Source organism: Stenotrophomonas maltophilia group sp. vghtpe118, assembly GCF_052605195.1.
The window spans coordinates 2832844-2890514 of the sequence record NZ_CP199672.1 but is presented as its reverse complement, the minus strand read 5'-3'; the positions used below and the strand labels follow the sequence as shown (position 1 = coordinate 2890514).

Annotated in this window: 45 protein-coding genes (2 of these 45 only partly in view); 23 read left to right on the top strand and 22 right to left on the bottom strand. The window is 67.2% G+C overall.

Translation table 11 applies throughout. The features are described from left to right. The 7 genes from ACUDTM_RS13120 to ACUDTM_RS13090 form a co-directional block, all read right to left on the bottom strand. Nucleotides 1–239: the 5' end (the start) of a YheT family hydrolase gene (locus tag ACUDTM_RS13120; RefSeq protein WP_050562730.1), read on the bottom strand. 751 nt of this gene lie to the left of the window's left edge; 239 of the gene's 990 nt are visible here — the first part of the coding sequence; it begins with the start codon at nt 237–239; the stop codon falls past the left edge of the window. Nucleotides 240–291: 52 nt separating this feature from the next. Then, the gene (locus tag ACUDTM_RS13115) at nt 292–1083 is read right to left on the bottom strand and encodes a lysophospholipid acyltransferase family protein (protein WP_061479384.1); all 792 of its coding nucleotides are present in this window, start codon (nt 1081–1083) and stop codon (nt 292–294) included. A 118-nt stretch (nt 1084–1201) separates the two neighbouring features. Beyond that, a complete protein-coding gene (locus ACUDTM_RS13110) occupies nt 1202–1636 on the bottom strand; it encodes a hotdog fold thioesterase (protein ID WP_049414459.1) in 435 nt (144 codons plus the stop codon). A 10-nt stretch (nt 1637–1646) separates the two neighbouring features. Continuing rightward, nucleotides 1647–3701: a phospholipase D family protein gene (locus tag ACUDTM_RS13105; RefSeq protein ID WP_188218174.1), complete on the bottom strand. Its 2055-nt coding sequence runs from the start codon at nt 3699–3701 to the stop codon at nt 1647–1649. Continuing rightward, entirely contained in the window at nt 3698–4315 is a 618-nt protein-coding gene (locus ACUDTM_RS13100) for a YceI family protein (protein ID WP_065178694.1), read from the bottom strand. The genes ACUDTM_RS13105 and ACUDTM_RS13100 overlap by 4 nt, the downstream gene beginning before the upstream one ends. A gap of 4 nt (nt 4316–4319) precedes the next feature. Further along, nucleotides 4320–4796: a SixA phosphatase family protein gene (locus ACUDTM_RS13095; protein ID WP_061479387.1), complete on the bottom strand. Its 477-nt coding sequence runs from the start codon at nt 4794–4796 to the stop codon at nt 4320–4322. Between the two features lie 49 nt (nt 4797–4845). Next, a complete protein-coding gene (locus ACUDTM_RS13090; protein WP_005420986.1) occupies nt 4846–5475 on the bottom strand; it encodes a ParA family protein in 630 nt (209 codons plus the stop codon). A gap of 123 nt (nt 5476–5598) precedes the next feature. On the opposite strand from ACUDTM_RS13090, the gene ACUDTM_RS13085 reads away from it, so the two are divergent. Further along, nucleotides 5599–7083 (top strand): AAA family ATPase, encoded by a 1485-nt coding sequence (locus ACUDTM_RS13085; RefSeq protein WP_088496481.1) that lies wholly within the window; start codon nt 5599–5601, stop codon nt 7081–7083. A 563-nt stretch (nt 7084–7646) separates the two neighbouring features. Here the strand turns inward: ACUDTM_RS13085 and ACUDTM_RS13080 are convergent. Then, on the bottom strand, nt 7647–8282 hold the full coding sequence (locus ACUDTM_RS13080; protein ID WP_061479389.1) for a tetratricopeptide repeat protein: 636 nt from the start codon (nt 8280–8282) through the stop codon (nt 7647–7649). Between the two features lie 172 nt (nt 8283–8454). Here ACUDTM_RS13080 and ACUDTM_RS13075 point away from each other — a divergent pair, with 172 nt between their 5' ends. The 3 genes from ACUDTM_RS13075 to ACUDTM_RS13065 all read left to right on the top strand — a co-directional run bounded on the left by ACUDTM_RS13075 (nt 8455) and on the right by ACUDTM_RS13065 (nt 13950). Next, nucleotides 8455–12141, top strand: coding sequence for an indolepyruvate ferredoxin oxidoreductase family protein (locus tag ACUDTM_RS13075; RefSeq protein ID WP_445391353.1), 3687 nt, complete (start codon nt 8455–8457; stop codon nt 12139–12141). 226 nt (nt 12142–12367) lie between these two features. Continuing rightward, on the top strand, nt 12368–12622 hold the full coding sequence (locus tag ACUDTM_RS13070; protein WP_227836869.1) for a helix-turn-helix domain-containing protein: 255 nt from the start codon (nt 12368–12370) through the stop codon (nt 12620–12622). Between the two features lie 2 nt (nt 12623–12624). Further along, nucleotides 12625–13950, top strand: a complete 1326-nt coding sequence (locus ACUDTM_RS13065) for a type II toxin-antitoxin system HipA family toxin (RefSeq protein ID WP_072167388.1) — start codon at nt 12625–12627, stop codon at nt 13948–13950. On the opposite strand, the gene ACUDTM_RS13060 is transcribed toward ACUDTM_RS13065, so the two are convergent. Further along, nucleotides 13951–14565 (bottom strand): DUF938 domain-containing protein, encoded by a 615-nt coding sequence (locus ACUDTM_RS13060; protein ID WP_005420993.1) that lies wholly within the window; start codon nt 14563–14565, stop codon nt 13951–13953. A 688-nt stretch (nt 14566–15253) separates the two neighbouring features. Here ACUDTM_RS13060 and ACUDTM_RS13055 point away from each other — a divergent pair. Genes ACUDTM_RS13055 through ACUDTM_RS13015 form a run of 9 tightly spaced genes read left to right on the top strand, consistent with a single transcriptional unit; the run spans nt 15254 to nt 27604 of the window. Then, nucleotides 15254–16885, top strand: coding sequence for a TldD/PmbA family protein (locus ACUDTM_RS13055; RefSeq protein ID WP_072167390.1), 1632 nt, complete (start codon nt 15254–15256; stop codon nt 16883–16885). A gap of 30 nt (nt 16886–16915) precedes the next feature. Beyond that, on the top strand, nt 16916–18550 hold the full coding sequence (locus tag ACUDTM_RS13050) for a TldD/PmbA family protein (protein WP_061479900.1): 1635 nt from the start codon (nt 16916–16918) through the stop codon (nt 18548–18550). Between the two features lie 20 nt (nt 18551–18570). Continuing rightward, nucleotides 18571–19905 (top strand): TldD/PmbA family protein, encoded by a 1335-nt coding sequence (locus ACUDTM_RS13045; protein WP_353762445.1) that lies wholly within the window; start codon nt 18571–18573, stop codon nt 19903–19905. Further along, nucleotides 19905–20612: a DUF4159 domain-containing protein gene (locus tag ACUDTM_RS13040; protein WP_005421001.1), complete on the top strand. Its 708-nt coding sequence runs from the start codon at nt 19905–19907 to the stop codon at nt 20610–20612. Before ACUDTM_RS13045 ends, ACUDTM_RS13040 begins: the two co-directional genes overlap by 1 nt. A gap of 16 nt (nt 20613–20628) precedes the next feature. Continuing rightward, nucleotides 20629–21612, top strand: coding sequence for an AAA family ATPase (locus ACUDTM_RS13035; RefSeq protein WP_061479903.1), 984 nt, complete (start codon nt 20629–20631; stop codon nt 21610–21612). A gap of 7 nt (nt 21613–21619) precedes the next feature. After that, nucleotides 21620–22516: a DUF58 domain-containing protein gene (locus ACUDTM_RS13030; RefSeq protein WP_072167393.1), complete on the top strand. Its 897-nt coding sequence runs from the start codon at nt 21620–21622 to the stop codon at nt 22514–22516. Next, complete coding sequence (locus ACUDTM_RS13025; RefSeq protein WP_227836867.1) at nt 22513–23634, top strand: BatA domain-containing protein; 1122 nt, start codon at nt 22513–22515, stop codon at nt 23632–23634. The genes ACUDTM_RS13030 and ACUDTM_RS13025 overlap by 4 nt, the downstream gene beginning before the upstream one ends. Further along, the gene (locus ACUDTM_RS13020) at nt 23631–25799 is read left to right on the top strand and encodes a hypothetical protein (protein ID WP_111007873.1); all 2169 of its coding nucleotides are present in this window, start codon (nt 23631–23633) and stop codon (nt 25797–25799) included. The genes ACUDTM_RS13025 and ACUDTM_RS13020 overlap by 4 nt, the downstream gene beginning before the upstream one ends. After that, nucleotides 25796–27604, top strand: a complete 1809-nt coding sequence (locus ACUDTM_RS13015) for a hypothetical protein (protein WP_111007874.1) — start codon at nt 25796–25798, stop codon at nt 27602–27604. Before ACUDTM_RS13020 ends, ACUDTM_RS13015 begins: the two co-directional genes overlap by 4 nt. Before the next feature lie 99 nt (nt 27605–27703). Here the strand turns inward: ACUDTM_RS13015 and ACUDTM_RS13010 are convergent, their stop codons facing one another. Together ACUDTM_RS13010 and ACUDTM_RS13005 are read right to left on the bottom strand one after the other, a co-directional pair. Next, nucleotides 27704–28378: a hypothetical protein gene (locus ACUDTM_RS13010; protein ID WP_072167397.1), complete on the bottom strand. Its 675-nt coding sequence runs from the start codon at nt 28376–28378 to the stop codon at nt 27704–27706. Between the two features lie 40 nt (nt 28379–28418). After that, a complete protein-coding gene (locus ACUDTM_RS13005) occupies nt 28419–28937 on the bottom strand; it encodes a hypothetical protein (RefSeq protein ID WP_061479909.1) in 519 nt (172 codons plus the stop codon). A gap of 210 nt (nt 28938–29147) precedes the next feature. Here ACUDTM_RS13005 and ACUDTM_RS13000 point away from each other — a divergent pair, with 210 nt between their 5' ends. From ACUDTM_RS13000 to ACUDTM_RS12990, 3 genes are all read left to right on the top strand, one after another. Next, complete coding sequence (locus ACUDTM_RS13000) at nt 29148–31637, top strand: DEAD/DEAH box helicase (protein ID WP_445391352.1); 2490 nt, start codon at nt 29148–29150, stop codon at nt 31635–31637. Continuing rightward, nucleotides 31634–32656, top strand: coding sequence for a ribonuclease H-like domain-containing protein (locus ACUDTM_RS12995; RefSeq protein ID WP_072167400.1), 1023 nt, complete (start codon nt 31634–31636; stop codon nt 32654–32656). Before ACUDTM_RS13000 ends, ACUDTM_RS12995 begins: the two co-directional genes overlap by 4 nt. A 78-nt stretch (nt 32657–32734) precedes the next feature. Beyond that, a complete protein-coding gene (locus ACUDTM_RS12990) occupies nt 32735–33049 on the top strand; it encodes an I78 family peptidase inhibitor (RefSeq protein WP_445391351.1) in 315 nt (104 codons plus the stop codon). Nucleotides 33050–33116: 67 nt separating this feature from the next. Here the strand turns inward: ACUDTM_RS12990 and ACUDTM_RS12985 are convergent, their stop codons facing one another. Both ACUDTM_RS12985 and ACUDTM_RS12980 read right to left on the bottom strand, forming a co-directional pair. Next, nucleotides 33117–35108: a M56 family metallopeptidase gene (locus ACUDTM_RS12985; RefSeq protein ID WP_088496779.1), complete on the bottom strand. Its 1992-nt coding sequence runs from the start codon at nt 35106–35108 to the stop codon at nt 33117–33119. A gap of 3 nt (nt 35109–35111) precedes the next feature. After that, entirely contained in the window at nt 35112–35498 is a 387-nt protein-coding gene (locus ACUDTM_RS12980; protein WP_252744748.1) for a BlaI/MecI/CopY family transcriptional regulator, read from the bottom strand. 191 nt (nt 35499–35689) lie between these two features. Between ACUDTM_RS12980 and ACUDTM_RS12975 the strand changes: the two genes are divergently transcribed. Further along, the gene (locus tag ACUDTM_RS12975) at nt 35690–36790 is read left to right on the top strand and encodes a serine hydrolase domain-containing protein (RefSeq protein WP_088496780.1); all 1101 of its coding nucleotides are present in this window, start codon (nt 35690–35692) and stop codon (nt 36788–36790) included. Between the two features lie 77 nt (nt 36791–36867). Here the strand turns inward: ACUDTM_RS12975 and ACUDTM_RS12970 are convergent, their stop codons facing one another. The 3 genes from ACUDTM_RS12970 to ACUDTM_RS12960 form a co-directional block, all read right to left on the bottom strand. Beyond that, nucleotides 36868–38112: an HlyD family secretion protein gene (locus ACUDTM_RS12970; protein ID WP_088496781.1), complete on the bottom strand. Its 1245-nt coding sequence runs from the start codon at nt 38110–38112 to the stop codon at nt 36868–36870. After that, nucleotides 38109–40229: a peptidase domain-containing ABC transporter gene (locus tag ACUDTM_RS12965; RefSeq protein WP_088496782.1), complete on the bottom strand. Its 2121-nt coding sequence runs from the start codon at nt 40227–40229 to the stop codon at nt 38109–38111. The genes ACUDTM_RS12970 and ACUDTM_RS12965 overlap by 4 nt, the downstream gene beginning before the upstream one ends. 886 nt (nt 40230–41115) lie before the next feature. After that, nucleotides 41116–42222, bottom strand: coding sequence for an SDR family oxidoreductase (locus ACUDTM_RS12960; protein ID WP_088496783.1), 1107 nt, complete (start codon nt 42220–42222; stop codon nt 41116–41118). Nucleotides 42223–42418: 196 nt separating this feature from the next. Between ACUDTM_RS12960 and ACUDTM_RS12955 the strand changes: the two genes are divergently transcribed. Beyond that, nucleotides 42419–42727 (top strand): hypothetical protein, encoded by a 309-nt coding sequence (locus ACUDTM_RS12955; protein WP_005421049.1) that lies wholly within the window; start codon nt 42419–42421, stop codon nt 42725–42727. Here the strand turns inward: ACUDTM_RS12955 and ACUDTM_RS12950 are convergent. Continuing rightward, nucleotides 42715–43773, bottom strand: a complete 1059-nt coding sequence (locus ACUDTM_RS12950; RefSeq protein WP_053497997.1) for a DNA topoisomerase IB — start codon at nt 43771–43773, stop codon at nt 42715–42717. The two genes, ACUDTM_RS12955 and ACUDTM_RS12950, sit on opposite strands and share 13 nt — an antisense overlap. Nucleotides 43774–43884: 111 nt before the next feature. On the opposite strand from ACUDTM_RS12950, the gene ACUDTM_RS12945 reads away from it, so the two are divergent. From ACUDTM_RS12945 to ACUDTM_RS12935, 3 genes are all read left to right on the top strand, one after another. Next, nucleotides 43885–44274 carry an I78 family peptidase inhibitor gene (locus tag ACUDTM_RS12945; protein ID WP_032954733.1) on the top strand — a complete coding sequence of 130 codons (390 nt, stop codon included), beginning with the start codon at nt 43885–43887 and terminating at the stop codon, nt 44272–44274. A 174-nt stretch (nt 44275–44448) separates the two neighbouring features. Then, nucleotides 44449–48903 carry a glutamate synthase large subunit gene (gene gltB, locus ACUDTM_RS12940; RefSeq protein ID WP_072167407.1) on the top strand — a complete coding sequence of 1485 codons (4455 nt, stop codon included), beginning with the start codon at nt 44449–44451 and terminating at the stop codon, nt 48901–48903. 85 nt (nt 48904–48988) lie between these two features. Beyond that, nucleotides 48989–50434, top strand: a complete 1446-nt coding sequence (locus ACUDTM_RS12935) for an FAD-dependent oxidoreductase (protein WP_252744752.1) — start codon at nt 48989–48991, stop codon at nt 50432–50434. Here ACUDTM_RS12935 and ACUDTM_RS12930 read toward each other — a convergent pair. Continuing rightward, entirely contained in the window at nt 50420–52828 is a 2409-nt protein-coding gene (locus ACUDTM_RS12930; RefSeq protein WP_445391473.1) for an ATP-binding protein, read from the bottom strand. The two genes, ACUDTM_RS12935 and ACUDTM_RS12930, sit on opposite strands and share 15 nt — an antisense overlap. A gap of 167 nt (nt 52829–52995) precedes the next feature. Here ACUDTM_RS12930 and ACUDTM_RS12925 point away from each other — a divergent pair, with 167 nt between their 5' ends. Further along, complete coding sequence (locus ACUDTM_RS12925) at nt 52996–53862, top strand: methylglyoxal synthase (RefSeq protein ID WP_088496785.1); 867 nt, start codon at nt 52996–52998, stop codon at nt 53860–53862. A 303-nt stretch (nt 53863–54165) separates the two neighbouring features. Here ACUDTM_RS12925 and ACUDTM_RS12920 read toward each other — a convergent pair whose 3' ends face one another. From ACUDTM_RS12920 to ttcA, 3 genes are read right to left on the bottom strand one after another with little or no spacing between them, the layout of a single operon-like run. Further along, nucleotides 54166–54945, bottom strand: coding sequence for a M48 family metallopeptidase (locus tag ACUDTM_RS12920; RefSeq protein WP_061479922.1), 780 nt, complete (start codon nt 54943–54945; stop codon nt 54166–54168). A gap of 59 nt (nt 54946–55004) precedes the next feature. Next, nucleotides 55005–55910, bottom strand: a complete 906-nt coding sequence (locus tag ACUDTM_RS12915; RefSeq protein WP_445391350.1) for a recombination-associated protein RdgC — start codon at nt 55908–55910, stop codon at nt 55005–55007. Between the two features lie 36 nt (nt 55911–55946). Further along, nucleotides 55947–56867 carry a tRNA 2-thiocytidine(32) synthetase TtcA gene (gene ttcA, locus ACUDTM_RS12910; protein ID WP_172412120.1) on the bottom strand — a complete coding sequence of 307 codons (921 nt, stop codon included), beginning with the start codon at nt 56865–56867 and terminating at the stop codon, nt 55947–55949. Nucleotides 56868–56958: 91 nt separating this feature from the next. On the opposite strand from ttcA, the gene ACUDTM_RS12905 reads away from it, so the two are divergent. Further along, on the top strand, nt 56959–57162 hold the full coding sequence (locus tag ACUDTM_RS12905) for a YdcH family protein (protein WP_005421068.1): 204 nt from the start codon (nt 56959–56961) through the stop codon (nt 57160–57162). Between the two features lie 87 nt (nt 57163–57249). On the opposite strand, the gene plsB is transcribed toward ACUDTM_RS12905, so the two are convergent. Further along, nucleotides 57250–57671: the final stretch of a glycerol-3-phosphate 1-O-acyltransferase PlsB gene (gene plsB, locus ACUDTM_RS12900; protein ID WP_088496788.1), read on the bottom strand. The gene runs 2215 nt beyond the window's last position; 422 of the gene's 2637 nt are visible here — the last part of the coding sequence; the start codon falls outside the window, past its right edge; the stop codon is at nt 57250–57252.

Below are 57671 nucleotides of genomic sequence, written 5' to 3'. Positions count from 1 at the left end.
CTGCCTTCCCAGCCGTGCAGCAGAAGGGCCATGCCTTTGGGTTCGCGGCCTTCGATGTGGCTGTGCCAGCCTTGCAGGCGCACGCCATCACCGCCGTCGAGGATCAGTTCTTCGCTGATCGCACCGGTCGCGGCCAGCAGCAGCAGGCCGCGCTGCAGGCGCATGCGGCTGGAGCTGAGCATCGACTGCAGATGCGGATTGCGCAGCCAGCGCGGCGGCTGGTAGTCAGCCGCGTGCAGCGTCGGCGTGCCGGCGTCCAGGACGGGTGGCGGGATCAGGGCCACCGCACCCTCACTCGGAGCTCATGGCCGCCACGATGCGCGCGCGCGACGTCTCCGCGATGCGCCGACGGCCTTCCAGGTCCTGCGCACCGATCGGTGCCAGGAAGTGCACTTCTGCACGCCGCGCCGGCTCACCGAGCAGGCGCAGGAAATTGGCGAAGAAACTCTCGCCGGGGCCGAACGCGACAATGGTCTGCGCATCGCCCTTGAGCCCGTACACCAGTGCCACCGGCTGCACCGGCACGCCGGTTTCAACCGCGGCCTGGAAGATGCGGGCATGGAACGGGCCTACTTCGTGGCCGCCGCGGGTGCGCCCTTCCGGGAACACGCCCACCGCCTTGCCTTCGCGCAGGCGATCGGCCATCACCTGCATCACGCCACCGAGCGATTCGGTGTTGCCGCGCTGGTGGAAGATGGTCTGGCCACGCGCGGCCAGCCAACCGACCAACGGCCAGCTGGCGATCTCGCGCTTGGCGACGAAGCCCATCATGCGCTGGCTGTGCAGGATGCAGATGTCGACCCAGCTGACGTGGTTGGCGACGAACAGCACGGCGCCGGGCAACGGCGTACCGATCTGCACCAGGCGGAAGCCGAAGATCCACATCAGCCCGCCCTGCCACCAGTTGACCACTTTGGCCCCCAGGGTCGCCTCGCCCACGCGCAGTTCGCCCCACGGCCGAAGCATGCCGATCAGGATGAGCGGCAGGAACACAACGATGTGGACCAACAGCAGCGGTACGCGGTACAGGTAACGGCACACACGCGCCACGCCGCCGCGGGGGGCCGGAGTGGGGGAAGTCATCCGCGCACGATACCGGAGGGCCGTCATCGCTGCCAGCCGATTTAGGCCATAACACCCATCGACCGGGGCAATCGGCGGGGAACGCTGGGTTCCGCTGCCGTCACCGGCCGTCCGGGGCTCAGCCGTGGCCGGCCGCCACCACCGCCAGGGTCAGCCGCGAGATGCACACCAGGCGGCCCTGCTCGTCCTCGATGCGGATCTCCCACAGCTGGGTGCTGCGGCCGACGTGCAGTGCACGTGCGGTGCCGGTCACGGTGCCCGAGCGAACGGCGCGTACATGGTTGGCGTTGATCTCCAGCCCCACGCAGATCTGTTTGGCCGTATCCACGCACAGGTTGCCGGCGCTGCTGCCCAGGGTCTCGGCCAGCACCACCGACGCGCCGCCATGCAGGATGCCGTAGGGCTGGCGGGTGCGCTCGTCCACCGGCATGGTGGCCTGCAGCCAATCGTCGCCGGCCGCGCTGAAGACGATGCCCAGCGACTCGATCGCGGTGTTGCGGCTGAGCGTGTTGAGCTGCTCGAGGGAAACGGCTTCGCGGAACACCAGGGTCATGCGGGCACCTTCAGAGGATGGGAACGAGGCCGGCGCCGAATGCAGTGAGCATGCGGACCAGCAGCCATTTCGGGCCGACATTGACCTCGGGGAAATCGCCCACGGCGACATAGCAGCGGTGGAAGTCCGGGTCCTGCCGGGGCAGCGGCCGCGGACAGTCCGGGCCGGGCTTGAACTCGTAGTCGGTGGCATAGCGCCACGGCCAGAAGTCGAGGATCGGCAGTGCCTCGGAGGCCTTGCCGACGCTGTAGTTGAGCCCGGACAGCACCGGCGGCTTGGCCCGCGGCGCCACCGTCCACGAGTTCTGCGGGTGGATATCGCGCAGGATGCTCTCGGCCAGCTGCTCGGCGAAGGCCGGGTCATCGATGATCACCGCACCTTCGGTGTTGTAGTTCTCGCTGCGCGGATCGAAGTTGTGGGTGCCGACCACGCCGATGCGGCGGTCGACCACCAGCGACTTGGCATGCAGGCCCATGCGCGCGCCCTTGCGGGTGACCGGCAACGGCTTGTTGACCGCCTTGCTGCCCAGGAAGGAGGGCCGGGTCTCGGTGCGCAGCAGGCGGGTCTCGACCTCGCTGCCGGCCGCGCGGCGGCGCTCGCGCGCGTTCTGGTAGGCACTGCCGGTGCGCGGGTTCACCGCCAGCTGCTTGCCGGTGGGTGCCGGATGCTCATCGCGATCGCGGCTGTCGCCGGCATTGCTGCCCGCGGCGCTGCCGCCGATCAGCGGATTGCGCCCGCCGTCGTCGTCACCCCCGGGCGCGGCGATCGGATCAGGCAGCAGGTTGCGGTAGTCGACCGGTGCATCCAGCGGGAACGGCTTGTACTCGAAGATGTTGAAGCCCAGTTCGCGCATGTTGCGCCGCTTGTACTTGTACGACAGCGCATACACGATCGGGTTGTCGGTGGCGGCCAGGCTGTTGCTGGACACCACCACCCGCGGCGGCTGCGGGCGCTTGCGCAGCTCGCGGAACAGCTTCTGCGCCGGCTTGGACAACACCAGGTATGGCGTCTGCAGGATCACTTCCTCCTGCGCGCCGGCGATCAGCGCATCCAGCTGCGGCTCGGTCACGTGCTGGCCCGCCAGTGGCGCATCGGCCTTCTCGCGCCGGTGCTTGCGTGGCAGGTCGGCGACATAGCGCACCGAGGCCACCGGCAAGGCGGTATCGACGAAGGAACGGCTGACGAAGTCCATGTCATTGGCTTCGGCACTGACCCGCTGCACCCGCTCGGGGCGGCGGAAGCTGGCCGGCGGCAGGGTCGGCACGCCCTCGCGCAGCAGGGTGCGGCCGACATCGTTCAGGCGCTCGGCCGGCACGCTGCGCCTGGCATGCCAGAAGGCATCGAAGTTGGCGGCCATCGCCCGCGCCTCCGGGCCGGCGATCAGCACGTCGCGGTCGCGGAAGTTGTACTCGCGGTCCCAGTCGTAATAGTCGTCCTGGTAGTTGCGGCCACCGACCACGCCGATCGCATCGTCGATCACCAGCAGCTTGTTGTGCATGCGCTGGTTGAAGCGGCGGAAGCAGCACAGCACGCTGCCGGCATAGTCGAAGTAGTTCAGCCGGGCCTTGCCGAAGGTCGGGTTGTAGACCCGCAGCTGGAAGTTCTGGTGCGCGCCGGACAGCGCGCCGAGGATCTGCAGGTCGGAGATCGCCGAGAGCTGGTCGATCAGCACGCGCACCTTCACCCCGCGCCGCGATGCAGCCAGCAGCTCGTCGATGACCAGCCGGGCGCTGTCGTCCTTGTCGAAGATGTAGGTCTGCAGGTCGATGCTGCGGGTAGCGCTGCGCAGCAGGTTCAGGCGCGCCACCAGCGCACCTTCGCCCTCGTCGAGCAGGGTGGCGTAGTGGCGCGGCTGTTCGGGGGTGGATTCGGTGAACGCCCGGCCGGCCAGCGCACGCAGCGGTGAGTCCTGCGCGCAGCGGTCGGCGCGCTGGCAGCCGACCACGGTCGAGCGCGCCTGCACGGCGATCGCTTCGGCACGGTCGCGCTCGGCATGCGAAAGCGATGCACAACCGCTGCCCAGCAACACCGTTGCCAGCGCCAGTATACGCAGCAGGAGGTTCACGGTTTCGGCGCCTCGCTCAGGCGCGCACGTAATACGAAGGTCACTCGGTCACTCAGGGCTAGCTGCCAGCTGTCCATTCCATACCGGCCTCGCTGCACGGTACCGCGGCTGACGACATCGCAATCATAGCCGGGTCGGGCGCACTCCGCCTTCTCGACCCGCAGCGACTCGGGATGGCTGACGCCGCGCAGGGTCAGCCGGCCGTTGATGTCGCCACCCTGTTCCACCGTCTCCGGCCAGTATGGCAGCGAGTCGAACTCGACCACCGGATGGCGCCCTGCATCGAAGAACTCTTCGCCGCGCATCCAGCCGGTGTAGCGCGCCTTGCCAGGGATCTCCACCGAACGGGTGAACATCTTCAGGTGCACCTGGTGGCGCCCGTCGGACAGGATCTCGATGCGCCCCTCGAAGTGCGGGAATACGCCTTCGATGCGCTGGCCGAAACGGGTCCGCACCTCGAAACCGATCCGCGAGCGCTGGGTATCCAGGCGCATTACCCGCGGTGCTTCGGCGGACACCGGCGGCAACGGCGTTGGTGGGGGCACAGCGGCCCAGGCCGGGCCAAGCGCCAGCAACGCGGGCAGCAGGAAGCGGCTGCGCCGCGCCTGGCTCATCGGATCACGGCCACCAGAACGCGTTCAGGCTGGCCACGCCCGGCTCGATCGAGACCTCGCGCGGGAAGCCGAGGACGGCCACGCCGCCCGGCGGCATGCCGCGGTAGTCGCTGCTGGTGCCGTCGGTCATCAGGGCCACCAGCTGCTCCAGGCCCGGGTTGTGGCCCACGATCAGCACCCGGTCCAGGTCGCGACGCTCGTCCACCAGCGCCGCCAGGGTGCCCGGGGTGGCTTCGTAGATCCGGTCTTCCAGGCGCTTCTCGACATAGCCGATGGCCGTCATCACCGCTTCCAGGGTCTCACGGGTACGTCGCGACGGCGAGCACAGCACGCAGTCCGGCAGCAGCTTGTTTTCCTTCAACCACTTGCCGGCGGCTTCAGCTTCGGCCAGCCCCACCGGCGACAGCGGCCGGTCGAGGTCGGCCTGGCCGGAAACGGCGGGTTCGGCATGGGCATGGCGCAGCAGGATCAGTTCACGCATCGCGGGTTTCCATGGAGAGGAGGATGCAGCAGGAGAAGTGAGGCAGGCATCAAAGCTTGAGCCAGGACAGCAGCGGCTCCCAGTCGGCCTGGTGTTCGCGCACCTGGGCGGAGCGATAGTCGAACAGGCTGCGGCCCAGGCCGGTCATGACCACGTAGCTCTGGCTGTCACGCAGCTGCGCGACCACCGGGTACGGCCATTCGGCCAGCATCTGCAATGCCTGCTGCGAGGTCTGGGTCCAGGGTTTGGTGCGGTTGAGGACCAGCCCTACCGGCAGCTTGCGGCTGTGCACGCGCGGGTTCTGGGCCAGGCTGTTGAGGAAGCCGACGATGGCTTCGATATCCAGCGCCGAGGGCAGCACCGGCACCACCACGGCGTCGGCCGCGTCCAGGAAATGGGGGATATCGTCGGCCAGCGCGCCGGCGGGTGCATCGATGATGACGGTATCGGTACCGTCGGGCAGCTTCTGCGCCCACTGCTTCTTCCGATACACATCGATGGGGAGCACCGCGCTTTCCAGCCCGGCACGCCGTTGTGCCCAGCGGGTGCTGGAGCCCTGCGGGTCGGCATCGGCGATCACCGTGGCCTTGCCCTGCAATGCCGCGTACGCGGCCAGGTGGGTGGCGACGGTGGTCTTGCCCACCCCGCCCTTGGAACCGGCCACCAGGATCGTCTTCATGCCAGCCTCGCTTCCGGGTACGTGCCCCGAGCGTACACCGGCGGTGGTGACGGGAGGTAGCGCCGTGCTGAACCCGTGGCCATCGCCTTTGCTATCGTGGCGCCCCCGAAGGATCGAACCGGCATGAGCGAACTGCAGGACCTGAGCGCACTGATCCGCGCCAATACCCCCCTGATCGTCATCGAGACCCAGGACGAGGGGCGCATCGTTGAACTGTTCCGGCAGACGCTGATGCACGTGTGGCGGGCCCTGCACCGCTGGTCCATCACCGAGGGCCTGCGCCGCATCGACCTGGACCGCGAGGATCCGCCGGTCGGCCCGCCCGATGCCAGCGCCGCGCTGCAGATGATCCGCCAGGCTGATCAGCGCGGTGTCTACCTGCTGCTCGATTTCCACCCCTACCTGGGCTATGCCAGCCACCAGCGCGCACTGCGCGACCTGATCCAGCGCCGCCACAGCGAGCCGCACGTGCTGGTGCTGATCGGCGCCAAGGTCGAGCTGCCGGCCGAGCTGGAAGCACTGGCGGTGCGCTTCAACCCGCGCCTGCCCGATGCCAACGCCCTGCTGAAGATGCTGCGCGAGGAGGCCGACGCCTACGCACGCGAGCACGGCGGCCGCCGTGTCGAGGTCGACAGCGAGGCGGTGAAGAAGATCCTGAAGAACCTGCAGGGCCTGAGCCTGGTCGATGCCCGCCGCATTGCCCGCCAGCTGATCTACGCCGATGGCGCGCTGCGCGACGACGACCTGCCGCAGCTGGCACGGCTGAAGTTCGAGCTGCTCAACCGCAGCGGCCACCTGTTCTTCGAGCACGACAGCGCACGCTTCGGCGACGTGGCCGGCGCCAACCGGCTCAAGCGCTGGATCAGCCAGCGCCGGGTGGCCTTCATCGCCGGCTCGGCACCGGCCGGCCTGGACCCGCCGCGCGGCATGCTGCTGCTGGGCGTGCAGGGCTGCGGCAAATCGATGCTGGCCAAGGCCACCGCCGCCGGCTTCGGTGTACCGCTGCTGCGCCTGGACGTGGGTGCGCTGTACAACAAGTACCACGGCGAGACCGAGGCCAACCTGCGCCAGGCGCTGGCCTCGGCCGAGCAGCTGGCGCCCTGCGTGTTGTGGATGGATGAGATCGAGAAAGGCTTGGCCAGTGGTGGCGAGGACGGTGGCGTATCGCGCCGCGTGCTCGGCTACCTGCTGACCTGGATGGCCGAACGCAAGGCGCCGGTCTTCATCGTCGCCACCGCCAACCAGGTGCACGAACTGCCGGCCGAGCTGCTGCGCAAGGGCCGTTTCGACGAGATCTTCTTCGTCGACCTGCCCCCCCCCGAAGTGCGCGTGGAACTGCTGCGGCTGCACCTCGGGCGACGCCAGCTCAATGGCGACGACTTCGCGCTGCCGGCGCTGGCGGCCGCGGCGAATGGTTTCTCCGGCGCGGAGATCGAGCAGGCGATCGTGGCCGGACTGTACGCAGCGCACGCCGAAGGCCGGCCGCTGGACACCGAGCTGCTGATGAATGAGATCCGCACGACGCGGCCGCTGTCGGTGCTGATGGCCGAGCAGGTAGAGGCACTGCGGGCATGGGCGTCGGGGCGGACGGTTTCCGCGGACGATTGAGGTTCCCGCGAACGGCGCAGCCCCTCGTGGCGGCTGGTTGGCTGTGAACATCAAAAGCCGCGCTTGGCTGGCTGCTTTTTGTCGAGCCGAGCCCACGCTCGGCTGCCTTTCGATCAGATATCGGATACTCGATTCCGATGCAGATTCATCCACGCATGGCGTGGATCTACCGTGTCGCCCAAGGTCGACACCTACCAACAGCAGCGTCGAACCGTCAGAGGTGGGGCGGTGTGGGTTGGCAGGACCGTTGGCGCCATGGGCCCGAGGCATGCGTCGGGCGGGTTGGTCAGGACGCCCAACCCCGGTCTTGCCGTGTGCGCAGGACTGCGCACACGAGCAAGGCGCCATCGAGCCCCCATGGGTGAGGGCGCTTTGCTTGCGAAGCACTGCTTCGCAAGCGCCCGAACGCCCAGCCTCCAGCGGCTGGGCCGGGCCGCGGAGCGGGGTTTACGGCGTGTCCTGCCAACCCACACCACCCCGCCATCCCGCGGATTGCCCGCTGTTGCTGTTGCTTCGGCTGTTGCTTCTGCGGGTGCCGGGTGCAACCCGGCCGCCCCCTACCCTCAGGGCCAGGCCGGCGGCGCGGCCGCCCACGCCTGCTGCACTTCCGCCAGCGAGGCACGCTCGTCGTCTCGCCACAACGGCAACAACTGCGCATAGCGGCTGCTGTCGCTCCATTGCGTCGGCTCGGTACGCACTGCGGCGGCATACCACTGCACCGCCTCCTGCTTCCGCCCGGCCCGCCACAGCGCCAGCGCATAGGTCGGTGGCAACCAGCCCGGCTTGCTCAGCGAACCACCGGCAGCGGCCTGCCATTGCTCCAGGGCGGCTTCGGGCTGGCCCTGACGCAGCAGGTCCCAGCCGTAGTTCCAGCGCACGCCACGGCCCAGGCTGCCCTGCACCGGCGCATCCTTCAGCGCTTCGCGATACAGCTGTTCACCCAGTTCGGTACGGCCCTGGGCAATGGCCACCGACGCCAGCTGCACGGTGGCCTCCACGGTCCGCCGGCCGCGCTCGCGCTGCTTGAGCAGCTGCGCCACCAGCTCATCCCCGTCGGACTGGACCACGATCATGGGCACGGCGGCCGCATCGCTGTCGAAGTAGAACTCCTGTGGTGCCGGCACCGCCGGCGCGGCCCACACCGGGGCCGTTCCCGAGACCAGCAACATGCTGCCCAGGATCTTTCCTGCAACTGACATCCCTTCTCCCCAGGCCGCAACCGCAGCCCCCTCTCTCTCTCTCCCCGATCCTAACCCCAGCATGGCCGCCGGCGCGAGTGCCGGGGCGGCCGGGCCTCGCTGCTACAATTCGCGCCTTTCCCGCCGCGTGCCTGCACGCGGCCGGTGCCAGCCGATCCTGACCGGGCCAGCCATGACCAGTACCGCGCAACTCACGTCGCCCTCCTCCACCGACCTGATCGACCGTGACTACACGCTCGACCACAAGTACACCCGCAACGAGGGGCGGATCTACCTGAGTGGCGTGCAGGCGCTGGTGAAGCTGCCGCTGATGCAGCGGCTGCGCGACGCGCACGAAGGCATCGACAGCGCCGGCTTCGTCAGCGGCTACCGCGGCAGCCCGCTGGGCGGCTTCGACCTGGAGCTGTGGCGCGCACGCAAACACCTCGACGCGGCCAAGGTGAAGTTCACCCCCGGCCTGAACGAGGACCTGGGCGCCACCATGGTGTGGGGCACCCAGCAGACCAACCTGTTCCCCGGCGCCAACGTGCAGGGCGTGTTCGGCATGTGGTACGGCAAGGGCCCGGGCGTGGACCGCTGCGGCGACGTGTTCAAGCACGCCAATGCCGCCGGCACCTCGCGCTACGGCGGGGTGCTGGCACTGGCCGCCGATGACCATGCCTGCCGCAGTTCAACCCTGCCGCATGGCAGCGAGGACGAGTTCGTCAGCGCGATGATGCCGGTACTGAATCCGGCCGGTGTGCAGGACATCCTCGACATGGGCCTGCTGGGGTGGGCGATGAGCCGCTATACCGGGCGCTGGGTCGGCTTCAAGACGATCGCCGAGACAGTCGAATCGTCGGCCTCGGTCGAGGTCGACCCGATGGCGCGCCGCATCGTGCTGCCGGAAGACTTCGAGATGCCGACCGGCGGGCTCAACATCCGCTGGCCGGACCCGCCGCTGGACCAGGAAATGCGCCTGCACCGCTATGCGGTGAAGGCCGCACAGGCGTTCGCCCGCGCCAACGGCATCGACAAGGTGGTGATGGACGCGCCGCGCGCGCGGCTGGGCATCGTCACCACCGGCAAGAGCTACCTGGACGTGCTGCAGGCGCTGGAATACCTGGGCCTGGACGAAGCCGCCTGCGCCGACATCGGCATCCGCGTGTACAAGGTCGGCATGACCTGGCCGCTGGAGCCGCAGGGCATCGCGCGCTTCGCGCAGGGCCTGGAAGACATCATCGTGGTGGAGGAAAAGCGTGCCTTCATCGAGCGTCAGATGAAGGAACAGTTCTTCAACTGGCCGGCCAGCTGGGGCCAGCGCCCGTCCATCGTCGGCAAGTATGACGAGACTGGCGAATGGATCCTGCCGTCCACCGGCGAGCTGACCCCGGCCACCATCGCCGGCGTGATCGGCCGCCGCATCCAGAAGTTCTTCAACAACGCATCGATCGAGCAGCGGCTGCAGTGGATGCAGGAGAAGGAAGCCGAGCTTGCGTTGCCGCGCGCCAGCTTCCCGCGCGTACCGCATTACTGCTCGGGCTGCCCGCACAACACCTCCACCAACGTGCCGGAAGGCTCGCGTGCGCTGGCCGGCATTGGTTGCCATTACATGGTGACCTGGATGGACCGCAGCACCGACACCTTCACCCACATGGGCGGCGAAGGCGTGACCTGGGCCGGGCAGGCGCCGTTCACCGATACCCCGCACGTGTTCCAGAACCTGGGCGACGGCACCTACTTCCACAGCGGCTCGCTGGCGATCCGCCAGGCGGTCGCCGCTGGCGTCAACATCACCTACAAGATCCTCTACAACGATGCGGTGGCGATGACCGGCGGCCAGCCGGTGGACGGTCCGCTGAGCGTGCCGGACATTGCAAAGCAGATGCGCGCCGAAGGCATCCACACCATCGTGGTGCTGTCGGACAACATCGGCAAGTGGACCGGCCAGCGCGAGCACTTCCCCAGCGACGTCGAGTTCCATGACCGCAGCGAACTGGACGAAGTGCAGAAGCGCCTGCGCGAAGTAAAGGGTGTGTCGATCCTGATCTACGAACAGACCTGCGCGACCGAGAAGCGTCGCCGCCGCAAGCGAGGCAAGCTGGAAGACCCGCAGAAGCGGGTGATGATCAACTCGCTGGTCTGCGAAGGCTGCGGTGACTGCGGCAAGAAGAGCTTCTGCGTGTCGGTGCTGCCGAAGGAAACCGAGTTCGGGCGCAAGCGCGAGATCGACCAGTCCAACTGCAACAAGGACTATTCCTGCGTGAACGGCTTCTGCCCCAGCTTCGTCACCGTGCACGGTGGCCAGCCGCGCAAGGGCAGCAAGCGCGATGCGACCACGCTGCTGGACAACCTGCCGGCGCCGACCCTCCGCGACAGCCTGGAACAGCCCTGGAACATCCTGATCACCGGCGTCGGCGGTACCGGCGTGGTGACCATCGGTGCGCTGCTGGGCATGGCCGGCCACCTGGAAGGCAAGGGTGCAACCGTGCTCGACCAGACCGGCCTGGCGCAGAAGGGCGGCGCGGTGACCACGCACATCCGCATTGCCCGTCGCCCTGAAGACATCCATGCCGTGCGCATCGCCGCTGGCGAGGCCGACCTGGTGCTGGGCTGCGACATGGTGGTGGTCAACGATTACTGGGCGCTGTCGAAGGTCCGTGCCGGCCGTTCGCAGGTGGTGCTGAACACTTACGAAGCGATGCCAGGCACCTTCACCACCCGCCCGGACATGCAGTTCCCCGCCGCCGACATCATCGCCGGCGTGCGCGTGGCACTGGGCGGCCAGGAGCCGTTGCTGCTCGATGCCACCCAACTGGCCACCGCGCTGCTGGGCGATGCCATTGCCGCCAACCTGTTCATCCTCGGCTACGCCTGGCAGCAGGGCCTGGTGCCGCTCTCGTTCGAGTCACTGATGCGCGCCATCGAGCTCAATGGCGCCGCCGTGGCGATGAACCAGCAGGCGTTCGCCTGGGGCCGACTGGCCGTGGTCGATCCGCAGGCGGTGCAGCAGGCCGCCGGCCTGGTGCGCAACCGCCATACCGATACCGAATCCACCCCGGGCCCGCTGCATCCGCTGCCGCCAGGCGAGTGGGAGGGCAATGAATGGGGTGCCACTGCGGCACCGCGCAACACCGGCGACGAACGCGAACTGCGTGGCCTGCCCTCGCACGGTGGCGACGTGGCGTTCCTGCCGCTGGACGACGCCCGCCTGTCGCGCTCGCTGGATGAAATGATCGAGCGCCGCGCCGCGTTCCTGGTCGAGTACCAGGATGCCGCCTACGCCAGGCGCTACCGTGACCTGGTAGCGCGCGTACGCGCCACCGAAGCCGACCGCATCGGCGGTTCCACTGCGCTGACCGAGACCGTGGCGCGCTACCTGTTCAAGCTGATGGCCTACAAGGACGAGTACGAAGTGGCGCGCCTGTACACCAGCGGCGACTTCCAGCGCCGCCTGCAGCAGCAGTTCGAGGGCGACTACCAGCTGCGCTTCCATCTGGCACCGCCGCTGTTCGCGAAGAAGGACGAGCAGGGACGGCTGCTGAAGAAGGAATACGGCCCGTGGATGTTCAAGGCCTTCGGTCTGTTGGCGAAGCTGAAGTTCCTGCGTGGCGGCCGCTTCGATGTGTTCGGACGCACCGAGGAGCGCCGCATGGAGCGCAAGCTGATTGCTGATTACGAGGCGACGGTGCAGGTGCTGCTGGACGGGCTGGAGGACGACCGTCTGTCGCTGGCGGTGGAGATCGCCAGCATTCCCGAGCACATCCGCGGCTTCGGCCATGTCAAGGAAGCCCACTTCGCGCAGGCCAAGGCGCGGGAAGCGGCCCTGCTGGCGCAGTGGCGCAACCCGAAGGCGCTGCATATCGTGCAGGTGGCTTGAGAAAGGACGCAAGAAGCGGGGCAAGCTATAAGTTGCATTCCAAATAAGAAAGCTATAGGTTGCATTTCAAATAAGAAAGCTATAGGTTGCCTTACAACGAAGCAACCTATGGATTGCTATCGTCGAGCGCAGGGTACTGACTCGTTTGCAGCGGAAGGGCTTGTATCGGGGCGCCTACCACCCGCGCTCGCCTGACCAGCGCATCGCCGATGAAGGAGAAAGCTCTGTGGCAGTCAAGTTTGTTGTCCGAACTCCCCAACAGTTGGGCTCGCTCATGAAAGCGTTTCGCAAGCAGGCGGGCCTGACACAGACAGATCTTGGCAAACAACTGGGTATCAGCCGCCAAGCGGTGACAGCTCTGGAGCACGAACCAGAAACAGCTTCGTTTGGGCGCCTGATGAAGGTGTGGGCGGTACTAGGAATCGAGGTGACTCTACAGCAGGGCACGGAGCGCTCAAGCAATCAAGATATGGAATGGTAGCGATGAGTGAGCTAGCGATCTGGATGAACGGTGTAGAGGTAGCGAAATGGCAGCAGAACTCGAACAGCTCTCCGCGCCTTACCTACACCCAAAACTGGCTTGAGTCTGGTTCGCCACGCCCTATTTCCCTCTCACTCCCATTGCTGCCACTTGGTGAAAGTCACCGTGGACAGAAGGTTGTCGACTACTTCGACAACCTTCTTCCTGACAACAGCGAGATCAGAAGCAGGCTACGCGATCGCTTTTCAACCCGCTCAGCGGGAACCTTTGACCTTCTCGAGGCCATCGGTCGGGATTGCGTTGGCGCTGTGCAGCTGCTACCCGTTGCAGCCACACCCAACGATCTGCAGAGCATCCAATTCCGGCCATTGAATGAGGGCGAAGTTGCGGACATCCTGCGAGGAGTTACTGCACCCGCACTGCCAGGATCAAGGCACCATCCGAGTGACGAGTTTCGAATCTCTATCGCCGGTGCACAGGAGAAGACAGGGCTACTTCTGCACGAGGATCAGTGGTGTATTCCCATCGGCAGCACGCCTTCTACTCATATCTTCAAGTTGCCCCTAGGCCTGGTCGGCAACATGAGGGCAGACATGCACCAGTCAGTCGAGAACGAGTGGCTGTGCATGCATCTGCTTTCCGCCTTCGGAATTCCCGTTGCAGAGACGCAAATGGGACGTTTCCAGGACCAACGCGCGCTCATTGTTGAGCGATTCGACCGCCGTCTGTCTGCGGACCGCCGATGGTGGCTGAGGTTGCCACAGGAAGACATGTGCCAGGTCTTTGGTCTGCCCGCCGCCAGGAAATATGAATCGGATGGTGGCCCAGGCATCGTGGCCATCATGGATCTGCTTCGACAATCCGAGCATTCCGAGGACCGCGCGACCTTCTTCAAGACGCAGATTCTTTTCTGGATGTTGGCTGCAATCGATGGCCATGCCAAGAACTTCAGCGTTCACATTGAAGCTGGCGGCCGCTTCAGATTAACGCCCATCTATGACGTGCTTTCGGTCTACCCCATTCTCGGCCGCGGACCCGGCCAGCTGGAGCCTCGTGATGCGAAGCTCGCCATGAGTATCAACGGACGGAATCGACACCGAAGTCTGCTGGATATTCGACGACGGCATTGGAACGAAACAGCTCGCGTCTGCGGTGTAAGCGATGGCGCAGAACCATGGATCGAGACACTGCTGGAATCCGTGGAACCTGCCATCGCACAGGTCACGCGTCAGCTCCCGGATGATTTCCCTTCCAACGTGTCCGGACCTATTTTCCAGGGACTGCGTGCTGCTGCGGCACGCCTTTCCAGCATGGCACCGGAGGCCTGATCACCCCAACCGCCACAGCAGCAACCGGTTATTGGCCGGCATCGCCACGTCACCCAACCGGGTAAACCCGTTGTCGGCCGCCAGCGCCTGCACCGCTTCGCTGTCGCGGATACCGCTGCGCGGGTCGCGCGCCTTCAGCCAGGCATCGAACTGCGCATTGCTGTCACTGGTATAGCGGCCGCCATAGTTGAACGGACCGTAGATCGCCAGCAGCGCACCGTGACGCAACAGTGGCGGCAGCGCGCCGAACAGCACCTGCACGTACTCCCAGCCCATGATGTGCAGCGTGTTGGCGCTGAATGCGGCGTCGAACGTGCTGCTTTCTGGAAGGTCCAGGCCCGTCGCCGGTGGCAGCTCCACCTGCAGCGCCACCGGCGGCAGCAGGTTCAGCAGCGCGGCCTCCGCACGCCAGGCTTCGATGCCGGGCAGATGGTCCGGATGGTCGCTGGGCTGCCAGCGCAGCCACGGCCAGCGCTCGGCGAAGAAGGCTGCGTGCTGGCCGGTACCACTGCCGATCTCCAGCACCCGATGGCGGTCGCCCATCCACGGGTCGAGTGCGGTGGCGATGGGTTCGCGGTTGCGCTCGCAGGCTTCTGAATACGGCTTGCTCGACATCAGGACGGTGTCCAGGCGGGGTCGGCCCCATTGTGCACGAGGGGGTGTCTGCAGGGCTTGCAGCCCTGCACCCGCAGGAGCCGGAGCCAGAGCCAGAGCAACGTCAAAAGCTGGCATTCCGTGGGTTGGCGGGGTGGGCCCGGTTGCGGGGGGCGCCGTAAATACGTCCCTGTAGGCTCGGTCGCCGCATCCATGCGGCTCACGCCCCCGCAACCGGACCCACCCCGCCTTCGACAGATTTCCGCGATCTGTCGGAAGTGCTCTTGGGGTCAGATCCGTTTTCCACAGGAAAACGGATCTGACCCCGGATTCATTTCGATACCTGACAGATGTGTCGACCAAGGTCGACACCTACCAACAGCCGCAGGAATCTGTCAGAGGTGGGGCGGTGTCGGATTGCGGGGTGTCAGCCGCATGGATGCGGCTGCCAAGCCTCCATGGACGGATTCACGGCGTCCCCGCAATCCGACACCGCCCCGCCCACCCACGGAATGCCGCTCTGGCTCTGGCTTTGGCCGTTGCCGTTGCCGTTGCATTGAGCAGGTGCAGGGCTGCAAGCCCTGCCGAAACCCTCCCCAACCATGACTGCAGTCACTTGCCCGGTTGCGCCGCGCTGGCGAAAGTCGAGGAGTTGACGTGATCGGTCCGGCGCGTTGCCGACCGCACGCAAGCGAGAGAGAGAAACGCTGTGCAACGACGTGAGTTCCTGGCTTTTTCCGGCCTGGGCCTGGCCGGCCTGCTGCTGCCGCATTCCCGTGCCATCGCCGCCGAGCAGCTGCTGGCGCCGGTCGATACCGCCCAGCGCCGGCGCTTGGCCGAGGTCGCGCTGGCCACCGCACGCTCGGCCAAGGCCAGCTACTGCGATGTGCGCATCGGCCGCTACCTCAACCAGTCGGTGATCACCCGCGAGCACCAGGTCGGCAATGTGACCAACCGAGAATCGTCCGGCGTGGGTGTGCGGGTGATCGTCAACGGCGCCTGGGGCTTTGCTGCCACCCATCAGCAGACCGAGGCCGCCGTGCGCGCAGCGGTCGAGCAGGCCGCAGCAATCGCCCGCGCCAACGCCAGCATCCAGACCCGCCCGGTGCAACTGGCACCCACGCCGTCCGTCGGTGAAGTGCGCTGGCAGACGCCCATCCGCAGGAACGCGATGGCGGTGCCGATCCAGGACAAGGTCGAGCTGCTGCTGGCCCTCAATGCCGCTGCGCTGGATGCGGGCGCCGACTACATCAATTCCACCCTGTTCCTGGTCAACGAACAGAAGTACTTCGCCTCCAGCGACGGCTCGTTCATCGACCAGGACATCCACCGCATCTGGTTGCCGTTCACCGCCACCGCCATCGACAAGGCCAGCGGCAGATTCCGCACCCGCGCCGGCCTGTCCTCGCCGATGGGCATGGGCTATGAGTTCCTCGATGGCGATGCGCGCGGCAAGGTGCAGCTGCCCGGTGGCATCACTGCCTACCGCGATTCCTACGACCCGGTCGAGGACGCCATTGCGGCCGCCCGCCACGCGCGCGAGAAACTGAAGGCGCCGTCGGTGAAGCCCGGCAAGTACGACCTGGTGCTGGACCCGTCCAATCTGTTCCTGACCATCCACGAGAACGTTGGCCACCCGCTGGAGCTGGACCGCGTGCTCGGCTACGAAGCCAACTACGCCGGCACCAGCTTCGCCACGCTGGACAAGCGCGATGCCGGCTTCCGCTGGGGCAGCGACATCGTCACCTTCTTCGCCGACAAGACCCAGCCCGGCAGCCTCGGCGCGGTCGGCTACGACGACGAGGGCGTGAAGACCCAGCGCTGGGACCTGGTGCGCGACGGCATCCTGGTCGATTACCAGGCCACCCGTGACGAAGCCCATATCCTCGGCCGCGATGCATCGCATGGCTGCAGCTACGCCGATTCCTGGTCCAGCGTGCAGTTCCAGCGCATGGCCAATGTCTCGCTGGCGCCGGGCAAGCAACCGCTCAGCGTCGAGGACATGATCAAGGACGTGGAGAACGGCATCTACATCCACGGCCGCGGTTCGTATTCGATCGATCAGCAGCGTTACAACGCGCAGTTCGGCGGCCAGCTGTACTACCAGATCAAGGACGGAAAGATCGCCGGCATGGTTGAGGATGCGGCCTACCAGATCCGCACCCCGGAATTCTGGAATGCCTGCACCGCCATCTGCGATGAACGCGACTTCCGCCTGGGCGGTTCGTTCTTCGATGGCAAGGGCCAGCCGGGCCAGGTGTCGGCGGTCTCGCATGGTTCATCCACCACCCGCTTCAACGGCATCAACATCATCAACACCGCGCGCAGTCTCGGCGCTTGAGCCACCCATCCTTCGACATGGAGAGCAGCCTTGCAAAGACGTGACTTCCTGGCCCTGACCGGGCTTACCGCGGGCGGGCTGATCGTGCCCTCCTTCTTCGGCAAGGTGATCGCCGCCGAGCAGCTGCAGAGCACGCTGGACCTGGGGCTGAAGAAGCGCCTGGCCGATGCGGCGCTGGCTGCCGCCCGCCAGGCCGGTGCCACCTACTGCGACGTGCGCATCGGCCGCTACCTGCGGCAGTTCGTGATCACCCGCGAAGACAAGGTGCAGAACGTGGTGAACACCGAGTCCACTGGCGTGGGCATCCGCGTGATCGTCAATGGTGCGTGGGGCTTTGCCGCCACCAACGCGCTGGGTACGGCCGATGTGGCCAAGGCCGCGCAGCAGGCGGCGGCGATCGCCAAGGCCAATGCCGGCGTGCAGACCGCGCCGGTGCAGCTGGCCAAGGCGCCGGGCGTGGGTGAGGTGAGCTGGCGCACGCCGATCCGCAAGAATGCGATGGAGGTGCCGATCAAGGACAAGGTCGGCCTGCTGCTGGACGTCAACGCCGCCGCAATGGGCGCCGGTGCCAGCTTCGTCAACTCGATGCTGTTCCTGGTCAACGAGCAGAAGTACTTCGCCTCCACCGACGGTTCCTACATCGACCAGGACGTGCATCGCATCTGGGCGCCGATGACGGTCACCGCCATCGACAAGGCCAGCGGCAAGTTCCGCACCCGTTCGGGCCTGTCCTCGCCGATGGGCCTGGGCTACGAGTACCTGGACGGCGCCGCCGCGGGCAAGGTGGTCAGCCCCAATGGCGTGGTCAACTACAGTTCTTCCTACGACATGAAGGAAGACGCCATCGCCGCCGCCCGGCAGGCGCAGGAAAAGCTGAAGGCACCGTCGGTGAAGCCGGGCAAGTACGACCTGGTGCTCGATCCGTCGCACACCTGGCTGACCATCCACGAGTCGATCGGCCACCCGCTGGAACTGGACCGCGTGCTCGGCTACGAAGCCAACTACGCCGGCACCAGCTTCGCCACCCTGGACAAGCGCGAACAGCGTTTCCAGTACGGCAGCGAGCTGGTCAACATCTTCGCCGACAAGACCCAGCCGGGCAGCCTTGGCGCCGTGGCATACGACGATGAAGGCGTGAAGTGCAAGCGCTGGGACCTGATCAGCAACGGCAAGCTGGTGGACTACCAGACCATCCGCGACCAGGCGCACATCCTCGGCAAGACCGAGTCCGACGGCTGCTGCTATGCCGACTCGTGGTCCAGCGTGCAGTTCCAGCGCATGGCCAACGTGTCGATGGCACCGGGCAAGAAGCCGCTGAGCGTGCCGGACCTGATCAAGGACGTGGAGAACGGCATCTACATCATCGGTGACGGTTCGTTCTCGATCGACCAGCAGCGCTACAACGCGCAGTTCGGCGGCCAGCTGTTCTACGAGATCAAGAACGGCCAGATCACCCGCATGCTGGAAGACGTGGCCTACCAGATCCGCACGCCGGAATTCTGGAACGCCTGTACCGCCGTGGCCGACGAGCGCGACTACCGCCTGGGCGGTTCGTTCTTCGACGGCAAGGGCCAGCCGGGACAGGTCTCGGCGGTCTCGCACGGCTCGTCCACCGCGCGCTTCAACGGCATCAACGTCATCAACACCGCACGCAGCCTCGGCTGACCGGTCAGGAGCCCTTACACATGAGTATCTTCACCGAAGCCCAGGCCAAGGCCATCCTCGACAAGGTCATCGCCCTGTCCAAGGCCGACGAGTGCACCGCCGTGCTGACCGGTGCAATCAGCGGCAACATCCGTTTCGCGCTGAACAATGTCTCCACCAGCGGCATCGTCGACAACACCGAACTGGCGGTCACCGTCGCCTTCGGCAAGCGCGTCGGCACTGCCTCGATCAACGAGTTCGACGACGCCGCGCTGGAACGCGTGGTACGCCGTGCCGAAGACCTGGCCCGCCTGGCCCCGGAGAACCCGGAGTTCATGCCGGCCATCGGCAAGCAGAGCTACCGCGCCAGCCCGACCTTCAGCGACTCCACCGCCGCGATCGATCCGGCCTTCCGTGCGAAGGTCGCTGCCGATTCGATCGCCCCGTGCCGCGGCCACGGCCTGGTCGCCGCCGGCTTCCTGGAGGACGGCCAGGGCTTCCAGGCCACCGCCAACAGCAACGGCAACTTCGCTTACCAGCGCACCACCAACTTCGATTACACCTGCACTGTGCGCACCGAAGATGGCCGCGGTTCGGGCTGGGTCGGCCGCAACCTGAAGGACGCGGCGGACTTCAAGGCTGACCAGGACATCCGCATCGCCATGCGCAAGGCCACCGAATCGGCCGAAGCCAAGGCACTGGAACCGGGCAAGTACACGGTCATCCTGGAGCCGGCCGCAGCTGCAGGCCTGATCAGCTTCATGATGAACTTCTTCAGTGCACGCTCGGCCGATGAGGGCCGCAGCTTCCTGTCGAAGAAGGGCGGCGGCAACAAGCTGGGCGAGCAGGTCTACGACCCGCGCGTGACCATGATCGCCGACCCGTGGCATCCGGAGGCGCCGGTGCTGCCGTGGGACAACGAAGGCCTGCCGCGCGAACGCATGGCCATCATCGAGAACGGCAGGATCGCCAACCTGGACTACTCGCGCTTCTGGGCGCAGAAGCAGGGCAAGACCGCCAAGGCTACGCCTGGCAACCTGCTGATGAGCGGTGGCGACAAGAGCACCGCCGAGCTGGTGCGCGGCACCCAGAAGGGCATCCTGGTCACCCGCACCTGGTACATCCGCATGGTCGACCCGCAGACCGTGCTGCTGACCGGCCTGACCCGCGACGGCACCTTCTACATCGAGAACGGCCAGATCAAGTACCCGGTGAAGAACTTCCGCTTCAACGAGTCGCCGGTGATCATGCTCAACAACATCGAAGAGCTGGGCAAGCCGGTGCGTGTGGCCGGTGATGAGTCCAGCTTCGTGATGATGATCCCGCCGATGAAGCTGCGCGATTTCACCTTCACCTCGCTGTCCGACGCGGTCTGATGGATCGCCGGGCCTGCCTGCGCTGGTTGGCCGCTGCCGCTTCGGCGGCGGCGCTGCCAGCCTGGGCACAGGCAGGCCCGCGCAGTTCGCGCTACGACTTCTGGTTCACCCGCCTGCAGTACGACTCCGGTGACTGGGACGTGGACGCGCGCATGCCGTCCAACCTGATCACCTCGCTGATCGACTACACCTCGCTGCGCGTGGACCCGCAGGAACACGTGGTGGCCCTGGCCGACCCGCGCATGCTGGAAGCGCCGTTCTGCTACCTGGCCGGGCACACGCTGGTGGAGTTCAACGCCGCCGAACGGCAGAACTTCGTGCGCTACGTGCGCAATGGCGGCTTCGTCTTCGTCGACGACTGCAACCATGACATCGACGGCCTGTTCGCCACCTCGTTCGAGGCACAGATGGGCCGGCTGTTCGGCCCGAAGGCATTGCAGAAACTGCCCAACAGCCACGCGCTGTACCGCAGTTTCTTCCGCTTCCCGGACGGTCCGCCCGCCACCAGCTTCGAACTCAACGGCTGGGGCGACGACCTGGTGCACGACTATCTGAAAGGCATCGAGGTCGATGGTCGGCTGGGCCTGCTCTACAGCAACAAGGACTATGGCTGCGAGTGGGACTACGACTGGCGCAACAAGCGCTTCCTGGCCGAAGACAACACCCGCTTTGGCGTCAACATCGTGATGTACGCGTTGAACAATTGACAGGACCTGCACGCCCATGAACTCCCCCGACCTCGATTCCCTGCTGCCGCGCCTGGATGAACTGCGCGCCGCGCTTGCACGCGCGGTGGTGGGCCAGCACACGGTGGTCGAGCAGCTGTTGATCGGCCTGCTGGCCGGTGGCCACTGCCTGCTGGAAGGTGCGCCCGGGCTCGGCAAGACCCTGCTGGTGCGCTCACTCGGCCAGGCATTGGAACTGCAGTTCCGGCGCGTGCAGTTCACCCCCGACCTGATGCCCAGCGACATTCTCGGCACCGAGCTGCTGGAGGAAGACCATGGCACCGGCCATCGCCATTTCCGCTTCCAGCAGGGCCCGATCTTCACCCACCTGCTGTTGGCCGACGAACTCAACCGCACCCCGCCCAAGACCCAGGCCGCACTGCTGGAGGCAATGCAGGAACGCACGGTCAGCTACGCCGGCACCACCTACGCGTTGCCCGCGCCGTTCTTCGTGCTGGCCACGCAGAACCCGATCGAGCAGGCCGGCACCTACCCGCTGCCCGAAGCGCAACTGGACCGCTTCCTGCTGCATGTGCTGGTGGATTACCCCAGCGAAGACGAGGAACGGCGGATCCTGGAACAGACCACCGGCGGTGCCACCGACGCGGTGCCGAAGGTGATGGATGCCGAGGCGGTGATCGCCCTGCAGGCGGCTGTGCGGCAGGTGCATGTCAGCCCCGACGTGCTGGCCTGGATCACCCGCCTGGTGCGCGCCAGCCGGCCCGGCGAAGGCGCCCCGGCGGCGATCAACCAATGGGTGAAGTGGGGCGCCGGTCCGCGCGCCGGGCAGTCGCTGGTGCTCGCGGCAAAAGCGCGCGCCTTGCTGCAGGGCCGCTTCGCCGCCACCCGCGAGGACGTGCAGGCGCTGGCCGCGCCGGTGATGCGCCATCGCCTGCTGCTGTCGTTCGCCGCCGAGGCCGAGCAGAAGCGTGCCGACGACGTGGTCGCCGCCCTGCTGCAGGCCGTGCCATTCCCGGGTTGATCCACGCGTGAACGCCGGTACCCCGCTGACCTTGCCACCGGAACTGCGTGCGCGCCTGCGCCTGCTGCGGCTGCGGCCGCGCCTGGCCAGCGGTGCCAGTGGCATCGGCCAGCACGCCAGCCGCAGCCGCGGTGCCGGCCTCGAGTTCGCCCAGTACCGGGCCTACGAACCGGGCGACGAGCTGCGCCAGATCGACTGGAAGCTGTACGCGCGTTCGGACCGCTTCTTCGTGCGCGAATCCGAACGCGAAAGCCCGATCACGGTCTGGCTGTTGCTCGATGCCACCGCCTCGGCCGGCCAGGCCGATCGCGCGGCACCGCAGCGCACGCGCCTGGATCACATGCGCGGCGTGGCCGCCTGCGTGGTGGAACTGGCGCTGCAGCAGGGCGACCGTTTCGGCCTGCTGGCGATCAATGGCGATGGACTGCAGCTGGTGCCCGCGGCGAACGGCGCACGCCAGCGTGATCGCGTGCATCTGCAACTGCATGCCCTGCAGGCGCGCGGCACCTGGCCCGCGGCCGAACGCCTGCGGCCACTGTGGGAGCGCGTGCGCCCGGGCGACCTGCTGCTGGCGATGGGTGATGGCTTCGACGCGGCCTGCATCGTGCTGCTGGAGCAACTGGCCAGCGCACGCCGTGAAGTGGCACTGCTGCAGATCCTGACCGCCGACGAGCGCGATTTCCCGTTCGACGCCGGCCATCGCTTCCGCGATCCGGAGACCGGCGAGGAACTGCTGGGCGATGGCGCGGCGATCCGCGCCGACTACCTGCAGCGCTTCGCTGACGCACGCAACGCATTGCAGTCGCGCCTGCAGGCCAGCGGCATTGCCAGTGCCACCGGCTGGCTCGACCAGCCGTTGGATCAACCCCTGCAGGCGCTGTTCGGCCGTGGGGGCAGTGCATGACCCTGCTGTTCCCGTTGGGCCTGGCCGCGCTCGCTGCGTGGTTGCTACCGCTGCTGATCCATCTGGCCCGGCGCCATCCGTACACGCCGCTGGATTTCGCCGCGCTGCGCTGGCTGCGCGCGCAGATCCGCCCGCGCCAGCGCATCCGCTTCGATGACTGGCCGTTGCTGCTGCTGCGCCTGTTGCTGCTGGCCGCATTGGCCTTGCTGCTGGCACGCCCTGCATTGACCGGCCCCGCGCCCGTCCCCACCGAGTGGACGGTAGTGGCTCCCGGATTGGACGCCGCCGCACTGCGCGGCACCGCCGAAGAGGGCAACTGGCACTGGCTGGCACCCGGCTTCCCCACCATCGATCAGGCACCGCCGGCATCCAGCGCATCGCTGCCCAGCCTGCTGCGCGAGTTGGACGCACAGCTGCCCGCGGGCACCGCGTTGACCGTGCACGTTCCCGATCCCCTGCCCGGTCTGGACGGCACCCGCCTGCAGCTGTCGCGCGAAGTGCAGTGGCGGCCGCAACCGGTACCGGCCACTCCGCAACCGAGTGCCGCGACGGTGCCGCGTCTGCGCGTGCACAGCGATGCGCCGGCCGCCGCCCAGCACTGGGTGAACGCACTGCAGCGCGCGTGGGGCATGCAGGCGCCGCTCGCTCCTCTGTCGGCCGATGCCCTGCCCGAACGCGGCGAGATCGGCGTATGGAGCCGCAGCGATGCACTGCCGGCGAGCTGGCAGGCATGGCTGCGCCACGGCGGTCGTGCAGTGAGCGCCGGCAAGCCTGCTGGCGACGCCGGCATCCTGCTGCGCAACGCCGACGGCTCACCAGTGCTGTGGCAACAGCGCATCGGCCACGGCGTCCTGCTGTCACTACCCGGCGACTGGGATGCCTCAGGCAACGCAGCGCTGCGCGACCCGCGGTTGCCGCGTGCCCTGCTGCTGGCGCTGCAACCGCCAGCGTCACCGCGCCTCGGCGATGCACAGGACCAGGCACCACGCCGGGCCGCACTGCCCGCCATAGCGCCCCCAGCGCGTGAGCCAACCACGTGGTTGCTGCTGGCCATCGTGCTGCTGTTCGCGCTGGAGCGCTGGATGGCCAGCAGTCGCCGGCGCAGGGTGGCCGCATGAACACCCTGCAGCACGCCTGGCAACGCGCACGGCGTCGACGTGCACTCGTTACCCTGCTGCTGGGCCTGCCATGGGCGCTGGCCGCGACGACGCTGGTGCTGCGTCTGGCGGGCTTCGATATCGCCTGCGTGGTCGGCACCGTCAGCGCGCTCGCCTGCGCAGCGCTCGCCACGGCACATGCCCGCCAGCTGGACCCACAGTGGGTGCAGCGCCAGCTTGATGCCAGCGGTGCCAGCGAGGACAGTGCCGACCTGCTGTTCGCCGATGCCGCCATGCTCAATCCGCTGCAGCAGCGCCAGCGCGCGCATGTGCTGGCCACGCTGGAGCGCGCGACACCGGACCTGCGTCAGCGCTGGCCGCGCAGGGCGTTGGCCCTGAGCTGGGTCGCAGGCCTGGCGATCACTGCGCTGGCATTCGGCTGGTCACGTTCCGGCCCCGACTCCGCGCCGGCCCGCACATCGGCGCCTGTCAGCACGGCTGCCGCCGGCCCGCTGCACCTTCAGTCCACGCGCCTGCGGATCGACGCACCGGCCTATACCGGCCAGGCCACGCGCACCCAGAACGCGCTGGATGCCAAGGTCGCCGCGGACAGCCGGCTGTCGTGGTCGTTGCGCTTCGATCGCGCGCCGGACAAGGCATGGCTGCAGTTCCACGACGGCCGCCGGCTGCCGCTGAGCGAGCAGGATGGGCAGTGGCTGGCGCAGGATGTGGCGCGCGTGCCTGTGCTGTACCGCGTGGTGAGCGAACCTGCACTGGCCCAGACCCGCCTGCATCGCCTGGACGTGGTCGCTGATCGTGCGCCCAGCGTGCGCGTGCTGGAGCCCGCCGCGACCCTGGTGCTGGGCACGCCCGGGCAACGCCAGTGGTCGTTGCGCTTCGAAGCCAGCGATGACTACGCCGTGGCCACGCAGGCAACGCTGTCGATCACCATTACCCAGGGCAGCGGCGAGAACATCACCTTCGTTCGCCGCAGTGTCGGCCTCACCGGCAGCGGCGAAGCGACTGCACGGCGTTTCGCGCACAGCCTCGACCTGGCTGCGCTGGGCGCGCAGCCCGGCAGCGATGTCATCGCCCAGCTGGAAGTACGCGACAACCACGCGCCAACACCGCAGGCCGGGCGCAGCAGCAGCGTGATCCTGCGCCTGCCCAGCGCCGAGGTTGCACTCGGTGCCGAACTGGAAGGCCGCATCAAGAAGACGCTGCCGGCCTACTTCCGCAGCCAGCGGCAGATCATCATCGATGCCGAAGCGCTGATCCGGCAGCGACGCAGCCTCGCCGCCGAGGACTTCGTGAAGCGCAGCGATGCGATCGGTGTCGACCAGCGCATCCTGCGCCTGCGCTACGGCCAGTTCCTGGGTGAGGAAAGCGAAGGCGCACCGAAGCCGCCGCCGACCAGCGACCTGCCCACCAGCGATGCGCCAGCTGCAGGCAGCCACGACGACGAGCACGAGCACGACCATGGCACCGAGGCCGGGGCACACGATGAGCATGGCCACGATCACGGCGGCAAGGCGTCCAATGCCGATTCGCCACCGGTGTTCGGCAGCGCCACCGATGTGCTCTCCGAATACGGCCACACCCATGACCATGCCGAGGCCGCGACCCTGCTCGACCCGCAGACCCGGGCCACGCTGAAGGCCGCGCTGGACCAGATGTGGTCGGCCGAAGGCGAGCTGCGCCAGGGCCGGCCAGAGCAGGCGTTGCCGTTTGCCTACAAGGCGCTGGGTTTCATCAAGCAGGTGCAGCAGGCCGAACGCATCTATCTGGCCCGGGTCGGGCCAGAACTGCCACCGATCGATGAAGGCCGTCGCCTCGGCGGTGATCGCGCCGGACTGGCCAGTCGTGAACTGCCGTTGGCCGCACGAACCCCGCCCGACCGGGCCATCGTTGAAGCCTGGCAGCGCCTCGGTGATGACACCAGCGTGCCCGACCTCGATGCACTCGCTGCCTGGCAGCAGCGCAATGCCGCCTACCTGCCCGATGCGCTGGATCTGGCTGCCGCCATCGAGCAGCTGCGCATCGAGCCCGGTTGCCGCGACTGCCGCCAGCGCCTGCGCGCTCAGTTGTGGCGGGCGCTGCAGCGTCCACTGCCGCAGGCGATGCGGCGCGGTGCCGCCGATGCGATGGGCCAGCGCTACCTGGACGCGCTGGAGGCGCAGCCATGAACCCCTCCGGCCTGAACCTGTGGATCGTCCTGGCACTCGCTGTGATCGTGGCGATCGCCAGCGTTCGCCAGTCGCGCAACAACACCACGCACCGTGGCCGCCGCTGGGGGGTGATCGGACTGCAGGTCATCGTCGCCACGCTGCTGTATTTCTGCCTGGTGCCGCCCACCCGCCAGCAACCCGCAGGCGGGCTGGTTGTGCTCGGAATCGATGCCAGCAGGGCCGGCGCGTTCCCGGCCAGCGAAGGTCCGCTGTGGCTGTTGCCGGAAGCTGCCGATGTGCCCGGCGCAAAGCGCGTACCCGACCTGGCCACCGCGCTGCGGCAGCATCCGGCCTCCACGCTGACGCTGGTTGGTGCCGGCCTGGTCGCGCGTGACCGCGACGCAGTACTGCCACGCGACGTACGTTGGCAGCCGACAGCACCGCCGCGCGGCTGGGTCGCCTTGCAGCCACCGGCCGACGCCGCGCCCGGCGCACGCTTCGAGGTACAGGCACAGGCGCGTGGCGTTGCCAGGGCAAAGGCGGAACTGCTCGACCCGGCCGGCAGCGTGGTCGATCGCGCGGATGTTGCCGACGATGGCCACGTTCAGTTGAGTGGCATCACCCGCGCCGAAGGCCGCAGCGTGTTCCAGCTGCGCCTGCTCGATGCCGACGGCCATGTGGTGGACAACGTGCCGGTGCCGCAGCAGACCCTGCCGGCGGCGCCGTTGCGCCTGCAGGTACGCGCCAGCGCGCCGGGCCCCGAACTGAAGTACCTGCGCCGCTGGGCAGCCGATGCCGGCATCCGCGTGCAGGTGCAGGCCGATACCGGTGCCGGCCTGAGCGTCGGCGACGGCGCCTTGCCGCTGGACGCGGCGTCGCTGGCGCGCAGCGATCTGCTGCTGCTGGACGAGCGCAGCCTGGCGGCATTGAATGCCGCCCAGCTGGCCGCTGTGCGGCAGGCGCTGCGCGAAGGACTGGGCGTGCTGGTACGCAGTGCGGGCGCGCCTTCGGCCAGCGCGCGCCAGCGCCTGCACGATCTGGGCCTGCCGCTGCGGGGTGATGGCAGCAGCCAGGTCCTCGAACTTCCCGGCGACGGCGAGAGCGCGGTCCTCGCCGCACGACGTGGCCCGCTCGCCGCGGGTACGCTGCCGACCGGCTACGGCGAAGAGGCAGACCGCAGTTCGCACGACGCCGCGCTGCCCACACTGGAAGCACTGGGGCTGCAGGTACCTGGCAGCAACGCGCTGCTGCACGATCGCACCGGCAAGGCTGTCGGTGGCTGGCGCGCTACCGGCAAAGGCCGCATCGGCCTGCTGCCCATCACCGACAGTTGGCGCTGGGTGCTGGCCGGCCGCGATGACCGCCACGGCGAACTGTGGAGCGGCGTGGTTGCCACGCTGGCGCGGGCGCAGGGCAGCGCTGAGGCGCTGTGGTCGCCACAGCCGATCAGCTGGGCGGGCGAACGGCAGGCGCTGTGCGGCGTGCAGGCGCCGCTGCAAGCCTTCAACGCACGCGGCGAAGGCACGCCGCTGATCGTCGATGGCGCGACGTCAGACCTGCGTTGCGCGGGCTGGTGGCCGCGCGAGGCGGGCTGGCAGCGCCTGCAGCACGGTGACGCTACCCTCTGGCGCTATGCGTTCGACCCGAAGGACGCGCCCGCGCTGCATCAGCAGGCAATGATCGATGCAACCACGCAGGCGCTGGCGGGCAGCTCCCCGGCAACCGCGTCGCTGATGCAACCCGTGCCGGGATCGCGCTGGCCGTGGTGGCTGGCGTTCGTGCTGTGCGCATCGCTGCTGTGGTGGTTGGAGCGGCGGCGCTGACCGCGACGATGGGATCGCGGGCGGCATCCACGCATGGCGTGGATCTACTGGCCGGTTGCCCTGGTGGACGCCAACCTTGGCTGGCGTCTTTCGGCGGGGTCAACGCGTTCCCGCGCGCCGGTACACGCCATTGAAGCGCACGTTCATGCCACCGCATTCGCTGTTGTCGGCCACGATCAGCACCTCACCCAGCGAGTGCACACGCACCCGGCACGTATCCTCGGCGAACTCGACATCGGCACCCTGCGGTGTGGCACGCGCTTCCACCTGGCCCAGGTTCGGCCCATACGGGCGCTGTTCCGGCGTGGGGTTGGCGGAGGGCCAGTAGGCGTCGCCATCCACATGCAGCTGTCCACCCTGCACCGTGATGCGCAGGCCGTTGTCGCCATCTTTCCAGTGGCCCGTCCAGTCCTGCAGCGTGGGCACGGCCACCGGCAACGGCTGCAGCTTGCTGCGGTCGACCCAGCCGGCGCTGCCGCCCACCTTGTTGGGGAAGAACGCGCAGCGGTAACGGCCCAGGTCGCGACCGGTCACCACCGTATCGCCGTTGACCACATAGCTGCGCTGGCGGCAGGCCGGTTCGCCCTTGGCGGGGCAGCCCTCCATGTCGCCGAGCAGGTACAGGCGCGGTGCATCAACCACCCGCGCCAGCGCGAACCGGCTCTGTTGGGAGGGGAACGCGCCATTGCGGCAGGCGCCGCCATCGGCGATACCGGACGCGAAGGCGGAGGCCGGCAGCAACGCGGCCAGCAGGCAGAATGAACGCAGGGACATGACAGCATTACTGGTGGGGGAGCCCGCAGGATATACCGGCCTACTTCACTGGCGCTGTGTCGCCGGCATCCTGCTCCTGTGAGAACCGCAGCGCGCGCTGCTGCTGTTCGGCACTGAGCTCTGGGGGTGGCCGCGCCACGGCCGCCTGGATCTGGTCGGGACCGCCGGTGAGTTTGTTGATGCCTTTGGCTGCCGCCAGCACACCCTTGACCACGCCCATCATGATGTAGCCACCGCCCATGCTGACCTGCTCCGGCGATGGCGGTTCGCTCCAGTCGCGGCTGAAGCGGTTATCGCCGAACTTCACCGGGTTCTTGAAGCGGTACAGGTCCAGCGGCTCGTCATCGGGCTTGAGCGCACGCACTTCGCCGAGGGTGGTGACGTTGTCCTGCGGCAAGGTGGTGGAGATCGGTGCGGTGGGGGCAGGCGGCGCATCTTCAGGGGGAACGGGTGCAGGATCGGGCACCGCCACCGGCGCAGCCTGTTGCGCCTGTACGATGCCGGTCAGCAGCATGCCGGCCAGGAGTGCTCCCTGCGTTCCACGTCGTGCCACAGCCATCCACCCTTTGGTTGCGTCCAGCGCCCAAGCATACGGATGCCGGCTTCAGATTTCGTTGCTGCACTGGCCGCTGTTCAGCCAAGGGAGATGCGGCCACACCACGGGACGCGAGCACTGAACGGTTCACGTCTCCGTGTGTGGTGTCTCACATCCTGAGACATGGATGTGGTGCCATGTGACCCCTCGCAATCCGTCCCCGCTTCCTCTTCCATGGCCTACGAACTCGCCAAGCGCACCGCCGATGCCGAGCAGAAGCTCGCCACCCGCGATGGCCTGCCCGCCCGCGACGGCGCTCTGCTCAGCGCGCGCCTGCAGCGCCGCTACCAGGACCGCATCACCGGCAGCTTCGCCATTCCCGGCCGTGAAGGCCGCTACGCGCCCATTCCCGACTCGGTACCACCGGCGCTGGCCGCTGCACTGAAGGCACGTGGCATCGAGCAGCTCTACAGCCACCAGGCCGAAGCCTGGGAGGCCAGCCAGCGCGGCGAGCACGTAGCCATCGTCACCCCCACCGCCAGCGGCAAGTCGCTGTGCTACACCCTGCCGGTGGTCAGCGCGGCCATGCAGGACAAGGCCAAGGCGCTGTACCTGTTCCCGACCAAAGCACTGGCCCAGGACCAGGTGGCCGAGCTGCTGGAACTCAATCGTGCCGGCGATCTCGGCGTCAAGGCCTTCACCTTCGACGGCGACACCCCCGGCGATGCGCGCCAGGCGATCCGCCTGCATGGCGACATCGTGGTGTCCAACCCGGACATGCTGCACCAGGCCATCCTGCCGCATCACACCAAGTGGGCACAGTTCTTCGAGAACCTGCGCTACATCGTCATCGACGAGGTGCACACCTATCGCGGCGTGTTCGGCAGCCACGTCACCAACGTGCTGCGCCGGCTCAAGCGCATCTGCGCGTTCTATGGCGTGCAACCGCAGTTCATCCTGTGCTCGGCCACCATCGGCAACCCGCAGGCACATGCCGAGGCGTTGATCGAGGCACCGGTCACCGCCGTCACCGAATCCGGCGCGCCCACCGGGCCGAAGCAGGTGCTGCTGTGGAACCCGCCGGTGATCAACCCCGACCTGGGCCTGCGTGCCTCGGCGCGCTCGCAGAGCAACCGCATCGCGCGCATCGCGATCAAGTCCGGGCTGAAGACCCTGGTGTTCGCGCAGACCCGGTTGATGGTCGAGGTGCTGACCAAGTACCTGAAGGACATCTTCGACCACGACCCGCGCAAGCCGCCCCGCATCCGCGCCTACCGCGGCGGTTATCTGCCCACCGAACGCCGCGAGACCGAGCGTGCGATGCGTGCCGGCAACATCGACGGCATCGTCAGCACCTCGGCGCTGGAACTGGGCGTGGATATCGGCAGCCTGGACGTGGTCATCCTCAATGGCTACCCCGGCAGCGTGGCCGCCACCTGGCAGCGTTTCGGTCGTGCCGGTCGCCGCCAGCAACCCGCACTCGGCGTGATGGTGGCCAGTTCGCAGCCGCTGGACCAGTACGTGGTGCGGCACCCGGACTTCTTCGCCGAAGCCTCGCCCGAACATGCGCGCATTGCGCCAGACCAGCCGCTGATCCTGTTCGACCATATCCGCTGCGCGGCCTTTGAACTGCCGTTCCGGGTCGGCGATGGCTTCGGCCCGATCGATCCGGAGGTATTCCTGGAAGCGCTGGCCGAAACCGAAGTCATCCACCGCGAAGGCGAGCGCTGGGAATGGATCGCCGACAGCTATCCGGCCAACGCGGTCAGCCTGCGTGCGGTGGCCGACGGCAACTTCGTGGTGGTCGACCGCAGCGATGGCCGCCAGCAGATCATCGCCGAGGTCGATTACTCCGCCGCCGCGCTCACCCTGTACGAGGGCGCCATCCACATGGTGCAGTCCACGCCGTACCAGGTGGAGACGCTGGACTGGGAGGGGCGCAAGGCCTACGTCACCCGCACCCACGTGGACTACTACACCGACAGCATCGACTTCACCAAGCTCAAGGTGCTTGACCGTTTCGATGGCGGCGTGGCCGGCCGGGGCGATTCGCACCATGGCGAAGTGCACGTGGTGCGGCGCGTGGCCGGCTACAAGAAGATCCGCTACTACACCCACGAGAACATCGGCTACGGCCCGGTGAACCTGCCCGACCAGGAACTGCACACCACCGCAGTGTGGTGGCAGCTGCCGCAGGCACTGCTGCTGCGCGCGTTCGCCAGCAAGCAGGATGCGCTGGATGGCTTTCTCGGTGCGGCGTATGCGCTGCACATCGTCGCCACCGTGGCGGTGATGGCCGATGCGCGCGACCTGCAGAAGTCGGTGGGCAACGGCGATGGTTCCTGGTTCGCGATCGCCGACCAGAGCGGCCGCGGCCAGCTGCGCGGCAGCGAGGGCGATCCCGGTGGGGTGGAGCTGCTGCAGGAGTTCGTGCCCACCGTGTACCTGTACGACAACTTCCCCGGTGGCGTCGGCCTCAGCGAGCCGTTGTGGCAGCGTCAGGCCGAACTGGTGCAGCGCGCGCGTGAACTGGTGCAACGCTGCGACTGCAAGGCCGGCTGCCCGGCCTGTGTCGGCCCGGTGCTGGCCGCGCAGGAAGAGGATGAAACCTCGCCACGTGCGCTGGCATTGCGCGTGCTCGACCTGTTCGATGCCGATGCCTGCCAGCATGTGCCCGACGTGGTGGTGACCACGCGCGATCCGATGGAGCTGCTGGCACCGTGAGCCTGAGCCTGGACAAGCTGCGCCTGCTGCGCAGGCAGGCCGGCGACCCGAAGGCGAGCACACCGGCCGTGCCGGACGTGCCCCCTGCGCCACCGGCACCCATGGCCGCCAACGATGCGCGGCAACCACCGGCCGAGCGTTCGGTGTTCGCCTGGGTCGAGCAGGAGATCCGCCACAAGCCGACCGGCGCTGCGGCATCTGCCACGGCGCCGCCCGCACTGCGTCGGCCCGAAGTGGGCAGCCTGCATCGCCTGCTCGGCCTGCGCACGCGCGGCGGCGCCGCTCCTGCTCGCGCCAGCGCACAGGACCGTCAGTTGCCAGGTGAGGAGATCGCACCGGGCCTGTTCCTGATCGAATCGCTGCAGCCGCAGGCGATCCCGGCACAACCGCTGTCGCTTGATTTCGCCCGTCGCGACGGCGAGCACGTGGCTGCGCGTGACCTGCTGTTCTTCGATACCGAAACCACCGGCCTGGCCGGCGGCACCGGCACCCGCGCCTTCATGATCGGCGCTGCGGACTGGCATGTGTGCCCGCGGCGTGGCGAAGGCCTGCGCATCCGCCAGCTGCTGATGGCCACCATGGCCGCCGAGGACGCGATGCTGGCCACCTTCGCCGGCTGGCTGCAACCGTCCACCGTGTTCTGCAGCTACAACGGCCGCAGCTATGACGCACCGCTGCTGAAAGCGCGTTACCGGCTTGCCCGGCAACGCGACCCGATCAGCGCGCTGGACCATGTCGACCTGCTCTACCCCACCCGCCGCCGCTATCGCGGCACGTGGGAGAACTGCAAGCTGTCCACCATCGAACGCCAGCTGCTGCGCGTGGTGCGCGAGGATGATCTGCCGGGCTCGGAGGCACCCGGTGCGTGGTTGCGCTTCCTGCGAGGCGGCGACGCGGTGAACCTGCGCCGGGTGGCCGACCACAATCACCAGGACGTGGTGACCCTGGCCCTGCTGCTGCAGCGGCTGGTGCGCGAGGAACAGCGCGAGCGCGAGACACTGGCGCTGGTCGGGCAGTAATGACACGGGGCCGCGTTGACATGCCCTGACGGTGGCAGCGGTGACACTGCCACCACCATCCACGCCTGGAGCCCGACGATGCGTCCCAGTCCCCTTGTCCTGCTCGCCATCCTGCCCTTGGCCGCCTGCAGTCACGCCGGCGGCAGCACCGCCCACGATCCCACGCCGGCGCCCCTGGCCGACGCCGCGCACGAATGCAAGCCGGAGGCGCTCGAGGCCTTCACCGGCAAGACGGCTGACGAAGCCACCATCAAGAAGCTGGTGGCCGCCAGCGGCGCGCGCGGTGCACGGGTGGTCAAGCCGGGCATGGCGGTGACCATGGACTTCCGCCAGGACCGCGTGACGGTGCAGGTGGATGCGCAGAACCGGATCGAGCGCGCCAGCTGCGGTTGATCGCCCCAGGGCAGTGCCGGCCGCTGGCCGGCACCCCACATTGCCGGCCAGCGGCCGGCACTACCGATCAGAGTCGCTCGGCCTTGCCGCTGGCCAAGGCGCGCGCGATCACCTGCTGCGCCTGCTGCGACGCTTGGGCATGCACGCGTGCCTGGCGCTCGCCCAAGGCGGCCTGCTGGCTGCCCAGCGCTGCCTGGCGGCTGGCCAGTTCAGACTGCTGGCTGGCCAGGCGCTGCATGTCACGAGTGCGGCCGGACTGCCCGGCCTCGCTGCGGGCTTCCTGCATCGCACGGCGTGCCTCGGCGGCGGCCTCGCGTGCAGCCTCACGCGCAACGGCCACGTCGCTGGTTGCACCGCGCGCTGCCTTTGCCGCTTCCGCCGCCGCCTCGCGGTTGATGTCATGCGCGGCCATCGCACTGCGCGCGGCCTCGGCGGCGATCAGTGCGATGCGGCGCGATTCCTCGCCCTGCAGGCGGCCCATTTCACCCATCTGCCTGCCGAGTTCGCCCTGCCGGCGACCCAACAGGCTTTGCTGGCGGCCCAGTTCGCTCTGCTGGCGGCCCAGCTCTACGGCACCGCTGTAGGCACGCTGCAGCGTCTGGATCAGCATCGGGTCACGCACCACGTAGCGCTTGTCACCCTGGCGGAACCACAACGCCGGGCCCTTGCCGAGCTGCCTGCGGGCCACCGTCACGTCGTCCATGCCGCCGTTGGCGAAGGTCGAATCACCATCAACCAGAACGAAGGCCTCCCGGGGCGACCTGCCCAGGTCGAGGCGACCGTAGGTGGTGATGGAGGTGGCGGCCGACGTCGCGCCTTCATCGTCTTCGGCCATGCCCGTGGCATCGTCGACATCGGCCACATCGGCATCGTCGGGCCCGGTCGCGTCAGCGGGTTCGGCCGGCGCGGCCGGTGCTGCAGGCGCGGCCGGGGCCGCCGGCACGCCCGCGGCGGATGGCGGTGCGGCCGGAGCCTTGGGAGCCTTCGGCGGTGCTGGCGCCACGACCTTGGGTGCCGCCGGTGGCGCGGGCGGTGCCGGCGGCACCGGCGCTGCGACCAGTCGCATCGGCGCCACGCCCACCACCACCACCACAGCAGTCAGCGCCATCGCCAGGATGCGCGGGCAGGCCCGGCGCGGCTGCAGCGAGAGCAGGCGACGCTTGAGGCTGGTGGCATCCGGTGCGGCACTGGCCACGCCCAGGTGCGGCTGCGGTGCCACCCCCAGCTGCAGCAGCAGACGGCCATAGGCCTGGCGGCTGGCAGCGTGCTGGCCCACCACCGCTGCGTCCACCGCTTCTTCGCGCGCTTGTGCATATTCACGCACCGACAGGCGCAGCAGCGGATGGAAGAAGAACAGGTGCTGGGCCAGCGCAGGCAGCAGGCCCCACTGCAGGTCCCGCCGCTGCAGGTGCTGCAGTTCGTGGGTCAGGGCCAGGTCCAGCGCGTCGCCCTGCAGGGCATTGTCGCCAGCCGGCAACAGCAGCACCGGGCGGAACGGGCCGACCAGCTGCGGTGCGTCCACCTGCGTGCTCATCCACAACCGCGGCGCAGGCCGCACGCCATGTGCATCGGAAGCCAGCTGCAGGGCCTGCACCAACGCCTGGTCCTCGCAGGGATAGGCCGCTGCCAGCAGCGCGCGGCAGCGACGCCACTCACCGAAGGTACGCAGCGCCATCAGCAGCACGCCGGATGCCCACAGCGCGGCCAGTGCGACGGCCCACCACGCCACGGCCGGCGCGTCCGCTGCAGGCATCGGCATCGCGGCCAGCAACTGTGCCGAGGCCTCCGGGGCCAGCGGGTAGACGATGTCAGCGGCCACGTCGGTCGCGGTCATCGCCACCGCCTGCGGGGCAGGCAGCCAGGCCAACTGCAACGGCTGGCTCCAGAACAGGCCGAGCACGGCCTGCAGCGAGACCAGCCACCACAGGCGGCAGCGGGTCGCCGCCGACAGCGACGGCAGCGCGCGGCACAGGCCGTACACCAGCGCCACCAGCAGCACGGTCTGCAGGCTGGTCCAGCCCAGGCGTTCCAGAATCGGGATCAGCATCGTGGTGTCCATGGCTCAGCCCTCGTGGCGACGCGATTGGAGTTGGGCGACCAGCGCTTCCAGCTCGGCCAGCTCGTTGTCGCTGACCTTCTGCCGCTGCGACAGATAGGCCACGAACGGCGACACCGAGCCCTTCAGGGTGTTGTCGACGAACTGCGCCACCGCGCCCTGCAGCACGCTCTGCGGGCCACGGGTGGCCTGGTAGCGGTAGACGCCGTCCTGCTGCCGACGCTGAAGATACCCCTTCGCCCGCAGGCGCTCCATCATCGTCAGCACAGTGGAACGAGCCAGCCCACGGGCCTCGCCGTAGCCACTGGCGACCTCACCGACACTGGCCGGCGCATGTTCATCGATGTACTGCAGCAGGGCCAGTTCCTGGTCCCCGATGGTCTTGCCGCGCATGACACCACTCCCTTGACTACACGTGTCGTCACTGTCAGCTTGACGACATCTGTAGTCAACCCCCCGGAGGTCATGGGCCGACGAACGGTAGGCACCACCGAGCGCTTAAACCTTTGACCCGCCCGCCGCATCCGATCCGCAACGCCCCGCTGGAATTCCGCATGTCCCGCCCAATGCTCCGAGTCCTGCTCATGCTCATCAGTGCCCTGCCCTTCGCCGCCGTCTCTGCCAGCCAGGACCAGGCCAACGACCAGACCCGCCGCCTGATCCGCCAGATCATGCTGGAGCAGCGCATCCCGGGATTGCAGATCGCGGTGGTCAAGGATGGGCAGATCGTGCTCTCCGAAGCCTACGGGCTGGCCAACGTGGAGAACGGTGTGCTTGCCTCGCGCGACACCCGCTTCCCGCTCAATTCGGCCACCAAGGCGTTCACCGGCGTGGCTGCCGCGCAGCTGGCCCAGCAGGGGCAGCTGGATCTGGACGCGCCGGCCTCGCGATATCTGGGTGATCTTCCGCCAGCGTGGAGAGACGTACGCGTACACCAGCTGCTGGCGCATACCTCCGGCCTTCCGGACATCCTTGATGCGAACGGGCTGCTGGGCGGAGGTTCCGAAGCACAGGCATGGGCGGCGGTGACAGCTCGACCGCTGGAAGCGGCGCCTGGGCAGCGCTTCGCCTACAACCAGACCAACTACGTATTGCTGGCACGGATCATCGCGCAGCAATCCGGCATGCCCTACGAACGTTTCCTCGCCACCGGCCAGTTCAGCAGCGCGCGCATGGCCCGCACCACCTTCGGCGACAGCTACGACCTGATTCCGGATGCGGCGACGATGTACAGCCTGGCCCCGCGTGCCACCGACGATGTAGATGCGCCGTCCCGCCTGTCGCATTGGTTCTACGACATACCGCCTTCGCTGTGGGCGGGTGGCGGCATCCTCACCACCGCCGACGACACCGCGCGCTGGCTGGTCGCGCTGACCGAAGGCCGCCTGTTGCCGGAGACGGCCCTGCGACGGATGTGGAGCGCAGAGCGCCTGGCGGATGGCCGTGCCGGCCCGTGGGCGGGTGGCTGGGCGGTACTGCGCGCGTCGCCCGACCTTCAGGTGGCCGGTATCGGCGGTGCGCGCTCGGCCTTCGTGGTCTATCCCGAGCGCGGCGTGGCGGTAGTGGTGCTGACCAATCTTGTCGGTGCCAATCCGCAGCAGTTCATTCCGCGCATTGCCGACTTCTATGCGACTGCTGAAACAGCGCTCAGACGCGGCAGGCAGCGGCAACACTGCGAGGGGTAGCGCATGCCGCTCCTGGAGTATCTCCATCCATGTTGGCGGCAATGAGCGCACCGTGTCCGCGATGTGCGCATCATCAACTATCTCGTAAATTTTCCCGTGACAGAGTAGAGCGGCTCGAGTAACCACTCATAGAGCTTTCGGCGCTCTCCCATAATATCTGCTTCAAGCTGCATACCTGGACGCAGTGGCTCGCGGTTCCCATATGCCAGAACATCCTGGTGGTCCAGCGAAACGAAGACACGATACAGGGACTGATTTGGATCGTTGCTCTCCTTACTTTTCATCATTGCGCTTCTGGAGATGCGAATTACGGTGCCCTCATGAGTACCGAACTTTTGGTAGGGACATGCTTGGTACCTCAGCAAAACTCGATCACCCACTTTCACGAAGCCTATCGCGGAACTCGGGACAAGCAACTGCGCTCTTAGCTCGGACCCTTCGGGTAGCAAGCTAAGAATCGCCTGACCTGGCTGTACGGCCTGTCCGGCCTCGACCAACCGGTTCGCGACAAGTCCGGCTACGGGAGCCCGAAGAAGGAGTTCGCCATCGGCCTCCATCCGAATAGTTTCCTGGCTCAGTGCCGCCAAGTCCCGCTCAGACGCGGCCTTAGTCGACAGCCTCTGCTGAGGAATCTCCGCAAGGCGCTGCTCCAGTTCAGCCAGACTCCTACGAATTGACGTCGCTTGGCGTTGGAGCGCCTGCTGTGCGTTCACCATCTCAAGTGTCGATTGCTCTTGCTGGTTGATCTGAACGAGACTCACATAACGCTGACCCTCCACGCTTCTATAGCGAGCTACGGTTTCGCGCCCGATCCTTACCTGCTCGCCGCGTGTCTGGATCTCAGACTCAATCTGGGCTAGCTCTTGCAACATCGCGCTGCGCTGCGCTTTGGCGCCGTCCTGCTGGGCTGCAAACTGTCTGTCCTGAAACTCGCTGATCGCGCTTACGCTTGCAATTCGGCTCCTCTGGGCATCGAGCAAGGTAGACACAGAATCGCGACCGGAGGACGTGACTCTTGGAACATTCACTGTCAGCAGTCCATCTTGAACACGAACATGGTCGCCCTCTTCCACATTCAACCTTGACACGACACCTGCAGAGGGAGCGACGACTGTGGACAGCCCGAGATCTGGCACAAGTTCACCCAGTACCCGCGATCTGCGCGAGTACTCGCCCAGGTACAGGAAGCTGACAATTGTCGAGGCAGCTATCGCTGCGAAGAGCCCCAGAATCCAGAATCGAACAGGTTGCGCGAGAGATATCGCCCCGAGCCAGCTGCGCCGCTGTGCGTCCACTGCCTCCTTTCGGAACAAATCGCTCATGAAACAGTGACCTTTTCACGCTGTTCTCCGTTCGCCAAAGGACCCGAAGGGCTTCGCTTCAGTTCCGGAGCAATCGTCCCCGCATGCATAACGAGGACTCGGTCGGCACTTGCGATCGTCTCGGGACGATGAGCAATGATCACTCGGGTGAGGTCAAGCTTCCGCACCGCGTTGCTGACAAGCCTCTCTCGATCCACGTCCAGATGGCTGGTTGCCTCGTCAAGAAGGAGAAAACGAGGTTTCCGATACAAGGCTCTAGCAAGGATTACCCTCTGCCTTTGGCCTCCCGACAAGGAGGTTCCCATGTCTCCGATCAGGCTGTTATACCCCATTGGCATCGCAGAGATATCGTCGTGGACTGCAGCTAGGCGAGCTGCCTCACGCACTCGATCTTCGTCCCAGTCCTGATCCTCGAAGGCAATATTTTCACTCACACTTCCCGCGAAGAGCTGATCATCCTGCATTACAGCTCCGATCACTCGGCGATAGGCATCCATGTCGAGCTTGGAAAGCGGCACGCCCCCGACTCGAACCTCGCCTTCGGAGGGTTGCAGAAGGCCAAGCAGAATCTTCAGTAATGTTGTCTTTCCGCAACCCGAGGGACCGATGATGGCCACCGATTCGCCGGGCTCAATCACCAGGCTGCAGTTCCTGAGTACCCACGGCTCACCAGGAGCATAGCGAAAGCCAAGTCCATCGGCCTCGATACGCAGATCATCAGGGGGCAGACCACCTGACCTTAAAGAAGAGCTCTCCGGCTCCGTGAGAACAATGTCAGAAAGCCGCTCACCATGTAAGCGAAGCATGCGGAGTTCCACCCACTTGTCGATCAAGGCGCCCACGCGCTGTGAGAACTGATCCTTGTAGGCAAGGTAAGCGATCAGCATACCCACTGAGAACACGCTCTCCATTGCGAGAAGCGCTCCAATCCAGATGACCGCGATGCGTTCCAGACCAAACACAAATTGGCTTGCGCCACTGAAACCCAGGCCAAACTTCGAAAGCCAAATGTCTCGGTTGATGGCATCGTTCAAAAGGTTGAAGTAGCCAGCTTGGCGAATCGACTCGCGGCCCGCGACCTTCACTGACTGAACTCCGCGGATTGACTCAAGCAGATGACTCTGCTGTTTTGCCCCCGCGATCAACTGCGCCTCGGTTCCGCGCCGAAGAGGATTAAATGCTAACGCGCGCGCGACGGCATACAGGGCGACGGCGATTAGGGTGACGAGAGCGAGCTTCCAGCTGTACAGCAACATCATGCCAAGCGTCACTGTCATCATGAGACCGTCGATCAGCGCTTCAACAAAACTTGTCGTCAGCGTTCGCTGAATGGCCTGAACACTCCCCATGCGCGAGGTGACGTCACCCAGATGGCGCTTCTCAAAGTAATCCAAGGGCAAGTGCATGAGATGTCGAAAGACGTTGCCGGTCCACTGCAGGCTCAACCGATTCGACAGATAAATCACCGCTCTGCCGCGAATCTGTCCGATGCATACCTGCAGTACAAGTGCCAGACCAAAGCCGAGGCCAAGTACAGTCAGAAGGTCTCTATCGGAAGCGACTAGTGCCTGATCAACTGTCCATTGCATGAAGAATGGCGCTATCAGCACGAATATTTGAAGAGCAACTGACAACATCAGCAGCAAGCCGAGGGATCGCCATAGCCCTTCGATCTTTCCGGTCAATTGCTTCAGCGAGACTGCGGCTGGAGGCGGCGTGACCTGGAACTCTGCGGTTGGATGGAGCTCAAGAGCGATGCCCGTAAAGTGCCGCGAGACCTCTTCGAAGGATAGCTTGCGCTTGCCAAATGCCGGGTCCAGGACAGTGACGCTGCTTCGATGGAGCTTCTCAATCACCACGAAGTGATTAAGGTCCCAATGCGCGATGCAGGGCAGTTGCAGCTGGCTCAGATGCTCCATGTCCAAGCTCAACGGGCGACAACGAAAGCCAAGCTTTGCCCCAACGTCAATGATGTGAGCCAGCGTAGCGCCTTTGAGCGAGAGCGGATACCGGCGACGAAGTTCCCGAAGCCCGGCCTTGTTGCCATGGTGCGCCGCGACCATGGCCAAGCATGCAAGACCACACTCAGCCACCTCAGACTGTATAGGGGCGTCCATGCGTCGATCTCCTAGTCGTGAAAATACTTCATCGATTGCGTTCTCAATTGCGGTGGATCTCCAGACTAAGCGGACGCCCGCTGCAAAATGCTTTCAAAGAACTTTGAGAATAGGATGTAAATTTCGCCACCTTGACTCCAAAGGAACCACAGCAATGCAATCGCACCAAGAACATGAGCGTCCCGCCTTTTGACTCTGAAAACATAGAACTTGCCCCGCTCACCTCCACCTTTTGAATCATCTGATTGCACAAATGGCTCCACGACGAAAAATGGAAGATGCCGGGTAGAAGCACCCGGCATCCAAGGTAATAGGAAGCAACTAGACTATGACGTCAGTGGAAGAATCGGGAGAGGCCGCGTACTCCTTCATCGCGCCCCAAGCACTACCTAGAGCTGAACCCACCATCCTTCCCCAGTTCCAAGTCTGCCAATCTCCACCTGAAATTTCTCCGATTTCATCGCAATGTAGCTCTCGAAATTCCCTCATTTACTTTGGCTCCATATAGCTGGTTCGATTGAACCCGTCCAAGACGCCGCCTACAAAGTCCGCGATTTCATTTCGTTCGTAGTAGACAAACGCGGCCACGGCGGCCCAAGGCAGCTATCCTCCTGAGATGCTATCGATCTGATCTGCAGAAATCTCTTTCATGGAATGCTCCTTATCCTTGATGAAGGGACCATCTTCTTTAACGAATACAACCAACACGGCGGCAGTTCAGAACTCCGCATTCACGCCGCAGGTCAACGATGTGCTTGAATTTGCATTCACATCCATGAGGAAAGTTGCAAATCGCCTGACACTTAGTAGGCAGGCAATGACACTAGCCTCACGTGAGAATATTGGGTTGGCGATCCCGTCTTGGGTGGACCCGAACAGGTTCCCCCTACCCGCGTGGCCCACCCATCACCGGCAGGATCACCCCACTGATGTAACTGGCACAGGCCGGAGATGCCAGGAACACATACGCCGGTGACAGCTCTTCAGGCTGTGCAGGCCGGCCCATGTCGCTGTCCTTGCCAAACTCCGCCACGTCTTCGGCCTGCTTGTCGGCGGGGTTCAGCGGCGTCCATACCGGCCCCGGCGCCACGCAGTTCACGCGGATGCCGCGCGGCAGCAGCTGGCTGGCCAGCGCCTTGGTGAACGCATGGATCGCGCCCTTGGTGGCGGAATAGTCGATCAGCGCCTTGCTGCCGAAGATCCCCGTTTCCGAGCCGGTGTTGATGATGCTGGCGCCTTCGCCCAGATGCGGCAGTACCGCACGCGCCATCTGGATGTAACCGCCGATGTTGGTCTGCAGGGTTTCCTGCAGGTGCGCGTCTTCCAGGTCTTCCAGGCGCTCGCAGTGCAGCTGGAACGCGGCGTTGTTGACCAGGATATCGATGCCGCCGAACGCCTTGGCCACCTGCTTGACAGCCTTGTTGCAGAAGCGCGGGTCGCGCACATCGCCGGCGATCACCACGCAGCGGCCGCCTTCGCGCTCCACGTGCTGGCGGGTGATGTCCGCGTCCTCGGCCTCGTCCAGGTGCAGTACCGCCACATCCGCACCTTCGCGCGCGAACAACACTGCCACCGCACGGCCAATGCCGGAGTCGCCACCGGTGACGATCGCACGCATGCCCTGCAGCTTGCCGCTGCCCGCGTAGTCGGGCGCAAGGAAACGGGGCGCCAGCTCCAGTTCGTGCTCGTGCCCGGGCTTGGCCAGCTGCTGCGCCGGCATCGCCTCCGGCTGCCGGCGTGCGCCGGCCTGGGTCGCGGTCTTCTTTGTTGCCTTCTTGGCTGCGCGGGCGTCCTTGGCCTTCTCCTGGTCCTGCAGGCGCCGCTGCCGTGCAGCGACGCGTGCCGCCCGTGGATCACTGGCGGCTGCCTTGCGGGTTGCGGTCTTCACCACGCGCGGGCGATCAGGGTCGGCGACCGCCTTGGTCGAGGTGCTGCCTTTACGCACTTTCGGCGATGCCTTACGGCGGGCGGGGGTCTTCCTGGTGGTGGCCATGCAGGTCTCCTCGGGAGGGAAAGGGGCTGCCGGCCAGCGGCCGGCACTACCGGGGGGCGGCCCATGCCGCTCCTGCAGTGTCTCCACCCACGCTGTTGGCGGCGGTGAGCGCGCCGTGTCCACGATGTGCACGGCATTCATTCCGCCACCACGTCTGACGTCGCACCCTGCACGCAATCACACAAGGAGTGCCTCCATGAAACATGCCATCGCCACCGCCGCCGCCTGCTTTGCCCTTGCCGCCTGCAGCAGCACACCGATGGCCCAGGTGCAGCCGATCGACGGCGTGATTTCCGGCCAGTGCCACAGCGACAGGGTGCGCGGCGCGGTGGGCCTGGCCGCCTCGGACGCCACCGTGGCCCGCGCACGCGTGGACAGCGACAGCCTGCACGTACGGGTCCTGCGCCATGACGGTCCGCGGGTGCCGCCGGCCAGCGAAGGCGGCGACCGCCTGACCATCGAGAAGGGCCGGACCAACAACATCGTTGCGATCTACTGCGGCTGACGACTGCGACTGAGCCGCCGCGCCCGGCGCAGCACTTTCAGGGTGGCCTGCTCCCACTGCCGCGGGCCTCGCAGGCCGGCCAGCGAGGCCAGCTCACCGCGCTCCCAGCCGGCAAACACGCACGGGTCGATGTAGGCCTTGCGGCACACGGCCGGCGTGTTGCCCAGCCGTGCCGCCACCTGGCAGACCACTTCGCGCTGCGCCTTGGCCAGCGCGCGCTGGCTGGCCGGTTCCGGCAGTTCGGTGGCGGCCAATGCCTGTACCGCCGCCAGCGTGCCGCCCCAGGTGCGGAAGTCCTTGGCGGTGAAGTCTTCGCCCATCACCTCGCGCAGGTAGTCGTTCACCGCGCCGGAATCCACCGGCTGCAGCGCGCCTTCGTCGTCGCGGTACTGGAACAGCGCCTGTCCGGGCAGCTGCTGGATGCCGCGCACCAGCGTGCCCAGCCGCCGATCGCCCACCACCACCTCGTGCAACTGCCCGGATTTGCCCCGGAAGCGCATGCGCACGCGGCCACCGCGCAGCAGGTCCAGGTGGCGGTTGCGCAGCGTTGTCAGCCCGTAGGATTTGTTTTCCTGTGCATAGCTTTCGTTGCCCACCCGCACCAGGGTGTCGGCCAGCAGGGCCACCACCACCGCAAGCACCTTGTCGCGCGGGAAGCCGGGCTGCTTCAGATCGCGCGACAGCCGCCGCCGCAACGTGGGCAACGCCTCGCCAAAGGCGATGATGCGATCGAACTTGCCGGCATCGCGCTCCTTCGCCCAATCGGCATGGTAGCGATACTGCTTGCGTCCACGCGCATCGCGGCCGGTGGCCTGCAGGTGGCCATTGGCGTGGGCGCAGATCCACACAGCGGTATACGCAGGTGGAATCGCCAGCGCACGGATGCGCTGCAGGGTGGCGGCATCGCGAACCGCGTGGCCATCGGCATCGCGGTAACTGAAGCCCTTGCCGGCGCGGCGCCGGCTGATGCCTGGCTGGGTGTCATCGACATAGCGCAGGCCGGCCGCGCGCGCGGCCTGTCGTTCGGGGGTAGAGGAGGTTGGCATGACCGCAGTGTCGCCGTCGCGATGCCGCGAACCTGTCGATAACAGAAGACAAACACGTGAGGGTCGGTTCGCCGCTATGCTCGGGCTTTCACAATCCCTTCCGGAGTCATGATGTCGTTCCCGATTCGCGCCCGTTCGCTCTCCGCCCTGCTGCTGCCGGCCGTGCTGGCCCTGACCGCCTGCCAGGCTCCGGCGCTGGATGAACAGGATTCGGCCACTGCCCATGCCCAGCAGGCGGCCGAAGCCGCCAAGGCGCCGGCCGACGAAACCGGCAAGGCCACCGAGGCACCGCCGGTCGGCACCTGCGATGCCAGCCAGGTGCAGAGCCTGGTCGGCCAGGCCTACGCCGACGCGCTGGGCAAGCAGGCGCAGGAAGATGCCGGTGCCCACCAGCTGCGCGTCATGAAGCCCAATGACGTCGCCACCATGGAGTTCCTCGGCGACCGCCTCAACATCGAAGTGGACGACAAGGGCCTGGTCAGCGGCGTGCGCTGCGGCTGAGTTCGACCGCGCGCCGGCACGGGGTTGCCGGCGCGTTCTGTTGCACCTGCAACCGTGTATTGCGGCGCTGCAGCAACCTGTGATCTAGTCGAGGCATCCGGTGGCCTCACGATGCGCTCCAGGGAATGAGCGGGGACGAGTGTCGCCGCCAACCCTATACGCATCGAGGTAGAGATGGCCCCCCGCAACCGCCAAGGGCTTTACGACCCGCGCTCCGAGCGCGATGCCTGTGGATTTGGCATGGTCGCCCAGCTCGACGATCAACCTTCGCGCCTGTTGGTTGATACCGCCATCGCCGCGCTTTCGCGCATGACCCACCGCGGCGGCGTCGCCGCCGATGGCCTGACCGGCGATGGCTGCGGCCTGCTGCTGCGCCGCCCCGATGCGTTCCTGAAACTGCTGGCCAGTGAAGCCGGCATCGCCGTCGCCGCACGCTTCGCTGCCGGCCTGGTGTTCCTGCCACACGATGCCGAGGCTGCACACGCCTGCCGCACGCAGCTGCAGGCGCAGCTCGAAGCGGTCGGCTGCAAGGTCGCCGGCTGGCGCGAGGTACCCACCGACGACAGCGTCTGCGGCCAGCTGGCGCGCGACACCCTGCCACGCATCGAGCAGGTGTTCGTCGATGCCGGCGTCGGCCAGGATGATGCCGGCTTCGCGCTGGCGCTGTTCCTGGCCCGTCGCCGCAGCGAACAGCAGCTGCGCGACCATGCCGACTTCTACGTCACCACCCTCACCCCGGATGCGATCAGCTACAAGGGCATGGTGCTGCCGGACAAGCTCAGCCGCTTCTTCCCCGACCTGCAGCGCCGCGAACTGGCCTCCAGCGCGATCGTGTTCCACCAGCGCTTCTCCACCAACACGCTGCCGCGCTGGCCGCTGGCGCACCCGTTCCGGATGCTCGCCCACAACGGCGAGATCAACACCATCGAAGGCAACCGTCGCTGGGCGCAGGCGCGCAGCAAGGTGTGGAAGACGCCGCGCTTCGACATCGCCGAGTTCGATCCGGTGATCTCCATGCACGGTTCGGACTCGCAGAGCCTGGACAACATGCTGGAGCTGATGGTCGCCGGTGGCATGGAACTGATCCAGGCGCTGCGCATCCTGGTGCCGCCGGCCACCCAGTCGCTGGAGTTCAAGGACCCCGACCTGGCCGCGTTCTACGAGTTCCACGGCCTGAACAGCGAGCCGTGGGACGGCCCGGCCGGCATCGTCGCCTGCGACAGCCGCTACGCGGTGTGCACGCTGGACCGCAACGGCCTGCGCCCGGCGCGCTGGATGCTCACCGCCGACCGCCACTTCCTGGTCGCCTCCGAAGCCGGCGTGTGGGAAGTGCCGACCGAGCGCGTGGTGCGCAAGGGCAAGCTCGGCCCCGGCGAAATGGTGGCCATCGACCTCAAGCGCGGCGACCTGCTCGATTCGGACGCGGTGGACCGCATCAACCGCGGCCGCGCGCCGTACAAGCAGTGGCTGCAGCAGGGCGTGACCTACCTGCAGACCGAACTGATCGACCCGTCGCTGGTGGAAGAGCCGTTCGACGAAGCCACCCTGCGCAGCTACCACAAGCTCTACCAGCTCAGCAGCGAGGAAGTGGAACAGGTGCTGCGGCCGCTGGCCGAGACCGAGCAGGAAGCCACCGGCTCGATGGGCGACGACACACCGATGGCGGTACTGAGCCAGCGCAGCCGCCCGCTGTACGACTATTTCCGCCAGGCCTTCGCGCAGGTCACCAACCCGCCGATCGATCCGCTGCGCGAAGACTGCGCGATGTCCCTGTCCACCCAGCTCGGCAAGGAGACCAACATCTTCCATGCCGGCCCGGAGACGGTGAACCACGTCATCCTCAACTCGCCGGTGCTGAGCCAGCGCAAGCTGCGCCAGCTGCTGAAGATGGACCAGTACGTGCAGGCCAACCGCCTGCTCGACCTGTCCTACAGCGAAGACGAGGGCCTGCGTGCCGGCATCGAGCGCATCTGTGCCGAGGCCGAGCAGGCCGCGCGCGAGGGCATGGTGATGCTGCTGCTGTCCGACCGCTACCCGGTGGCCGGTCGGCCGATGGTGCATGCGCTGCTGGCCACCAGCGCCATCCACCACCACCTCTCGCGGCTGGGGCTGCGCTGCGACGTCAATCTGATCGTCGAAACCGGCACCGCGCGCGACCCGCACCACATGGCCTGCCTGCTCGGCTTCGGTGCCACCGCGGTGTATCCGTACCTGGCCTACCAGACCCTGTTCGACCTGGGCCGACGCGGCATCCTCAAGCTCAGCAAGGGCGGCGAGCAGTCGCAGATCGGCCGCCGCTACCGCAAGGGCATCTACAAGGGCCTGTCGAAGATCATCTCGAAGATGGGCATCTGTACGGTGGCCAGCTATCGCGGCGCACAGCTGTTCGAGATCATCGGCCTGGAACCCGAGGTTGTGGACATGTGCTTCCCGGACACCGCCTCGCGCATCGGCGGCGCCGGCTTCGCACGCCTGGATGCCGACGCGCGCGAGCTGTGCGCGCAGGCCTGGGATGCGCAGCAGGGCGTGGACGTGGGCGGCCTGCTGAAGTACGTGCACGGCGGCGAGTACCACATGTACAACCCCGACGTGGTCACCACCCTGCAGCGCGCCGCGCGCAGCGGTGACCCGCGTGCGTGGCAGCAGTACTGCGATGCGGTGCACGCGCGCCCGCCATCGGCGCTGCGCGACCTGCTGGAACTGGTGCCGGCCGCAATGCCGGTGCCGCTGGACGAGGTCGCCCCGGCCAGCGCCCTGTTCCCGCGCTTCGATACTGCAGCGATCAGCCTCGGCGCCCTGTCGCCGGAAGCGCACGAGGCACTGGCCATCGCCATGAACCGCCTCGGCGGCCGCAGCAATTCCGGCGAAGGCGGCGAGGATCCCGCACGCTATGGCACCGCGAAGCGCAGCAAGATCAAGCAGGTGGCCTCGGGCCGCTTCGGCGTCACCGCCGAATACCTGGTCAATGCCGAGGTGCTGCAGATCAAGGTCGCGCAGGGCGCCAAGCCCGGCGAGGGCGGCCAGCTGCCGGGGCACAAGGTCAACGAACTGATCGCACGCCTGCGCTATGCGCGCCCGGGCATCGGCCTGATCTCGCCGCCACCGCACCACGACATCTATTCGATCGAAGACCTGGCGCAGCTGATCTACGACCTCAAGCAGGTCAACCCGACCGCGCTGGTGTCGGTGAAGCTGGTCAGCCATGCCGGCGTCGGCACGATTGCCGCAGGCGTGGTCAAGGCCGGTGCGGACCTGATCACCATCTCCGGCCATGACGGCGGCACCGGTGCGTCGCCGGTCAGCTCGATCCGCTATGCCGGCGTGCCATGGGAACTGGGCGTGGCCGAAGCGCACCAGGCGCTGCTGGCCAACGACCTGCGCGGGCGCACCCTGCTGCAGACCGATGGCGGCCTGAAGACCGGCCTGGATGTGGTCAAGGCCGCGCTGCTGGGAGCGGACAGCTTCGGCTTCGGCACCGCGCCGATGATCGTGCTGGGCTGCAAGTACCTGCGCATCTGCCACCTCAACAACTGCGCCACCGGCGTCGCCACCCAGGACGAGCGCCTGCGCGAGAACCACTTCACCGGCCAGCCCGAACGCGTGGAGAACTTCTTCCGCCTGCTGGCCGAGGAAGTGCGCGGCTGGCTGTCGTACCTGGGCGTGCGTTCGCTGGAAGAGATCGTCGGCCGCACCGACCTGCTGCGGCAGATCGACGCGGCACCGCGCGAGGGCGTGCGCGTGGACCTGTCGCGCCTGCTGGCCGATGCCCGCTACGAAGGCAGCCACTGCGCCGCCCAGCGCCTGTACGAATCGCCGGACAGCCTGGCCACGCAGATGGATGGGCTGCTGGCCCCGGCCATCGAGCACAAGCGCGGTGGCGAGCACCGCTTCCTGATCCACAACACCGACCGCAGCATCGGCACCCGCCTGGCCGGCGCGGTTGCGCGCGCGCACGGCAACCAGGGCATGGCCGAGGCACCGCTGGAACTGCGCTTCCGTGGCAGCGCCGGGCAGAGCTTCGGTGCCTTCAACGTCGGTGGCCTGCACCTGGAAGTGGAAGGCGAAGCCAACGACTACGTCGGCAAGGGCATGGCCGGCGGCCGGCTGGTGGTGCGTCCGCCGCGTGGCGCCCGCTTCGAGGCACGCAGCACCGCCATCATTGGCAACACCTGCCTGTATGGCGCTACCGGTGGCGAGCTGTTCGCCGCCGGTCGTGCCGGCGAACGCTTCGCGGTGCGCAATTCGGGCGCGCTGGCGGTGGTGGAAGGTGCCGGTGACCACTGCTGCGAGTACATGACCGACGGCGTGGTGCTGGTGCTGGGCAAGGTCGGGCTGAACTTCGGCGCCGGCTTCACCGGTGGCCTGGCTTACGTGCTGGACGTGGACCGCGATTTTGTCGACCGCTACAACCACGAGCTGATCGACATCCATCGCGTCTCCGCCGAAGGCTTCGAGAACTACCGCCAGCACCTGCACCGCCTGATCGGCCGCCACCGCGAGCTGACCGGCAGCATCTGGGCACAGCAGATCCTGGACGAGTTCCGCGATTACATCGGCAAGTTCTGGCTGGTCAAACCGAAGGCCGCCAGCATCGAGTCGCTGACCGAAACCCTGCGACGCGCCGCCTGACGGTAGTGCCGGCCGCTGGCCGGCAACCCAGGATCACGTAGTGCCGGCCGCTGGCCGGCATCCGTAAAACACCACAGAGTCCGCCATGAGCCGCAAGCACGCCTTCCAGTTCCTCGACCTGCCCCGCACCATGCCGCAGCGCATCCCGGTGGAACTGCGCACGTCCGGCGACTGGGGCGAGCTGTACGGCAAGTTCGGCAAGGAAGACGCCCAGTACCAGGCGGGCCGCTGCCTGGACTGCGGCAACCCGTACTGCAGCTGGAAGTGCCCGGTGCACAACGCCATTCCGCAGTGGCTGCAGCTGGTGCAGGAAAACCGCATCCACGAGGCCGCCACGCTGTGCCACAGCACCAATCCGCTGCCGGAAGTGTGCGGCCGGGTCTGCCCGCAGGATCGGCTGTGCGAAGGCAGCTGCACGCTGGAGGAATTCGGCGCGGTCACCATCGGCGCGGTGGAGAAGTACATCGTCGATACCGCACTGGCCAGTGGCTGGCGCCCGGACCTTGGCGCGGTGCAGCCGACCGGCCACAGTGTGGCGGTGATTGGTGCCGGCCCGGCCGGGCTGGCCTGTGCCGACCGCCTGGCACGCGCCGGCATTGCCGCCGTGGTCTACGACCGCTACGAGCAGATCGGTGGCCTGCTGCAGTTCGGCATTCCCAGCTTCAAGCTGGACAAGGACGTGATCCATCGCCGCCGTGAAGTACTGGAAGGCATGGGCGTGCAGTTCCGCCTCGGTGTGGAGATCGGCCGTGATGTCAGCGTGCAGCAGTTGCTGGACAGCCACGATGCGGTGTTCATCGGCACCGGCGCCTACCGCTATACCGAGGGTGGCCTGGTCGGCCAGGACCTGAAGGGCGTGCTGCCGGCGCTGCCGTTCCTGGTGCAGAACAGCCGCATCGTCGGCGGCGATGACCCGAAGGGCCGGCCGATCGCCGGCTGGGAAGACACCATCGCCCTGCCCGACCTCAACGGCAAGCGCGTGGTGGTTCTGGGCGGTGGCGATACCGGCATGGACTGCGTGCGCAGTGCGGTGCGGCTGGGCGCGGCCAAGGTCACCTGCGCCTATCGCCGCGACGAAGCCAACATGCCCGGCAGCGCGCGCGAAGTCGCCAATGCACGCGAGGAAGGGGTGCGCTTCCTGTTCAACCGGCAGCCGCTGTCGATCGAAGCCGGCGCCGACGACGAGGTGATCGGCGTGACCGTGGTCGAGACCCGGCTGGGCGAGCCCGATGCCAATGGCCGCCAGAACGCGGTGCCGATCAAAGGCAGTGAGTCGCTGCTGGAGGCAGACGTGGTGATCATCGCCTTCGGCTTCTCGCCGAGCGTGCCGGCGTGGCTGGCGGAACTGGGGGTGGAAGGCCAGCCCAATGGCCGCATCCTCGCCGGTGGCAAGGACCGCCTGCCGTTCCAGACCGCGCATCCACGCCTGTTCGCCGGTGGCGACGCGGTGCGTGGTGCCGATCTCGTGGTAACCGCGGTGGCCGAAGGCCGCGACGCCGCTGCCAGCATCGTCCGCCTACTGGCGCACTGAGTCCGGCAACAGCAGCACTTCCAGCAGCGCGCGCAGTTCGTGCACCTCCAGCGGCTTGGCCAGGAAGTGGTCGATGCCCGCATCACGGCAGGCCTCACGGGTGCGCTCCAGCACGCTGGCAGTCAGCGCAATGATCGGGACCCGCGCACGGGTGGCGCAGGCGTCGCTCCGGATCGCCCGGGCCAGCGCGAAGCCATCCATGTGCGGCATGTGGCAGTCGGTGATGACCAGGTCGAACGGTTGCGCCTGCCAGGCCTCCCATGCCTGCAGGCCGTCGCTACAGGCGTGCACCTGCAGTCCCAGCTCGCACAGGCGTTGTGCCAGCAACTGCAGGTTGGTCGGATGATCCTCGGCCACCAGCACCCGCGCCGGCGGCAACGGTCGTTGCGCGGGCCGTGCCGTCGCCGGTCCCGCAGCGGGGGCCGCACAGGCCGCCAGGTCCAGCTCCAGCCACACAGTGGTGCCCTTGCCGGGCACGCTGCGCAGGTGCAGACGCCCGCCCATCGACGTCGCCAGCTCGCGGCAGATCGACAGCCCCAGGCCACTGCCGCCGAAACGGCGCGTGGTCGACGCCTCGGCCTGCTCGTAGGCGGCAAACACCGCCTGTTGCCGCTCCACGCTGATGCCCACGCCGGTGTCGGTCACCTGCAGGCGCAGTCGCTGGCCGCCGTCGCGCTGCTGCAGCACGCGGACCTGCAACACCACGCTTCCCTGCAGGGTGAACTTGAGCGCATTGCCGGCCAGGTTGAACAGGACCTGCCGCAGGCGCAGCCCGTCAGCCAGCGACCAGGGCTGCAACGTCGGGTCGATCTCGCTGCACAGGTGCAGCCCGCGGCTGGCCGCGACGGGCGTCAACAGCTGCTGCACCGCGCGCACCAGCGCCGCCAGATCGGTCGGACGCAGCTGCAGGGGCGCCGGCTGCAGGCGCTGGCTGTGCAGCACATCGTCGAGGATCTGCCGCAGCATCTGCGCAGCGTCACCGACGGTGGTCAGCACCTGCCGCTGGCCCGCATCCAGGTCCGTGCCAGCCAGCCGCTCCAGCATGCCCAGGAGGGTGCTCATCGGCGTGCGGATCTCGTGGCTCATGGTCGCCAGGAAATGGCCCTTGGCCAGCGCCGCCTGCTCGGCCGCGCGGCGCGCCTCGGCCAACGCCGTTGCGCGCGCCTGGGCTTCGCTGACGTCCATCCAGTAGCCGCTCCACTCCACGCTGCTGTCATCGCACGGCAACGGTCGTCCCTGTGATCGGACCCAGCGCCAGCCCTGCGCCGACCGGGTGCGGAAGGTAACGTCGATCGGACCGCGCACGAGCGCGGCCGCTTCGATGCTCGCCATCACCCGGCTGCGGTCACCGGCATGCACGGCCGCCAGCAGCTGCAGATGGTCGATCTGCTCAGTCTCCACGGCTACGCCGAACAGCGCCTGCACGTCGCCGGCGATCTGCGCCAGGCTGTAGTGGCCGGTTGCCGAACGGCGCGCCTGGTAGACCACCGCCGGCAGGTTCGCGGTGACTTCATGCAAGCGCTGCTCCAGCACCCGGCGACGCACGCTCTCGCGATGCACGCGCCAGTAGCCGAAGGCATGCAGCAGTATGAGCGCGAGCAGGATCAGCGACACCGGCACCAGCCAGCGCAGTGCCGAACCGGCGGGCCGCGCACGTGGCAGTTCCGGCAGCCAGGCACTGCGAACCGACGCCCGACGCGCATCGCCCTCCCGCTGCAGCTCCCGGTCGAAGGCAGCGACCACCGCGGCACAGGCCGGTACGGCGGCCAGCACCAGTGCATCGCCGAAGCCCGCGGGTGCTGCGATCACCAGAGGGTCACCCGGCACGGCGCGAAGCGCGGCTTCGACTTCAGCGAGATTGGCCACCACGGCATCGACCAGCCCGGCGCGCAGCAGTGACAGCGCGTGGTCCAGCGGCGCCGGTGCCAGCAGCTGCGCACCCGGGGCCTGTTCGGCCAGCAATGCGTCCAGCGGCAGCCGGTCCGGGCTGGCCACGCTGCGGCCACGCAGTCCCTCCAACCCCAGCACTGGCGCTGCACCCTCGCGCCGCACGATCACCTGTGGCACTTCCAGGTAGGGGCTGCTGGCCACCCAGCCGGTCGGCAGCTGTGCGCGCGGCCAGCCCAGCAGCACCTGGGTGCCAGCCGGCAGCGGGTCATCGGTGAGCACCGCTGCGGGCAACGGCTGCGCATGCTGCACTGCCTGCGGGCCCAGCAGCGGCAGGTAATCTGCAGCCAACCCCGCAAGGTCGCCCTGCACGCTGTATGACAGCGGCGGCCGATCGGAACGCCATGCCACCTGCAGTGGACTCGCACAGCCGGACGCAGCAGCGATGCCGGGCAGCAACAGCGATGCCATGACAGCGGCGACGGCGCGGCGGCCGGCGACATTCACGGTAGACATCCTCATTTCGCGGGCAGGAACCACGGCCGCGCAGCGGTACCGCTGCCAGCCACGCTAGCGAGGCGCGCTTCCGCGACAATGAGAAAAATTCGAAAAACATCCCTATCGGCGAATGCCGACATACACTGCCGCTTCTACCCGTCCCTACGGAGCGCTCGATGCGTATCGGCCTGGCCGCCAACCGTCTCCATCACCACGATGCGCGCGCCGCGCTGTTCCGCTGGCTGCGTGCCAGCGAGGCCGGGCTGCGTGAACTGGGGGTATCGCTGCACGCGGTCGGGCGCACCCACGATGCGATCGAACGGCAGGGCTTCCTGGCCGGCTACGGCGGCCTGCACCGCTACCCCTACGGCCGCGAGGGTGGCCTGATGAAGCTGGTGGCCGAAGTGGTTGGCATGGGGCCGGAGCGCACCCTGGACGGTGCGATCTACCTGATCGACCCGGTCGATCCTTCCTCGGTGTTTCCGGAGGCAACCGCGCTCAAGCGGCAGTGCGTGATCCACGGCAAGCCGTTCATTTCAACCGTGGCCACTGCGCGTGACTGGATCGAGGTGGAACGCATCCACGCCGGGCTGGCTGCCGATGCCGGTGCCGACGATCTGCATGCCTTCCAGCACCAGACGCTGGCGCTGATCGCGCACGACGCCATGAAGCCGGCGATGCTGGCCTTCGCCGACGAGCACTTCGATGTGCTGGCACGGTTCGGCGAGCGCGTGGCGACCGGCACCACCGGCCAGCGCTTGAACGAACTGGCCTGGAGCCGCGGCTGGCCCAGCGATACGCCGTGGGTGACGCGCTACCAGAGCGGCCCGATGGGCGGCGATGCGCAGATTGCCGACCGTGTGCTGGAGGGGCGCTGCCAGCGCGCGATCTTCTTCGAGGACCCGCATGTGGCACGCCAGCACGAGGCCGATATCCAGCTGTTGGAGCGCGCGGTGACAACGGTGACCGACCAGGCGGTGTGCATCACCGCGCCGAGGGTGGCGGCACGCTGGGCGGCCGCGGCGGCATTGCGGGCTGGGTGAGGGTTTCGGCCAACGGCTGCACCCCTCGTGGTCGGTCGTTCAAACCAGAAGCCGTGCTCGGCCAGGCGGGGTGGATTGCGCAGGGGTCGCTGCAAGTACGTCCCTGTAAGCTCGGTCGCCGCATCCATGCGGCTCACGCCCCTGCGCAACCCACCCCGCCCGGCCACGGACAGATTCCGGTGTGCCCACCACGGAAGAAAGAAAGAAGAGCAGGAGCGGGTCGCGCGCTGCGCGCGCTTGTGTAGAGCCGAGCCCATGCTCGGCTGCATTCAACGGCAGCCGAGCGTGGGCTCGGCTCTACAGTTACAGCAGCTGGCGTAGCATGGCTTTCAGGCGCCGGCCTTCCAGCTGGAAGTAGTCGCGCTGTTCGCGCCAGGCAGGGAAACGTTGTTCGACTTCATGCCAGAACGCGGGCGAATGATTCGGCTGGATCAGGTGGCAGAGTTCGTGCACCAGCACGTACTCGAACGCTTCCGGACGACCGAGCACCAGGGCCAGGTCCAGGGCCATGCTGCCATCGGGGGCCAGCGAGCCCCACTGCGAGGACATCACCTTCAGGCGCAGGCGGCTGGGGGCGCGCGGCAGGGTGGGCAGGTACTTCGGCAGCCAGCGGCCGACGTCGGCGCGGGTCTGCGCTTCATAGAACTCGCGCAGCAGGCGGCGCAGCGTGGCGTCACCACCACGGGTCGGCCACTGCACGCAGGCACCGTGCGCGTCGATCTCCAGCCGCGCGTAGCGGCCTTCCTGCCAGCGCAGCGGCAACAGCTCACCGCGCAATGGCAGCACGCCGTCTTCGCCGGGCTGCAGCGGTGCCGGCAGGCCCTGCCCCTGGTACTGGCGCAGCTGCAGCGCCAGCCAGTCGCGGTGCTGTTCCAGGAAGCGCTCGCCCATTACCAGGCTTGCGCGCGGGGGTAACGTCAACCGCGCGCCACGCTCGTCCACGCTCAGCTTGATGCGGCGCGCGCGCGGATCGCGCACGCGCAGCACCTCGATCTCGGCATCCTCCAGGCGCAGGCGAACGGTGTCGCGCTGTACGGTGGCGGGCGGGGTCGGAGTGATCAGGCGGCGCAGCAGACGGCTCATGCACCCAGCATAGCGCTGCTTCGGGCCGCCGGATGACCGGCGACCGTCGGGCTGCCTGTTCAGTCAGCCTTGCTGAGCTTGAACGCTTCTTCCAGCAACAGGAACAGGCGGCGGATCTCGGCGCTCTGCAGGGCGAAGCGGGCATCGAACTCGGCACGGCGGCCGTCTTCGTCGGCATGCTCCAGCTGGTCCAGGGCGCCGTCGAGAAACTTCAGCTTGCGCACGATCAGGTCGTCGCCGATCACGAACGACAGGTTGTCCTCGAAGATCAGCGCCAGCTTGGTCACCTGCTTGCCGGCGTCCAGGTGCTTGTCGATCTCGTCGCAGCGCAGTTCCTGGTGCTGGCACTTGACCACCGCGCCGCCTTCGACCGGATCCTTCATCTCGCACTCTTCGCCCAGGCTCAGTCCGGTCGGCAGCGGCTCGCCGGCGATCCAGCCGGTCAGGATCGAACGCGGCGCGACTTCGGCGTTCAGCGGCATCGCCGGGAAGCTGCCGAGCAGCCCGCGGATGTCGGACATGAAGTATTCGCCGGTCTTGCGGCTGGAGGTATCCACCGCCAAGTAGCCGTGCTGCAGGTCGATGAAGGCGTCGTTGCGCGAGGACTTCACGAAGGCGCGCGGCAGCAGTTCATGCAGCAGGTCGTCCTTCATGCGCTTGCGCTCGCGGCCACCCGGGCGCCGCCCTTCCTTCTCCTCGATCTCCTCCAGCTTGCGCTCGAGCAGGTCGTTGACCACCGCCGCCGGCAGGATCTTGTCCTCGCCACCCACGGTCAGCCACAGGTGTTCGGCGATGCGGTGGGACAGCAGTTCCTTCTCCTCGCGGCCGAACGGCGAAATGAAGCCGCGAGAATTCATTTCCAGCGCGCCGACAGGCTTGAGCACGGCGTGCGGCAGCAGGGTATCGACTTCGGAAAAATCGGTGGTGGTCGGGAAACGGAAGAACGTCAGGTTGCGAAAGAACATGGAATTCCGGATGGCGAAGAGGAAGGGCGACCGACCTTAAACGGTGGGCGTCTCGGGATCTGCGTCGGCGTCGGCCGGGGAGCCGGCCAGCCAGGCATGGGCGTCGGGCAGCGGCGTGTCGTCGCGACGGCCCAGCGCCATGAAGTCGAACAGGGTGGTGTCGGCCAGCTGCGAGGGCCGGACTTCACCCATGGCGCGCGCGATCTGCTCGATGCGGCCCGGATGGTCCTTTTCCCACTGCTTGAGCATCAGGCCGACCTGGCGGCGCTGCAGGTTCTCCTGGCTGCCGCACAGGTTGCAGGGAATGATCGGGAACTGGCGTGCCTGCGCGTAGTCGACGATGTCGCGCTCGCGCACGTAGGCCAGCGGCCGGATCACCACGTGCCTGCCGTCGTCGCTGCGCAGCTTCGGCGGCATGCCCGCCAGCTTGGCGTGGTGGAACAGGTTCATGAAGAACGTGGCCACCATGTCGTCGCGGTGGTGGCCCAGCGCGATCTTGGTGAAACCGTGGGTCTCGGCGTAGTTGTACAGCGCGCCACGACGCAGGCGCGAGCACAGCGAACACATCGTCTTGCCCTCCGGGATGACCCGGCTGACCACCGAATAGGTGTCCTGCTCGATGATGTGGTACGGCACGCCCAGCCCGGCCAGGTACTCCGGCAGGATGTGCTCGGGGAAGCCCGGCTGCTTCTGGTCCAGGTTCACCGCCACCAGCTCGAACGGCACCGGCGCCTTCTTCTGCAGCTGCAGCAGCACGTCCAGCAGGGTGTAACTGTCCTTGCCGCCGGACAGGCAGACCATGACCTTGTCGCCGGCCTCGATCATGCCGAAGTCGGCAATCGCCTCGCCGACCTGGCGGCGCAGGCGCTTGGCCAGCTTGTGCTGCTCGCGCTCGGCCACGCGTGGATCGCGGGCGGCGCGCGGCTGGGGATCGGGAAGGGAAATCACGGCACTCATGGGTTCCATTCTAACGGCTCGGAGCCGCCCCGGCCGGGGGTCGGGTTTCCCCTCTCCCGGCAGTCATCAACGCTGTGTATGCTCGGAGGCTGTGGATACCTACAGCCCCGCCGAGATCGTCGAGCACCTCGCCGCCCTGCGCGCCGAGCACCGCCTGCTGGATGAACAGATCACCCGCATGGCGGCCAACGGCGAGGACGAACTGGAAGCCAAGCGCCTGAAGCGGCGCAAGCTGCAGCTGAAGGACTGCATCGCCAGGCTGGAAAGCCTGCAGATTCCCGACGAGCCGGCCTAAAGACCGTCCTGGTGGATGCCAACCTTGGTTGGCACTGCTGGAAGGTGTGGACCAGGTCCACACCCACCGCAGGAGCCGGCGCTGCCTTCAATCCTGCGGCGCAGGCTCGTCCGGGCGAGCTGCTTCCGGGCTGACCCGCTCGATGGTGTGGCGCAGCTCGCGCCCCAGGATGAACTTGGCGTCCTTGGCCCAGGCATCCAGGCGTTCATCGAACAGCAGCTTGCTGTTCTCGTCCGGCCACACCAGGCGCAGTTCGCGCAGCTTCTGGATGAAGCCGCGGAACAGGGCCTTGTCGAAGAACTCGGGAGCGGCCGGCGCATAGAGCAGGCTCAGGCGCTGCGCGGCCTGCTGGCACAGGCTTTCCAGCTCGGCCGCACCGAGCACGCCCGGGCCGTTCTTCACCAGCACCGAGATGGCGATGTAGTAGCGCTCGAACGCCTGCTGCAGCGAATGGCCGATCGCCCGCAGGCGGAACACCTCGTCGGTCTGCCCGGTGTTGCGTGCCAGGA

Bases quoted from the DNA above. Each gene is read 5' to 3' on its own strand.
- ACUDTM_RS13115 (WP_061479384.1), bottom strand. From the start codon at position 1,083: ATGACTTCCCCCACTCCGGCCCCCCGCGGCGGCGTGGCGCGTGTGTGC.
- ACUDTM_RS13110 (WP_049414459.1), bottom strand. From the start codon at position 1,636: ATGACCCTGGTGTTCCGCGAAGCCGTTTCCCTCGAGCAGCTCAACACG.
- ACUDTM_RS13100 (WP_065178694.1), bottom strand. From the start codon at position 4,315: ATGAGCCAGGCGCGGCGCAGCCGCTTCCTGCTGCCCGCGTTGCTGGCG.
- ACUDTM_RS13095 (WP_061479387.1), bottom strand. From the start codon at position 4,796: ATGCGTGAACTGATCCTGCTGCGCCATGCCCATGCCGAACCCGCCGTT.
- ACUDTM_RS13090 (WP_005420986.1), bottom strand. From the start codon at position 5,475: ATGAAGACGATCCTGGTGGCCGGTTCCAAGGGCGGGGTGGGCAAGACC.
- ACUDTM_RS13085 (WP_088496481.1), top strand. From the start codon at position 5,599: ATGAGCGAACTGCAGGACCTGAGCGCACTGATCCGCGCCAATACCCCC.
- ACUDTM_RS13080 (WP_061479389.1), bottom strand. From the start codon at position 8,282: ATGTCAGTTGCAGGAAAGATCCTGGGCAGCATGTTGCTGGTCTCGGGA.
- ACUDTM_RS13075 (WP_445391353.1), top strand. From the start codon at position 8,455: ATGACCAGTACCGCGCAACTCACGTCGCCCTCCTCCACCGACCTGATC.
- ACUDTM_RS13065 (WP_072167388.1), top strand. From the start codon at position 12,625: ATGAGTGAGCTAGCGATCTGGATGAACGGTGTAGAGGTAGCGAAATGG.
- ACUDTM_RS13060 (WP_005420993.1), bottom strand. From the start codon at position 14,565: ATGTCGAGCAAGCCGTATTCAGAAGCCTGCGAGCGCAACCGCGAACCC.
- ACUDTM_RS13045 (WP_353762445.1), top strand. From the start codon at position 18,571: ATGAGTATCTTCACCGAAGCCCAGGCCAAGGCCATCCTCGACAAGGTC.
- ACUDTM_RS13040 (WP_005421001.1), top strand. From the start codon at position 19,905: ATGGATCGCCGGGCCTGCCTGCGCTGGTTGGCCGCTGCCGCTTCGGCG.
- ACUDTM_RS13035 (WP_061479903.1), top strand. From the start codon at position 20,629: ATGAACTCCCCCGACCTCGATTCCCTGCTGCCGCGCCTGGATGAACTG.
- ACUDTM_RS13025 (WP_227836867.1), top strand. From the start codon at position 22,513: ATGACCCTGCTGTTCCCGTTGGGCCTGGCCGCGCTCGCTGCGTGGTTG.
- ACUDTM_RS13020 (WP_111007873.1), top strand. From the start codon at position 23,631: ATGAACACCCTGCAGCACGCCTGGCAACGCGCACGGCGTCGACGTGCA.
- ACUDTM_RS13015 (WP_111007874.1), top strand. From the start codon at position 25,796: ATGAACCCCTCCGGCCTGAACCTGTGGATCGTCCTGGCACTCGCTGTG.
- ACUDTM_RS13010 (WP_072167397.1), bottom strand. From the start codon at position 28,378: ATGTCCCTGCGTTCATTCTGCCTGCTGGCCGCGTTGCTGCCGGCCTCC.
- ACUDTM_RS13005 (WP_061479909.1), bottom strand. From the start codon at position 28,937: ATGGCTGTGGCACGACGTGGAACGCAGGGAGCACTCCTGGCCGGCATG.
- ACUDTM_RS13000 (WP_445391352.1), top strand. From the start codon at position 29,148: ATGGCCTACGAACTCGCCAAGCGCACCGCCGATGCCGAGCAGAAGCTC.
- ACUDTM_RS12990 (WP_445391351.1), top strand. From the start codon at position 32,735: ATGCGTCCCAGTCCCCTTGTCCTGCTCGCCATCCTGCCCTTGGCCGCC.
- ACUDTM_RS12985 (WP_088496779.1), bottom strand. From the start codon at position 35,108: ATGGACACCACGATGCTGATCCCGATTCTGGAACGCCTGGGCTGGACC.
- ACUDTM_RS12980 (WP_252744748.1), bottom strand. From the start codon at position 35,498: ATGCGCGGCAAGACCATCGGGGACCAGGAACTGGCCCTGCTGCAGTAC.
- ACUDTM_RS12975 (WP_088496780.1), top strand. From the start codon at position 35,690: ATGCTCATCAGTGCCCTGCCCTTCGCCGCCGTCTCTGCCAGCCAGGAC.
- ACUDTM_RS12970 (WP_088496781.1), bottom strand. From the start codon at position 38,112: ATGAGCGATTTGTTCCGAAAGGAGGCAGTGGACGCACAGCGGCGCAGC.
- ACUDTM_RS12965 (WP_088496782.1), bottom strand. From the start codon at position 40,229: ATGGACGCCCCTATACAGTCTGAGGTGGCTGAGTGTGGTCTTGCATGC.
- ACUDTM_RS12960 (WP_088496783.1), bottom strand. From the start codon at position 42,222: ATGGCCACCACCAGGAAGACCCCCGCCCGCCGTAAGGCATCGCCGAAA.
- ACUDTM_RS12955 (WP_005421049.1), top strand. From the start codon at position 42,419: ATGAAACATGCCATCGCCACCGCCGCCGCCTGCTTTGCCCTTGCCGCC.
- ACUDTM_RS12950 (WP_053497997.1), bottom strand. From the start codon at position 43,773: ATGCCAACCTCCTCTACCCCCGAACGACAGGCCGCGCGCGCGGCCGGC.
- ACUDTM_RS12945 (WP_032954733.1), top strand. From the start codon at position 43,885: ATGTCGTTCCCGATTCGCGCCCGTTCGCTCTCCGCCCTGCTGCTGCCG.
- gltB (WP_072167407.1), top strand. From the start codon at position 44,449: ATGGCCCCCCGCAACCGCCAAGGGCTTTACGACCCGCGCTCCGAGCGC.
- ACUDTM_RS12935 (WP_252744752.1), top strand. From the start codon at position 48,989: ATGAGCCGCAAGCACGCCTTCCAGTTCCTCGACCTGCCCCGCACCATG.
- ACUDTM_RS12925 (WP_088496785.1), top strand. From the start codon at position 52,996: ATGCGTATCGGCCTGGCCGCCAACCGTCTCCATCACCACGATGCGCGC.
- ACUDTM_RS12920 (WP_061479922.1), bottom strand. From the start codon at position 54,945: ATGAGCCGTCTGCTGCGCCGCCTGATCACTCCGACCCCGCCCGCCACC.
- ACUDTM_RS12915 (WP_445391350.1), bottom strand. From the start codon at position 55,910: ATGTTCTTTCGCAACCTGACGTTCTTCCGTTTCCCGACCACCACCGAT.
- ttcA (WP_172412120.1), bottom strand. From the start codon at position 56,867: ATGAGTGCCGTGATTTCCCTTCCCGATCCCCAGCCGCGCGCCGCCCGC.